Origin of the sequence: Bradyrhizobium sp. SZCCHNGR1005, from assembly GCF_032489995.1 — a bacterium.
Taxonomy (GTDB): domain Bacteria; phylum Pseudomonadota; class Alphaproteobacteria; order Rhizobiales; family Xanthobacteraceae; genus Bradyrhizobium.
Map to the genome: position 1 here is coordinate 226,477 of NZ_JAUEZC010000006.1, position 57,162 is coordinate 283,638.

The following is a 57,162-nucleotide window of genomic DNA, read 5'->3' on the forward strand; positions in this document are numbered from 1 at the left end:
GCGAGCATTTCGTCGCTCTCCACCAGCTTGCGGATCTGTTCGATTGCTTTCGGTGGCGAATAGGCGTCGTCATAGCTGACGAACGTGATCTTGCGGCCATTGATGCCGCCTTCTGCATTGATCTGGTTGAAGTAGGCCTGTTCGGTCTTGCCGATCACCCCGTAGGCGGAGGCCGGACCGCTATAGGGCATGATGTTGCCGATCTTGATCTCGTTGTCGGACGCGCCGGGGTCATATTTCTTCCGGGCAAGTGCTGCGCCCGAGGTGAGCGCGACCACTGCCGTCGCGAGCGCCGCGATCCGGATCGTTCGGCTGACGTGCAAATTTATCTTCCTGGTCGGCATCGCACTGCTTTGAAGACGGTCTCAGCGGTTGCGCGCTTTCTCGATGAGCTGCTGGGCGACCATGGCGACCTGCCTAGCGCCGTGTGGCACCAGGAAGATGACCAGGAACAAGAGCACGCCGAAGACCGCTCCGGAGAGGCCCTTGGAGATTCCCTCGGCCATGTTCGGCACGAAGATGATGAAGGCAGCGCCGACGAACGAGCCCGGCAGCCAGCCGACGCCGCCGACCACCATGCCGAGGAACAGCGAGATCGCCAGCGTGATCGTGTAGCTGTCAGGTGCCACGAATTGCACGGCGATGGCGCCGAGACCGCCGGCCACGCCGGTAATGCCGGCGCTGACGCCGAAAGCCAGCGTCTTGTAGGTGGCGACGTCGATCCCCATCGCGGAGGCTGCGATCTCGTTGTCGCGGATCGCCATGAAGGCGCGGCCGGAACGAGAGCGTAACAGGTTCACCGAGAAGATATAGATCGCGATCGTGACCGCGAGCGTGAAGTAGTACAGCCACATGTCCTGCGACATCGGCAGGCCGAACGGCGCGTCCGGCTTGGTCACCACCAGCCCCTGCACGCCGCCGGTCCATGGCTCGAAGAATCCGAGCTTCAGCAGCTGCGGCATCGCGGTCGCCAGCGCGAAGGTCGCGAGCGCCAGGTAGACGCCGGACAGCCGTAGCGCCGGCTGGCCGAACAAGAATCCCGCGCCGAAGCAGACCACGCCTGCCACGGGCAAGGTCAGCGCGTAATTGACGCCATACTGCTCCATCAGGATCGCCGAGGTGTAGGCGCCGATGGCGTAGAACGCGCTCTGGCCGAGCGAGAACTGGCCGCTGCCGCCGGTCAGGATATTGAGCGCCAGCACGGCCAGTCCGTAGATCAGGAGCATGGTCATCTGGAAGATGACGAAGTTCTTGGTGAACAGCGGGACAATCAGGAGCAGCAGCACCACCACGAAGGCGGTACCGGAGCTCAAGGTCATGGCCCGCTTCGGCACGGCCTCGACTGCGGGTGCGTGGCTTGCGAGTTCCTCGACTGCGCTCATGGATCAGACTCGCTTGACGATATGCCGGCCGAACAGGCCTGCGGGTTTGATGACCAGGACGGTGATGATCAGCGCCAGTGCGATCGGCAGCTTCAATTCGTTGCCGACGCCCGGGATATAGGTGCCTGCCAGGTTCTCGAAGATGCCGACCAGGAAGCCGCCGACGACGGCGCCGAACGGGCTCGTGAGGCCTCCGAGCACCGCGGCAGCGAAGCCATAAATCAGGACGCCGCCCATCATGTTGGGCTCCAGGAACACGACCGGGGCAATCAGCATGCCGGCGATCGAGCCGATCGCCGCGGCCATGCCCCAGCCGAGCGCGATCATCCAGGAGGTGTTGATGCCGACCAGCCGCGCCGATTCGGGCACCGAAGCGGCCGCCCGCATCGCAAGGCCGACGCGCGTATATTGGAAGAAGACATAGAGCCCGATCAGGAGCAGCACGGTGATGCCGATCATGCCGGCCTGGTGGGTCGAGATCAGCTGGCTGCCGAGGAAGGGCGAGGAGCCGAACGGCGTCGGATACTGCTTGATGGTGAAGTCCCAGATCAGGCCTGCGCTGGAGTTGATGATCGAGAACAGCGCGATGAAGCCGGCGACCTGGGTCAGGATCGGCGCCTTGGCCAGCGGCTTGAACAGAATGCGCTCGATCGCAATGCCTCCGATGAAGGAGAAGATCAGCGTGAGCAGGAAGGCTGCCCAATAAGGCAGGCCCCATTGCATCAGCTGCCAGGACACGAAGGTCGAGAACATCGCCATCTCGCCCTGCGCGAAGTTGAGATGGTCGATCGCCTGGTAGATCATCACGACGGCGAGCGCCATGCAGGCGTAGATCGCCCCGGTCGCGATGCCGGCCAGCACCTGGTTGGTGAAAAGCTCCATGGCCGCTCCCTTCAATAACCGAGATAGGATTTACGGACGTTCTCGTCGTTCGAGATATCCTTGGCCGCCCCCGCCATTACGATGCGGCCGGTCTCGATCACATAGGCCTGATCGGCGAGCTCGAGCGCGAGCTGCGCATTCTGCTCGACCACGAGGAGCGAGACCTTCTCTTCGCGATTGATCTGGCCGAGGATCCTGAACAGGTCGCGCACGATCAATGGCGCGAGCCCGAACGAGGGCTCGTCCAGCAGCATCAGTCTGGGCCGCAGCATCAGCGCGCGGGCGACCGCCAGCATCTGCTGCTCGCCGCCGGACAGCGTGCCGGCCTGCTGCGTATGCCGCTCCTTCAACTTCGGGAAATAGGCATACATGCGCTCGATATCGGAGACGATGTTGGCCTTGTCGCCGCGCGTGATCGCGCCGAGCTGCAGGTTCTCCTCCACCGTCATGTTGGTGAAAGTGCCGCGGCCCTGCGGCACGTGGGCGATGCCGAGGCGGACGATGTTCTCGGTCGAGCGGCTGGCGAGTGGCCGGCCGTCGAATTCGATCGCGCCGGTCGTCCGCACCATGTTGCAGATCGCCCGCAAGGTGGTGGTCTTGCCGGCGCCATTGGCGCCGAGCAGCGTCGTGAGCGAACCCTCGTTGAGCGAGAAAGAGAGGCCGTGCAGCGCCTGAACCTGGCCGTAATAGGCGCGAAGATCCTTCACATTCAGGAGCACGGTCATTGGTCCTTGCTCCCGAGATAGGCCTTGATGACGTCGGGATTGGCCTGCACCTGGGCCGGGGTTCCCTCCGCGAGCTTCTTGCCGAAATTCAGCGCGACGACGTGGTCGGCGATCGACATCACGAGGCCCATGTGATGCTCGACGAGGAGCACGGTGACCTTGCGCTCGTCGCGGATGCGGCGGATCAGGTCGCCGAGCACATGGACTTCTTCATGGTTGAGGCCGCCGGCCGGCTCGTCCAGCAGCAGGATCTTGGGATCGGCGGCGAGTGCGCGCGCCAGTTCGACCCGCTTCTGGGTGCCGAACGGCAGGCCCGACACCGTCTTGTGCGCGACGCTTTCGAGGTCGAGATAGGACAGAATCTCATGGACCTTGGTGTTGACCGAGGCCTCGCTGCGGCGGACCCAGACGAGCTTGAGCGAATCCGAGATGATGTCGCTCGATGTGCGGGCGTGGGTGCCGACGCGCACATTGTCGAGCACGGACAGATTGGGGAACAGTGCGACATTCTGGAAGGTGCGGCCGATGCCGATCTCGGCGATCCGATGCGGCGGCCGCTTCAGGATGCTGCGACCCTCCATCAGGATGTCGCCGGCGCTCGGCTGATATAGCCGGGAGAGACAGTTGAACAGCGTGGTCTTGCCGGCGCCGTTCGGTCCGATCAGGCCGAGGATCTGGCCGTAATGCATGTCGAAGGACACGCCGTTGAGCGCAACGATGCCGCCGAACACGACGCTGACATCGCGCACGGCAAGCAGCGGATCCGCAGCTTGCGCGAACTGAGGCTGCGTCATGTCGCCTCGCCCCTGCCATGCAGCGGGGCGGATCGATGCGGCGCCTGATCACACTGATAAAGACTATCTGATCCCCTCGGCAACACGGGCAACTTTCCCTCCTGGCTTCGGCTTCTTGTTGTTATCTTTGTTGGATTGATTTGTTGGCAGCGCCATTCCTCCGAGCGCCGCTTCGATATTTCTTACCATCGCCACCAGGCGAGGTCCAATGTCGTTGCGCAAGCGCTCTTCGGTGAAGCGAAAGGCCGGCGCGCCGCAGTTGAATGCGTACGGTCCCGTACCGTCGTTGAGTTTCAATGCGACGCCGACCGCATGCACATCGTCCTGCCACTCTCCCGCGGAGATCGCAAAGCCGTACTTGGCGACGGTCTCCGCGGAACGCTCGATTCCGTCGCGCATCTTCGGCCAGCGGCTGCCGTAATGTTCGCGCAGTTCGCGCAAGAGAGCAACGCGTTCGTCGTCCGGAAGCGCCCAGATGAAGGCACGGCCCATCGCTGTAGTTGCGATCGGGATGCGTGAGCCTACGTCAAGTTGAACATTGACGACACCATTCCGGCTCTGCCCGAAATAGATCATGCTGAGCCGGTCGCGCGCCCCGATCGCCACCGCGCCGCCGGTCTCCCGCATCAATTGTTCGCGAAACGGCTCGGAGAGCTGCCGCACGCCGAGATTGGCAAGCGCGGCATAGCCGAGCGCCATCGCGGCGGGCGCCAACTGATATTTCTCGAAGCGCGGCACCGGCGTCAGATAGCCGAGCTTGGTCAACGTATAGGTCAGACGCGAGACGGTCGGTTTGGGCAGGTTGGTGCGCGCGGCGATCTCCTGATTGCCGAGCAGTCCGTCATTCGGACGGAATGCACGCAGCACCTCGAGCCCGCGGGACAGCGCGACGACGAAGCTGCGATCGGTCGCGGCTTTCTTCCCTGGACGTTTCATCTCACCGGCGGTCGATTGCTTCGTTGACAACGGTCGTGCTTCAAAATAACCGTGCGTGTCAAGATGCGGAATACAATTTCGCAGTGCGGAATTAAGTGTCTGCAGCGGGTAAACGCAAACAATGCAGCTACTCGACGCAAACTAAGAGCCACGAATTAACCGGCTAACAAGAAAACGATATTCCAAGGAGCGCAGCGTGAGCGAAGTGGTCAAGCTCGAGTCCCATGACATCGTCGGTATCGTCACCGTCGACAGTCCGCCCGTCAATGCGCTGAGTGCCGCGGTCCGCGGCGGCATTCTGGAATGCGTCAAGGCCGCCGTTGCCGATCCCAAGATCAAGGCCATCGTGCTGACCTGTGCTGGTCGCACCTTCATCGCCGGCGCCGACATCACCGAGTTCGGCAAGCCGCCGAAGCCGCCGGCGCTGAACGATGTCTTGAGCACAATCGAGAACAGCCCGAAGCCGGTGATTGCCGCGATCCACGGCACCGCGCTCGGCGGCGGGCTCGAAGTGGCGCTTGCTTGTCATTATCGGGTGGCGACCAAGGAGGCCAAGCTCGGCCTGCCCGAAGTGAAGCTTGGCCTGTTGCCGGGCGCGGGCGGAACCCAGCGGCTGCCGCGCGCCGTGGGTCCCGAGCTTGCGGTCAAGATGATCGTCGGCGGCGATCCGATCGGTGCGGCAGAAGCGCACAAGGCCGGCCTGATCGAGGAGATCGTCGAGGGCCCGGCCGCCGGCGGCGAGGCCTTCGCGCGCAAGCTGGTGGCGGAGGGGCGGCCGTTGCGCAAGCTGCGCGACGATGACTCCAAGCTCGCGGCTGCCAAGGCCGATCGTTCGATCTTCACCAACGCGGTGGCAGCGCTCACCAAGAAGGCGCGCGGGCTGGAGGCGCCGTTCGCCGCCGCGGACGCGGTCGGCTATGCGATCGATCTGCCGTTCGACGAAGGTTTGCGCAAGGAGCGCCAGGATTTCCTCCGCCTGCTCACCAGCGATCAGTCCAAGGCGCAGCGTCATGCCTTCTTCGCCGAGCGCGAGGCGGCGAAGATCGCCGGCGTGCCCGAGGGGACGAAGTCGCGCCCGGTGGCGCAGGTCGCGATCATCGGCGCCGGCACCATGGGCGGCGGCATTGCGATGTCTTTTGCCAATGCCGGCGTTCCCGTCACCCTGGTCGAGACCGGCGAGGAGCAGCTCAAGCGTGGCCTCGGCATCATGCAGAAGAACTGGGAGGCGACGGCCGCGCGCGGCGGCATCCCGGCGGATGCGCCCGCCAAGCGCATGGCGCTGATCACTGGCGTGGTCGGCCTCGAGAACGTGAAGGACGCCGACCTCGTCATCGAGGCGGTGTTCGAGACCATGGCGGTCAAGAAGGAGGTGTTCGGCAAGCTCGATCAGTTTGCCAAGCCGGGCGCCGTGCTCGCCACCAACACCTCTTATCTCAACATCGATGAGATCGCCAAGCAGACCAGCCGGCCGCAGGACGTGCTCGGCATGCACTTCTTCTCGCCTGCCAACGTGATGAAGCTGTGCGAGATCGTGCGCGCCGAGAAGACCGCGTCGGACGCGCTGGTCACGGCGGTGTCGATTGCGCGCAAGATCGCCAAGGTGCCGGTCGTGGTCGGCGTCTGCGACGGCTTCGTCGGCAACCGCATGCTGGCGCAGCGCGGCAAGCAGGCCGAGAAGCTGCTGTTCGAGGGCGCATTGCCGCAGCAGGTCGACGCCGTCGTCACAAAATTCGGCATGCCGATGGGTCCGTTCGCGATGGGCGATCTCGCCGGCCTCGATATCGGTTGGCGCTCGCGTAAGGACCGCGGCATCAAGAGCGAGATCGCGGATGCGCTGTGCGAAGCCGGGCGCTTCGGCCAGAAGACCGGCAAGGGCTACTACAAATATGAAGCGGGCTCCCGTGCGCCACTGCCCGACCCCGAGGTCGAGAAGCTGATCGACGAGACGCTGGCGCGGCTCGGCCGCAAGAAGCGCGCCGTCAGTGACGAGGAGATCCTCGAGCGCATGATGTATCCGATGATCAATGAGGGAGCGAAGATCCTCGCCGAAGGCATCGCGGCGCGCCCCTCGGACATCGACGTGGTCTGGCTCTATGGCTATGGCTGGCCGATCTACCGCGGCGGCCCGATGTACTGGGCCGACACGGTGGGCTTGAAGCACATCGCCGATCGCCTCGCCGTCTACGCCAAGGAGACGAATGATCCCTCGCTCGAGCCGGCGCCGCTTCTGAAGAAGCTGGCCGACGAAGGCCGAAGCTTCGCCTCGCTCGCGGCCGAGTCGAAGGCGGCTTGATGGAGGTCAGTCCTCTCCGCTCGTCATTCCGGGCTCGTGCTCCGCGCGCGCCGGAATGACGACCTCATTCTTGATTTCTGGCTCGGCATTTCATGACTCACCCCGGTGAACAATTCTATCCCGCAGGCGTCCGTTGGGACGAGCCGATCACGCGTGGTACGCTGCCTGATCTGCTCGCCCAGGCCGTGTGCGATTATGATGATCAGGTTGCGATCGAATTCCGCGACCGCTCGATCAGTTTCCGGCAGCTCCAGGCGCTGGTCGAGCAGGCGGCTTCCGCTTTCCTGCGTGCCGGTTACGGCAAGGGCAGCTCCGTCGCGCTGTTCCTCGGCAATACGCCGGATCATCCGATCAACTTCTTCGGCGCGCTCAAGGCCGGCGCGCGCGTCGTGCATCTGTCTCCGCTCGACGGCGAGATCGCGCTGTCGCACAAGCTGAAGGATTCCGGCGCGCGGGTGCTGGTCACCTCCAACCTCGCCGCGCTGCTGCCGACCGCGCTGAAGTTTCTCGAGAAGGGCCTGCTCGACCGGCTGATCGTCTGCGAGGACGATCATTGGGGCAAGGTCGGGACGCCGCAAGCGCCATTGCCCGATCATGCGGCCGTGGTCACGCATCGGGCTTTCGTCGAGGGCGCGGGCTCGCCGGCGCAGTGGCCCGCGGTCTCGCCGGACGATATCGCGCTTCTGCAATATACTGGCGGCACAACCGGTCTGCCGAAGGGCGCGATGCTGACCCACGGCAATCTCACGGCCGCGGTGTCGATCTACGAGGTCTGGGGCCGGCCGGCGCGCGCCGAGCGCAATGCGCGCGAACGCGTCATCTGCGTGCTGCCGCTGTTTCATATCTACGCGCTGACCGTGGTGCTGCTGTCGTCGCTGCGCCTCGGCAATCTGATCTCGCTGCATCAGCGGTTCGACGTCGAGGCCGTGATGCGCGACATTGAGGTCAAGCGCGCGACCTATTTTCCCGGCGTGCCGACGATGTGGATCGCGATCGCGAACCTGCCCGATCTCGACAAGCGCGACCTGTCGTCGCTTACGTCGGCGGGCTCCGGCGGTGCGCCGCTGCCGGTCGAGGTCGCCCGCATCTTCGAGCGCAAGGTCGGCATGAAGTTGCGTAGCGGCTGGGGCATGACCGAGACCTGCTCGCCGGGCACCGGTCATCCCAAGGACGGGCCGGACAAGCCCGGCTCGATCGGGCTGATGCTGCCGGGGATCGAGATGGACGTGGTGTCGCTCGACGATCCCACCAGGGTGCTCGGTGTCGGCGAGGTCGGAGAAATCCGGATCAAGGGACCGAACGTCACCAACGGGTATTGGAACCGGCCGCAGGAGACGGCGGAAGCCTTCGTCGGGGATCGCTTCCTGACCGGCGACATCGGCTATATCGACGCCGACGGCTATTTCTTCCTGGTCGACCGCAAGAAGGACATGATCATCTCCGGCGGCTTCAACGTCTATCCGCAGATGATTGAGCAGGCGATCTACACCCACCCGGCGGTGCAGGAGGTGATCGTGATCGGCATTCCCGATGCCTATCGTGGCGAGGCCGCCAAGGCCTTCATCAAGCTGCGCGACGGGGCCGAGCCGTTCTCGATCGATGATCTCCGCAGCTTTCTGACCGGCAAGCTCGGCAAGCACGAGCTGCCGGCGGCGGTTGCGTTCGTCGACGAACTGCCGCGGACGCCGGTCGGCAAGCTGTCGCGCCACGAACTGCGTCAGCAGCAACCTTCAACCATCCAAACCCAACAACATCAGCAACAACAATAGGAGAGGTCGTCCATGACCGATGCCGTCATCGTTTCCACCGCCCGCACCCCGATCGGCAAGGCCTATCGCGGCGCGCTCAATGCCACCGGGGGCGCTACGCTGCTCGGCCATGCCATCGGCGAAGCCGTCAAGCGGGCCAAGATCGATCCGGCCGAGGTCGAGGACGTCGTGATGGGCGCCGCCCTGCAGCAGGGCTCCACCGGCGGCAACATCGCGCGCAAGGCGCTGCTCCGCGCCGGCCTGCCGGTCTCGGTCGGCGGCACCACGATCGATCGGCAATGCGCCTCCGGCCTGCAGGCGATCGCGCTCGCGGCGCGCTCGGTGATCTTCGACGGTGTCGAGATCGCGGTCGGTGGTGGCGGCGAGTCGATCTCGCTGGTGCAGAACGACAAGATGAACGCCTTCCAGGCCACCGATCCCGCGCTGCTCGAGATCAAGGGCGATGTCTACATGCCGATGATCGACACCGCGGAGATCGTCGCCAAGCGCTACGGCATTTCGCGCGAGCGGCAGGATGAATATGCCCTGGAAAGCCAGCGTCGCACCGCCGCCGCGCAGCAGGGCGGCAAGTTCAGCGACGAAGTGGCGCCGATCACGACCAAGATGGCGGTGACTGACAAAGCGACCGGCAACGTCTCCTTCAAGGACGTCACGTTGTCGCAGGATGAAGGTCCGCGCCCCGAAACCACAGCCGAAGGCCTCGCCGGCCTGAAGGCCGTGCGCGGCGACGGCTTCAGCGTCACCGCCGGCAATGCCAGCCAGCTCTCCGACGGTGCATCGGCCTGCGTCATCATGAGCGATGCGGAAGCGGCCAAGCGTGGCCTGCAGCCGCTCGGCATTTTCCGCGGCTTCGTCGCGCATGGCTGCGAGCCCGACGAGATGGGCATCGGGCCGGTGTTCGCGGTGCCGCGGCTTCTGAAGCGCCATGGCCTCACTGTCGACGACATCGGTCTCTGGGAATTGAACGAGGCTTTCGCGGTGCAGGTGATCTATTGCCGCGACAGGCTCGGCATCGATCCCGAGAAGATCAACGTCAATGGCGGCGCCATCGCGGTCGGCCATCCTTATGGAATGTCGGGCGCGCGGCTCACGGGCCATGCGCTGATCGAAGGCCGCCGCCGCAAGGCAAAGTATGCGGTCGTCACCATGTGTGTCGGCGGCGGCATGGGCGCGGCCGGCCTGTTCGAGGTGCTGCAGTAAAGAACAGCTGTCGTCCCGGGCGAGCCCCGGCAGCGCGAAGCGCTGTCCGGAGCGCAGTCCCGGGACCCATACGCCGCAGCGGTGCTCGAGGCAGTTCTGGCTGACGCCTTTGGTCGCGACTGAGGCCGGTGGTTATGGGGTCCCCGCTTTCGCGGGGACGACAGAAGAGCAAGACGAGCTAGATGGATACTTAGGGAGGATCCAATGGATCTCGCATTCACGAAGGAAGAGCAGGCGTTCCGCGAGGAAGTCCGGCAGTTCTTCAAGGACAACGTGCCACCGGAGACCCGGCGCAAGATGATCGAGGGCCGCCATCTGTCGAAGGACGAGATGGTGACCTGGTGGCGCATCCTCAACAAGAAGGGCTGGGGCGTCTCGCACTGGCCGGAGGAATATGGCGGCACCGGCTGGACCTCGGTGCAGCACTACATCTTCAACGAGGAGCTGCAGGCCTATCCGGCGCCGCAGCCACTCGCCTTCGGCGTGTCGATGGTCGGTCCTGTCATCTACACCTTCGGCAACGAGGAGCAGAAGAAGAAGTATCTGCCGCGCATCGCCAATGTCGATGACTGGTGGTGCCAGGGCTTCTCCGAGCCGGGCTCGGGATCCGACCTCGCTTCGCTCAAGACCAAGGCCGAGCGCAAAGGCGACAAGTGGATCATCAACGGCCAGAAGACCTGGACCACTCTCGCGCAATATGCCGACATGATCTTCTGTCTCTGCCGCACCGATCCGAGCGCGAAGAAGCAGATGGGCATCTCCTTCATCGTGTTCAGCATGAAGTCGAAGGGCGTCACCGTCCGTCCGATCCAGACCATCGATGGCGGCCATGAGGTCAACGAGGTGTTCTTCGACGACGTCGAGGTGCCATACGAGAACCTGATCGGCGAGGAGAACAAGGGCTGGGACTACGCCAAGTTCCTGCTCGGCAATGAGCGCACCGGGATCGCCCGCGTCGGCGTTTCCAAGGAGCGCATTCGCCGCATCAAGGAACTCGCCGCCAAGGTCGAGGCCGGCGGCCGGCCGATCCTCGAAGATCCCGCCTTCCGGGAGAAGCTCACCGCCTGCGAGATCGAGCTGAAGGCGCTTGAACTCACTCAGCTCCGCGTCGTGGCCGATGAAGGCAAGCACGGCAAGGGCAAGCCGAACCCGGCCTCCTCGGTGCTGAAGATCAAGGGTTCGGAGATCCAGCAGACCACCACCGAGCTTCTGATGGAAGTGATCGGCCCGTTCGCGGCGCCTTACGACGTCCATGGCGACGAGGATTCCAACGAGACCATGGATTGGACCGCGCAGATCGCGCCGAGCTACTTCAACAACCGCAAGGTTTCGATCTATGGCGGCTCGAACGAGATCCAACGCAACATCATCTCGAAGGCGGTGCTGGGGCTGTGATGCTCTCCTGTCATTCCGGGGCGCCGCGTGAGCGGCGAGCCCGGAATCCATAACCACCATCGTGAGTATGGATTCCGGGCCCGCGCCTTGCGGCGCGTCCCGGAATGACGCCGACGATGAATTCCGGGTACAAGGATACACAACATGGATTTTGATCTGTCCGAGGAGCAGCGGCTCCTGAAAGAAAGCATCGACGGCCTGCTGGCGGATGCCTACGAATTCGACAAGCGCAAGACCTACATGAAGGAGAAAGGCGGCTGGAGCCGGGCGATCTGGTCCAAGCTCGCCGAGCAGGGGTTGCTCGGCCTGCCGTTCTCTGAAAACGACGGCGGCTTCGGGGCCGGCGGCGTCGACACCATGATCGTGATGGAGGCGATGGGCCGCTCGCTCGTGCTCGAGCCTTATCTTGCCACGGTTGTCATCGCCGGCGGCTTCCTCCGTCATGGCGGTTCGGCCGCGCAGAAGGAAGCGCATCTGCCGGGGATCATCGACGGCAGCAAGACCTTTGCCTTCGCGCAGCTCGAGAAGCAGTCGCGCTATGATCTGTTCGATGTGACGACGTCGGCCAAGAGGGAGGGCGACGGCTGGATCATCGACGGCGAAAAATTCGTCGTGCTCAACGGCGAGAATGCGGACACCTTGGTCGTCATCGCGCGCACGGCAGGCGCGCAGCGCGACAAGAGCGGCGTCGGCGTCTTCATCGTGCCGGCCGATGCGAAGGGCGTTACCAGGAAGGGTTATCCGACCCAGGATGGCCTGCATGCCGCCGACATCACTTTCACCGGCGTCGAGGTCGGCGCAGACGCAGCGATCGGCGACCCCGAGAACGCGCTGCCGCTGATCGAGCGCGTCGCGGATGAGGCGCGCGTTGCGCTCTGCGCGGAGGCGGTCGGCTTGATGGATGAATCGCTCAAGACCACGGTCGAGTACATCAAGACCCGCAAGCAGTTCGGCGTCGCCATCGGCTCGTTCCAGGCGTTGCAACACCGTGCCGCCGACATGTTCGTTGCGCTGGAGCAGGCGCGGTCGATGTCGATGTTCGCGACCATGGCAAGCGATTTCGAGGACGCCAAGGAGCGCGCAACCGCGATCGCGGCGGCAAAGGTGCAGGTCGGCAAATCGGCCAAGTTCGTCGGCCAGCAGTCGATCCAGCTCCATGGCGGCATCGGCATGACGATGGAGGCCAAGATCGGCCATTACTTCAAGCGGCTGTCGATGATCGAGACCACCTTGGGTGATACCGACTATCACCAGCGGCGCGTGGCTGAAGCGGGCGGCCTGATCTAGGCCGGAGCGTTATTGCGAGGAGCGAAGCGACGAAGCAATCCAGAGCCTTGACGTCGGCTCTGGATTGCGTCGCTTCGCTCGCAATGACGAAGGAGAGAGCACTGTCATGAAGAACATCCCCTTCGATCTCACAGGACAGGTCGCCGTCATCACCGGCTCGAGCCGCGGCATCGGCCGTGCCTCTGCCGAATTGCTGGCGCAACTCGGCGCAAAAGTCGTGATCTCCAGCCGCAAGGCGGATGCCTGTGAAGAGGTCGCGGCCGGCATTCGCTCGCGCGGCGGCGATGCCCATGTCATCGCCTGCAACATCGCGCGCCGGCCCGAGGTCGATGCGCTGATCGACGGCGCGGTCAAGCATTACGGCCAGGTCGACATCCTCGTCTGCAACGCGGCGGTGAATCCCTATTATGGCCCGCTGCTCGACATCAGCGACGAGGCCTTCGACAAGATCATGGCCTCGAACGTCAAGAGCAATCTGTGGCTCTGCGCCAAGGCGATCCCGCCGATGGCCGCGCGGGCTAAGGGCTCGGTCATCATCGTGTCCTCGATCGGTGGCTTGCGCGGTTCGACCGTGATCGGCGCCTACGGCATCTCGAAAGCCGCGGATTTCGCGCTCTGCCGCAGCCTTGCCGGCGAATGGGGACCGCAGGGCGTGCGGATCAATTGCGTCGCGCCCGGCCTGATCAAGACCGACTTTGCCCGCGCGCTGTGGGAGGACGAAGAGCGGCTCAAGCAGCGCTGCGCCACCACGCCGCTGCGCCGCATCGGCGAGCCGCATGAGATCGCTGGCGCGGTCGCCTATCTCGCCTCGGATGCCTCGACCTTCATGACCGGCCAGACCATCGTGGTCGACGGCGGCGTGACCACGGCTGCGGTCTAGGCACTCTCGTCGCCGAGCGGCAGCGCGGCGCACGGTCTTTACCCTCCGTCTCTCGGCAAGACGATCGCATATGGCGCAAACTGGACCGGGGCCTCATGGTTCTCCCGGCGATGCGTAGCATCGTCCGGAGACGCGCCGCATGCGGCGCTCCTCACCATGAGGGTCTGCCATTTTGCTCAAAAACAAGCGCTCGTCCTGAGGAGCTCGCCGGAGGCGAGCGTCTCGAAGGACGGCCGCGGGAGAGATCGTCGGCCGAGTTTTTCCCCATATGCGATCGCCCTGCCCCTCTTGGGGAGGGGGCGTCGCACATGCGGGCTCCACCTTGACCTCGCGCTCCTGATCCGCTTGCTTGTCGGCCCAACGTCGTCAACCATTCTGTCGGGAAGAAACCCCCATGTCTTTCGTGCTGGCCATCGATCAGGGCACCACGTCCTCGCGCGCGATGGTGTTCCGCTCCGACATCTCGATTGCCGCTGTCGCGCAGCAGGAATTCCCGCAGCATTTTCCGGCCTCCGGCTGGGTCGAGCACGAGCCGGAGGACATCTGGACCTCGACCGTCATGACCTGTCGCGACGCGCTGGAGCGCGCCGGTCTTGCGGCGAAGGACATCGCCGCGATCGGCATCACCAACCAGCGCGAGACCACCGTGGTTTGGGATCGCGCCACGGGGCAGGCGGTGCATCGGGCCATCGTCTGGCAGGATCGCCGTACCGCCGACATCTGCGCGAGGCTGAAGGCCGAAGGCCTCGAGCCGATCATCTCGCAGAAAACGGGCCTGATCATCGATCCCTATTTCTCGGGCACCAAGGTGGCCTGGATTCTCGACCACGTGCCCGGTGCGCGCGAGCGCGCCGAACGCGGTGAGCTCATGTTCGGCACGGTTGACTGCTATTTGTTGTGGCGGCTCACCGGCGGCAAGGTCCACGCGACCGACGCCACCAATGCCTCACGCACGCTGCTGTTCAATATCCACAGCGGCGAATGGGACGATGAGCTGCTCTCCATCCTGCGCGTGCCGCGCTCGATGCTCCCGGAGGTGAAGGATTCGTCGGCGCATTTCGGCGAGACGGTGCCGGAACTGTTCGGCGGATCGATCGCGATTTCCGGCATCGCCGGCGATCAGCAGGCTGCCACGATCGGCCAGGCCTGCTTCACGCCGGGTATGATGAAATCGACCTACGGCACCGGCTGCTTCGCGCTGCTCAACACCGGCAGCACGCCGGTCGTCTCCAAGAACAAGCTGCTCACCACCATCGCCTATCAGCTCAATGGTGAACGCACTTACGCGCTGGAAGGCTCGATCTTTGTGGCGGGCTCGGCCGTGCAATGGCTGCGCGATGGCCTCGGGATCATCAAGCACGCCGCCGAGACCGGCCCGCTCGCCGACCAGTCGGATTCGCTGCAGAGCGTCTATCTCGTGCCCGCCTTCGTCGGCATGGGCGCGCCGTACTGGAATCCGCGCGTGCGTGGTGCGCTGTTCGGGCTGACCCGCAACACCGGTCCGGCGGAGCTGGCGCATGCAGTGCTCGAGAGCGTCTGCTACCAGACCTACGATCTGTGGGCGGCGATGCGCGCCGACTGGCCGGATGCTGACGCCGCGACCATCGTGCTGCGCGTCGACGGCGGCATGACGGCCTCGGACTGGACCATGCAGCGCCTGGCCGATCTGCTCGATGCGCCCGTCGATCGTCCGATGATCCAGGAGACCACAGCGCTTGGCGCCGCCTATCTCGCCGGCCTCAAGGCAGGCGTCTATCCGGAGCCGGAGAAGTTCGCCGACAATTGGCGGCTCGAACATCGCTTCAGGCCGGTGATGAGCGCCGCCACCCGCGCGCGCAAGCTCGCCGGCTGGGCGCGTGCGGTGAAGGGCGTGCTGGCGAGCGACGAGGGGGAATAAAGCCTGAGGCGAGAGGCTCGCCTCAGGCTGCGTGCTGAAACCTCACTGCGACGCAGTCTCCTTCTGGAAATACACGTCGACCTTCATGCCCGTCACCAGCGGGCCGGGCTCGTTCAGGTCGATCAGCACTTCCACCACGTCGACATCGGTCAGGTTACGCTGGCTGAGCGTGGCGTTGCGTCCCTGCTCGACCAATGGTGCGACCGAGGCGACCTTGCCAGCCATGTCGCGGCCGCGGAAGGCGGCGGAGCGCACCACCACGGTTTGCCCGGTCTTGATCTTGTCGATGTCGCGCTCGTCCGCCTCGGCGCGTACCCGCAAGGCGGAGACATCGCCCAGCAGCGCCAGCGGCGGCGTGGCCGATGGCGACGCCAATTCTCCGCGCCGGGCATTGACCTGCAGGACGGTGCCGGCGGTCGGCGCGCGGATGGTCAGCTTTTGCAATCCGGCCCGGGCCGCCTGCAGATTGGCGAGCGACACGCTGTATTCGCCTTCCGACACCGTCGGTAACGGCGCCTCGTCGGTGGCGCGGCGCAGCTCGTCATTTTGCTGCGAAAGCCTCGCCTCGGCGCGGGTCAGTCCCGTACGGGCGGCGTCGACATCCGCGTTGGTCTGGCCGGCGCGCTTGTCGGCACTCGTCTTGTCGAACAGGGCTCTCGCCTCGTAGACCGCGGTCTCGGCGTCGGCGACAGCATCTTCGGCGCGGCGCCGCGTGGCGGATGATGACGGCGCCTCCTTGTTGCGCACGCGCTTGCGCATGTCGACCTGGGCTTCGGCGGAGGCCAGTTGCGCCCGCGCCTCGCTGTCGTTCAATCGGATCAGCGGCTCGTCTGCTGCGACCGTGTCGCCCGCCTTGACCAGCACCTTGTCGATCACGCCGATCACGGGGGCGGCGAGCTTGACGGTGCCCGACACCGGCTCGACCCGTCCTGGGGCCACCGCCAGCCAATTCTTGTCGGCCGGTTCGTTGCCCGCGGCTTGCGCCGGCGCGCCCGGGCCGATGCAGGCCAGCGGCACCGTCACGATAACCGCATAGAGCACGGCAAGAAGAGCAGCCTTGCTTGTGGTGTTGGTCTTGCTGCCGTTGGACGCGATCATGAGTTCGATACTCTCTTGGCTGGGCTTGTGGGCTCGCCTTCGATGATCCGGCCGTCTTCGATATGAATGATGCGGTTGGCGAACGGCAGGATGCGTGGATCGTGGGTGACGACGAGCACCGCGCGCGAGCGGTCCTTGGCGATGTCGGCGAGCAAGGTCATGATGGCCTGGCCGTTCTCGGCATCGAGCGCGCCGGTCGGCTCGTCCGCCAGGATCGCCCGTGTGTTTCCGACGATCGCCCGCGCGATCGCGACCCGTTGCTGCTCGCCGCCGCTGAGTTGAAGCGGGAAGGATTTCCGCTTGTGGGCAAGGCCGACCATGGCCAGCGCGTCCCGTGCCGCCTTCACCGCGGTTCGCGAGGATTGCCCGCGGACATCGAGGGCGAGGCGGATGTTCTCCTCGGCGGTCAGCGTCGGAAACAGATGGTAGGATTGGAAGACGAAGCCGATGTGATCGCGCCGCAGCTTGGCCAGCGCCTCCGCATCGGCGCCGCTGATCGATTGGCCGCCGATCCGGACGCTCCCGCTCGCCGGCGTCATCAGACATCCGAGGATCGAGAGCAGCGTCGTCTTGCCGCTGCCCGAAGGGCCCATCAGCAGCACCAGCTCGCCGCCGTCTAACGACAGGCTCACACCCTTCAGCGCCTGCACGCGACCGGCCCCCTGTCCGAGGAACTGCACGATGTTATCAGCCTCGAGGAGCGGCTCGGTCATCGCGTGAACACCAGGGTGGGGTCGATGCGCATGACCTGGACGATCGCGGCCACGCCGGATCCGACGCACATGACGACGGTCAGGAGCAGAAGACCCAGCGTCAATGTCGGCGTCATGACGATGGGCAGCGCCGATTCGGCGGTCATCCTGACCACGACCGCACTGACGCCCGCTGCGCCGCAAAATCCGATGATGGCGCTGAGCAGCGCCTGCCAGATGATCACCGTGTAGATGTAGCTGCTGGACGATCCGATGGCGCGCAAGGTTGCGAACTCGTTCAGGTGATCCTTGGTGCTTGAATACAGCGTCTGGGCAACGATCACGGTGCCGACGATGAAGCCCAGCAGGGCGCCTGCGAACAGCGCGGCGCCGGCGCCGGTTCCGAATAGCCAGAACGACCTGCTGCGGTTGCGAAATTCGCCCGCGGTCAGGACCTCCACGTCGGAAAGGCTTGCGCGCAAATCCTGTCTGACCCGGTTGATGTCGGCCTCGGGAGACAGCCGCACCAGGAGATAAGACGCCTTTTGCTGCGATGTTCCAGTGTAGGCGCGTGCGCGATTGACATCGGTGAAGACATAGGGCGTCGTCGTGAACGAGCGGATGCCCCTGGTCACCGCCGCCACCTGCACGGCCTGATCGCGAATTTCGGCGTTTTCGCCCGGTCCCCTGACGCCGAGCCGATCGAAATAGGATTGGTCGATGGCCACGGCGCCGGGAATTGCGAGGTCGTCGGTGCGGCCGGCGACCACGTTCCACGGATGCAATCCCAGCCCTTGCAGTTCGGAACCGACCACGAAGACAGGTGTCGTGGTGCCATTGGGCAGCCGCCACTGGGCGTAACCGATCACAAGGGGAGCGGCTTCGACCACGCCGTCGATCGCCAGCGCTCGAAATCGCTGACGTTCGTCCAGCAGCGACGGATCCTCGAAACATTTGGTGCCGGCCGGCACGATCCAAAGATTGGCTGCCGAATGATCGATCATGGTAGTGACCGTGCGCCGGAAGCCGACATAGAGGCCCATCTGCAGCGTCACGAGCACGATGGAAAAGACGATGCCGACGATCGTCGCCACGAATCTCAGCCGGTCATGAAACAGGTTTCGGGAAGCGAGCCTGAATCTCAGCGACATGGACTGCGAACCATCGATTTTGATCCATTTCATCCGTTTCGGGAAATGAAGTCCACGTCGAAGCGTTGCACTGTGGAAGTCACCGGCACCATCGGGGATGGCGCGGTGGGAGGGCGGCTGGGGCGCAGCCAGAGTCGATCAACGCCATCGATTGGCCGTTTCCATGGCAGGGCAGACCAATTTTGGAACGGCTGCGCTGATAGGCCTCAGCATAATCGCCGGAGCGGGATCGCACCGCTGGGGCGACGGTCTTCCAAACACGGAAGTGAGATGCGATCGCGTTTCCGGCACTCATGAACGGACTGCTTCGCATTCCAGCCAAGCTCCCTGTCATAGTCCATCGCTCCGATAACAGATGATATCGTCGGTGAAACTCGTTTCAATGGCACGAGGAGGTGACATTCATGTTCTTGATCGGCCAATACGACTCGCCCTTCGTCCGCCGCAGCGCGATCGCGCTGAAGCTTTACGGCCTTCCGTTCGAGCATCGGCCGTGGTCCACCTTCGGGGACGCCGACAAGATCGCACAATACAATCCGTTGCTGCGGGTACCGGTGCTGGTACTCGACAGCGGCGAAGCGCTGATCGATTCCGCTGCGATCCTCGACCATCTCGACGAAACCGTCGGGCCGGAGAGGGCGATGCTGGCGAGCCGCGGCGCCGATCGGCGGAGGCAGCTGCGCACGGTCGCGCTGGCGACGGGTCTCGGCGACAAGGCGGTCAGCCTGGTCTATGAGCGCGTGCTGCGCAAGGACCAGCTGAAGCTATGGGTCGAGCGTTGCGAGGCGCAGATCGCAGGTGTGCTCGCGGCGTTGGAGACGGAGCGCGCATCGGTCACGACGCCGTGGTGGTATGGCGAACGCATCGGTCACGCCGATATCGCGGTGGCCTGTGTGCTGCGCTTCACCACTGAGGCGCATCCGCATCTGTTCGATGGCAGCCGCTATCCGGCGCTGGCGGCGCACGCAGCCCGCTGCGAGGCCCTGCCGGCGTTTTGCGAGATCGTGCAGCCGCTCGTGCCGCCGAGCGGGGATTGACGACTCCGGAGGCTGCTGCAAGCTCGATCTGATCCTTCCTTGGCCGGAGGGACACCGCGCCTGCCTTTGCGAGCAGGCAGGCAAGCGGCCTACATCTTCCGCCGCATCGCCTCCGGCGTATCCGGTTGCGCCAGCGGATGTGCAGCCGCGAAGGCCGGCAGCGCCATCGCGGTTTCGAAGATGCGCGTCACGGTCGGATAGGGCGCCATATCGATGCTCTGGTTCATCGCGAAGGTGACGTGGCCGACCAGGCAGATGTCGGCGATCGTCGGCCCCTCGCCATGCGCGTAAGACCCGGTCGCGGGATGATCGGCGAGCTGCGCCTCCAAGGCGCTTAACGTCTCGGCCGCCCAGTGCCGCAGCCATGCCGCCTTCTGCTCGTTGCTGATCTTGAGCGTCTCGGTCAGATAACGCTGGACGCGCGGCACGGTCAGCGGATGGGCATCGCAGGCGACCATCGCAGCAAGCCCGCGCACGCGGGCGCGACCGGCGGCGTCAGCGGGCAGCAGTGCCGGCGCGGGATAGGTCTCTTCGAGATATTCGAGGATCGCGAGCGACTGGAGCAGCACGGTGCCGTCGTCGAGCACCAGCGAAGGCAGCGCCATCTGCGGATTGACACCGGCGTAGTCGTTGCCGCGATGCTCCTGCTTGTCGATGTCGACGAACACGACGTCGTGCGCCACGTTCTTGATATTGAGCGCAATGCGCACCCGAAAACTCGCCAGCGATCGCCAGAAGGAATAGAATTTCATGGATGTGCCTCGTCCGATCGAGCCAGGCAGGAGAGACTATGCGAGTTGTTACGGCTCGCGATAGTAATAAGACTGTCATCGCCCGCGACGGCCGGCGATCCAGTATTCCGAGACGGTGGTGATCGGTCGAGAGGCTGCGCGTGCTGGATGCCTCGCTTGAAGCGGGGCATGACAGCACAGGGCGGAGCTGCGGCCTTGGGGTCTGGCGGATGATGCGAAGAACTAATTACTTCGCGCCGACCGCTTTCTTGCGCCAGGCGAGATGCGCGGCACAGGTGCACCCTTGCGGATGCGAGGCGAGGCCGTTCGCGGCGCTTGCTGCGGCTTCGTCGTTGGCGGCAACGGGCGCGGCGGCTCCGGATGGGGCGGCAGCTGCGGCGGCGCTGTTCGAACCTGCGACCTGCGATGGGATGTAGTTGAGGATCGGCGCCAGCCAGCGCTCGATCTCGGCCACGCTCATGCCCTTGCGCGCGGCGTAATCCTCGACTTGGTCGCGCTCGATCTTGCCGACGCCGAAATAGAAGCTTTCGGGATGCGAAAAATAAAGTCCCGACACCGACGAACCCGGCCACATCGCGAAGCTCTCGGTCAGCTTGACCCCGGCATTCCTCTCCGCGTCCAGCAGCTCGAACAGCGTCGCCTTCTCGGTGTGATCGGGCTGCGCGGGATAGCCCGGCGCGGGGCGGATGCCCTGATACTTCTCCAATATCAGTTCGTCATTCGAGAGAGCTTCGTCCGGCGCATAGGCCCAGAACTCGCGCCTGACGCGCGCGTGCATGCGCTCGGCAAAGGCTTCGGCGAGCCGGTCGGCCAGCGCCTTGACCAGGATCGAGGAGTAGTCGTCATTGGCGTTCTTGAAGCGGTCGGCAACCACGTCTTCGCCGATCCCCGCAGTGACGACGAAGCCGCCGATATAATCGGGCACGCCGGAGGCGGCCGGCGCGATGAAGTCGGACAGCGCAGTGTTGAAGCGTCCTTCGCGCTTCTCGAGCTGCTGGCGCAGCGTGTGCAGCGTCGTGATCGGCTTGGCACGGCTCTCGTCGGCATAAAGCACGATGTCGTCGCCGACGGCGTTCGCCGCCCAGAAGCCGATCGCGGTGCGCGCGGTGAACCACTTCTCCTTGACGATGCGGTCCAGCATTTTTCGCGCATCGTCATAGAGCGCGCCTGCGGCCTCGCCGACCTTGGCGTCATCGAGAATGGCGGGGAAGCGGCCGGCGAGCTCCCAGGTCTGGAAGAACGGCGTCCAGTCGATATAGGGCACGAGCTCGGCGATGTCGTAATCGGCAAAGCTCTTCACGCCCAGGAAGGTCGGCTTCACCGGCCGCGCCTTGACAAAGTCGATCTTCGGCGCGTTGGCGCGGGCATGAGCGAGCGACAGCCGCCTCTTGTCGGCCTGGCCGCGCAGATGCGCGGCCGCGATCTTCTCATACTCGCTGCGGACATCGGCCGCATAGGCGACCTTCCGCTCGGGCGACAAAAGCGAGGAGGCGACGCCGACCGCGCGGCTGGCGTCATTGACATGGACGACCGGACCATTGCGATAATTCGGGTCGATCTTCACAGCCGTGTGCACGCGGCTGGTCGTCGCGCCGCCGATCAGCAGCGGTACGTTCAGGTTCTGCCGCTCCATCTCCGAGGCGAGATAAGCCATCTCGTCCAGCGAGGGCGTGATCAGGCCCGACAGCCCGACGATGTCGGCCTTCTCGGCCTTGGCGGTCTCGATGATTTTCGCCGCCGGCACCATCACGCCGAGATCGATCACCTCGAAATTGTTGCACTGGAGCACGATGCCGACGATGTTCTTGCCGATGTCGTGCACGTCGCCCTTCACGGTCGCGAGCACGATCTTGCCGGCGTTGGAGCGTTCGGCGGCAACGCCCTTGTTGGCAGCCTTCTCGGCCTCCATGAATGGCATCAGATAGGCCACAGCCTGCTTCATGACGCGGGCAGATTTGACGACCTGCGGCAGGAACATCTTGCCGTCGCCGAAGAGGTCGCCGACCACGTTCATGCCGGCCATCAGCGGGCCTTCGATCACGTCGAGCGGACGGGTTGCTGCCGCGCGCGCCTCTTCGGTGTCCTGTTCGATGAACTCGGTGATGCCGTGCACCAGCGCGTGGCTGAGGCGCTTGTCGACCGGCCACTCGCGCCAGGCGAGATCGGCCTCCTTGGTCTGCTTGCCTTGCCCGCGGAATTTCTCGGCCAGCGCCAGCAAGCGCTCGGCGGCGCCGGGGTCGCGGTTGAGCACGACGTCCTCGCAAACCTGGCGCAGCTCGGGATCGATGTCGTCATAGACGATCATCTGCCCGGCATTGACGATGCCCATGTCCATGCCGGCCTTGATGGCATGATACAGGAACACCGAATGCATCGCTTCGCGCACCGGCTCATTGCCGCGGAACGAGAAGGACAGGTTGGAGACGCCGCCCGAGACATGCGCATGCGGCAGGTTCTGCCTGATCCAGCGCGTGGCTTCGATGAAGTCGACGCCGTAATTATTGTGCTCCTCGATGCCGGTGGCGATCGCGAAGATGTTGGGATCGAAGATGATATCTTCCGGCGGGAAGCCGATGGTCTCGGTCAGAATCTTGTAAGCTCGGGCGCAGATCTCGGTCTTGCGCTGATAGGTGTCGGCCTGACCTGTCTCGTCGAACGCCATCACGACGACGGCGGCGCCGTGGCGGCGAGCGATCTTGGCCTCATGAATGAACTTCTCCTCGCCCTCTTTCAGCGAGATCGAGTTCACCACCGGCTTGCCTTGGACGCATTTCAGCCCGGCCTCGATCACGTGGAATTTCGAGGAATCGACCATGACGGGCACGCGGGCGATGTCCGGCTCGGCCGCGACGAGATTGAGGAAAGTCCGCATCGCGGCTTCCGAATCCAACAGGCCCTCGTCCATGTTGACGTCGATGACCTGAGCGCCGTTATTGACCTGGTCGCGGGCGACCTGAAGCGCCGCGGTGTAGTCGCCGGCGGTGATCAGCTTGCGGAATTTCGCCGAGCCGGTGACGTTGGTACGCTCGCCGACATTGACGAACGGGATGGCGGGCGTCAGCTCGAACGGCTCGAGGCCGGACAGCCGCAGCCGCGGTGGGATCTCGGGCACCACGCGCGGCTTGTGCGGAGCGACCGCGGCGGCGATGGCTGCAATATGGTCCGGCGTGGTGCCGCAGCAGCCGCCAACGATGTTGACGAGGCCGTCGCGGGCGAACTCGCCGATCAGCCGCGCCATGTAGTCCGGCGTCTCGTCGTAATGGCCGAACTCGTTGGGCAGGCCGGCGTTCGGATAGGCGCAGACCAGCGTGCCGGCGACGCGGCCGATATCGGCGATATGGGCGCGCAGATCCTCGGCGCCGAGCGCGCAGTTGAAGCCGATCGTGACCGGCTTGGCATGCCGCACCGAATTCCAGAACGCCTCCGGCAACTGGCCCGACAGCAGGCGGCCGGACTTGTCGGTGATGGTGCCGGAGATCATAACCGGCACATCGATGCCGCGTTCATCGCAGAGCTCGGCGATGGCATAGAGCGCGGCCTTGGCATTGAGCGTGTCGAAGATGGTCTCGACCAGCAGGAGGTCGGCGCCGCCGTCCAGCAGCCCGCGTGCCTGTTCGCCATAGGCCAGCCGCAAATCGTCGAAGGTCACGGCGCGGTAGCCGGGATTGGCGACATCGGGCGAGATCGAGGCGGTACGGTTGGTCGGGCCCATGGCGCCGGCGACGAAACGCGGCTTGCCGTCCTCGGCCGATACGCGTTGCGCGGCGTTGCGCGCCAGACGCGCGCCCTCGCGGTTCAGCTCATAGATGATGTCGCTGAGGTCGTAATCGGCTTGCGCGATCGACGTGGCAGAGAAGGTGTTGGTGGCGACGATGTCGGCGCCGGCACGCAAGTAGGCGGCGTGGATGTCCTCGATCGCGTCAGGCTGCGTCAGGATCAACAGGTCGTTGTTGCCACGGAGGTCGCGATGGAAGTCCTTGAAGCGTTCGCCGCGGAAGGCGGCCTCGTCGAACTGCAGCGCCTGGATCATCGTGCCCATGGCGCCGTCGAGGATCAGAATGCGCTCGCGGGCGGCGGCAAGAAAGGCGGTGCGCTTTGCGGATTCCTTGGGAGAGGTCGGAACGGACATCAGGCGGCGACTTTCTTGGCGAGCTTCGGGCGGATGCCGAGCAGATGGCTGATCGCGAACACGAGGTCGGCGCGGTTCATGGTGTAGAAATGGAAGGTGTCGACGCCCTGCTTGGCGAGCTTTTGCACCTGGCCGGCCGCGACGGTCGCCGCGACCAGCTTGCGCGTTTCAGGATCGTCATCGAGGCCGTCGAACTTTTCCGCAAGCCAGTCCGGCACGGTGGTGCCGGCCCGGGTGACGAAGCCGCGCGCCTGCTTGAAATTGTGCATCGGCATGATGCCCGGCACGATCGGGATATCGATGCCGCGGGCGCGAACGCGATCGAGGTAGCGGAGATAGAGGTCGTTGTCGAAGAACACCTGGGTGATCGCGCGCGTCGCGCCGGCATCGACCTTTGCTTTCAGCATGTCGATATCGGCATCGAAGGTCGGGCTCTCCGGATGCTTCTCTGGATAGGCCGAGACCGAGATCTCGATGTCGGGATGGCGCCGCTTGATGCCGGCGATCAGTTCCGGCGAGGTCTGATAGCCGTCGGCATGGGTGTAATAGAGCGTACCGATGCCGCCGGGTGGATCGCCGCGCAACGCCACGATGTGGCGGACGCCCACTTCGTAATAGCGGTCGACGATTTCATCGATCTCGCCGCGGGATGCGCCGACGCAGGTGAGATGCGCGGCAGGCAGCAGGCTGGTTTCCTTCAGGATGCGGGCGATGGTGGCGTGCGTGCGCTCACGGGTCGAGCCGCCCGCGCCATAGGTTACCGACACGAAGTTCGGCTCGAGCGGCGCCAGCCGCTCTATCGAAGCCCACAGCGTCTTCTCCATCTCCCCGGTCTTCGGCGGGAAGAACTCGAACGAGATCCTTGGCCGTGGCAGCCCGGCATGTCCGTTCGAGATCGGCGTCGTAAGCTCGGTCATGGCAGCGCAGACTCCGGATTCCGCGTAAATGTCAGATCAAGAGCCCCACACCGGCTCGCTGGGGAGGTAAGATAGGCGAAACGCATTGCAGCAAATAGCCCACCGGACGTGGGAAATTGCCCACGATATTCTTTTCTTTTGGTGTAGATTGAAGATCTGTAGCTTAGCTAGTTGGGCAAAAAGTGAGTATTTTTGAGCGAGTTTGGCTCAATTTCGCCGAATCTAGCAGATTGCGGCTAACTTTATCGTTGGGCAAAATTGCACGGTTTATGTATACAACAAAGAATGTCCCACTGTACTCCTGCCGAGCTATCCTAGCGCCACAGCCCTGACCCGTGGGACGGCCCTCTTTGTCGGGCGCCCGCTGCCCACTACCTTACCGGCTCACGCGCGCGAGTTTTTGAGCCATGATCCCGCTTTCAGTCCTCGACCTCTCCGTCACCACCACCGCGACCAAGCCGGCCGCGGCGCTCCGCAACAGCATCGATCTGGCGCGGTATGTCGATGAGCTTGGTTACGTCCGCTATTGGCTCGCCGAGCACCACAGCTTGGCTTCGGTCGCGAGCCCGGCGCCGGACGTGATGATCGGGCAGATCGCGGCGGTCACGAAGCGCATCCGGGTGGGCTCCGGCGGGGTGATGCTGCCCAACCACGCGCCGCTGGTCGTGGCCGAGCGCTTCAAGATGCTGGAGGCGCTGTTTCCCGGCCGTATCGATTTGGGCCTCGGCCGCGCGCCCGGCACCGACGGCACGACGGCTTACGCGCTGCGCAGCCGGCTCGACCGCCGCGAGGGCGACGACTTCCTGGAGCGGCTGCACGAATTGACCTTGTGGGAGACGCGCGAATTTCCCGCCGGCCATCCCTATCACAAGGTGATCGCGATGCCGGACGACACCCCGCTGCCGCCGATCTGGCTGCTCGGCTCCAGCGACTATTCGAGCGAGCTCGCCGCACAGGTCGGGATGGGTTTTGCCTTCGCGCATCATTTCGCCAGCCATGACGCGATCACGGCGATGACGAATTATCGCGCCCGTTTTCAGCCGTCGCGCTGGCGCAGCGAGCCGCATGCGATCCTGGCCGTGGCCGTCGTGACCGCGGACACCGACGCGGAGGCGGAGCGGCTGGCGTCATCCATGGATCTGAATCGTCTCAGGCGCGACCGCGGCGAATATCTGCCGCTGCCGAGCCCGGAGGAGGCCGCGGCCTATCCGTATACGGAGGCCGAGCGCGCCTCGATCGCGCGTAACCGCTCGCGGCTGTTCGTCGGCTCGCCGGCGACGGTGCGGGCCAAGCTCGATCCGATGATCGCGACGAGCCAGGCGGATGAGCTGATGGTGATCACCGCCGTGTTCGACCACGAGGCGCGCAAGCGCTCCTACCGCCTGCTGGCGGAGGCCTTCGGATTGGAGAAGGCCGCGGCGTGATGGCCGAACTCACAGTCATTCCGGGGCGAGGCCGTAGGCCTCGAACCCGGAATCCCGATCTGTTGCAAAAGAATGCAAGCCAAGCTCGAGATTCCGGGCTCGCGCATCGCATGCGCGCCCCGGAATGACGGGCTGGTGTCTATCAGCGGAGCATCACTCCATCCGCTCGCTGAAGGTCGCCCGGAACGGATGCGCAGGGTAGACGCCGATGATGCGGAATTCGCGCGAGAAGAATTTCAATTCCTCCAGCGCAAAGGCGAGCCCCTTGTCCTCGGGGTGGCCGTCGACGTCGGCGTAGAATTGCGTGGCGAAGAAATTGCCGTCGACCATGTAGCTTTCGAGCTTGGTCATGTTGACGCCGTTGGTGGCGAAGCCACCGAGCGCCTTGTACAGCGCTGCGGGGAGGTTGCGGACGCGGAAGACGAAGGTGGTGACCAGAGGACCGGAGTTCTGCTCGGCCCATTGCGGCTCGCGCGCCAGCACCACGAAACGGGTGGTGTTGTGGGCCTCGTCCTCGACGTCCTCGGCGAGGATGTCGAGGCCATAGATCTCGGCGGCGAGCCGTGAGGCGATCGCGGCGGCGCTCTTGTCGCCGCGCTGGGCGATGATGCGGGCGCTTCCGGCGGTGTCGCCGGCCACGATCGGCTTGATGCCGAGCTGGCGGATGATGCGGCGGCACTGGCCGAGCGCATGGACGTGGCTTTCGACCGTCTTGATGTCGGCGAGCTTGGCGCCCTTGATGCCCATCAGCTGATGGCGGATCGGCAGAAACCATTCGCCGATGATGTAGAGGCCCGAGGCCGGCAGCAAATGATGGATGTCGGCGACCCGGCCCGCGACCGAATTCTCGATCGGGATCATGCCGAGATCGGCCTCGCCGGAGGAGATCGCGGACAGCGCGTCCTCGAAGGTGGCGTAGGGGGCTGCTTCGGCGCTCGGATAGGCTTCGGAAATGGCGATGTGGGAATTGGCTCCCGGCTCGCCCTGGAACGCGATTTTCAGGATCTTGCTCATGAGGGGCCTTCTAACAGCTCAAGCCTTGGACAGCAGCCGCCGCGCGGTTTCGAGATCGGCCGGGGTATCGACGCCCCGCGGTACCGCGTCGACGATCGTGATGTCGATCCGCATGCCGGCTTCGAGCGCCCGGAGCTGCTCCAGCTTTTCCTGCTGTTCGAGCGCGGAAGGCGGCAGGCTGACGAAGCGCTCCAGCGCCGCGCGGCGATAGGCGTAGAGGCCGATATGATGGTAGCGGGGTCCCTCGCCATGGGGCGCGGTGGCCCGGGTGAAATAGAGCGCGCGCAGCCGGCGGCCGCCCAGCGGCGAGCCGACCGCTTTCACGACGTTGGGGTTGAGGCTCTCTTCCTCGGTATGGATCTGCGCCGCCAGCGTTGCGATGTCGACGGCCGGGTCGGCCAATGGCGGCAGCACATCGCGGATGTTCTGCGGGTCGATGGTGGGGAAATCGCCTTGCAGGTTCACCACGATCTCGGCTTGACGCTCGGGGTCGAGCTTGCACAGCGCCTCGTAGACCCGGTCCGAGCCCGAGGGATGATCGGGCCTGGTCATCACCACCTCGCCGCCTTCGGCCGTCACGGCTGCCGCGATCTCAGGCGTGTCGGTCGCCACCGCCACGCGGCCGATGGCAGCCTCTTGGGCACGCCGGAGCACGTGCACGATCATCGGCAGCCCGCCGATATCCATCAGCGGCTTGCCCGGCAGACGGGTCGAGGCCATGCGAGCGGGGATCAGCACCAAGGTGCGGGAATCGGTCATTCTGAAACGGCAGGTCGGAAAGGGTCGCAACATGCGGTCCGGCTTGGTGGAGGGCCGAACGACGGGCCGCTTATACGGGTTGCCAGAGCACGGGCAAACCGATATCTCACTTCTGCCGAAGGGGGCGGCGCGAAGGCTCGATTCCTTGTCGGCGACCATTGGCCGCGACTGCGGCCCAACGATGAAATTTGCCCGCGGAGCCTGACGCCACAATGGACTCCTTCGAACTCAATAAGATTCTCGGGGCCGTGCTGGCCACCTGTCTCGTTCTGCTCGTGACGAGCTTCACCGCCAATGCGCTGTTTGCGCCCAAACTGCCGGAAAAGCCGGGCTTCGAGATTGCCGTCAAGGAGACCGCAGGCGGGGCTAAGGAAGCCGCGGCTCCCGCTGCGGCCGAGCCGATCGAGAAGCTGCTGCAGACCGCTTCGGTCCAGAAGGGTGAAGCGGCGGCCAAGAAGTGCGCGGCCTGTCACACTTTCGAGAAGAACGGCCCCAATCGCGTCGGTCCGAACCTTTACGGTATCGTCGGCGATCACAAGGGTGAAGGCCGCAACGGCTTCAACTTCTCGGCGGCCATGAAGGCCAAGGGCGGCACCTGGACCATCGACGACCTCAACCAGTTCATCGCCAACCCCAAGGGCTTCGTCCCGGGCACCGTGATGGGGTTTGCCGGCGTCCAGAAGGACAGCGAGCGGGCCGACGTGCTCGCCTATCTCAACTCGCTGTCGGACAACCCGGCGCCGCTGCCCACCGCGGCCAAGTAATCCCTCGCGTGGACCTTCCCGCATCCAGTGACGTTGACGGCCAGGCCTTGCCTGGCCGTTTTCGTATCGGAGAGGCTTCGGGGCGGTTTGGGACCTTTCGCCGCAGCGGCCCCGTTCACAACCTGATATCATGAGGAAAAAGCAACGTTATTTGCCGAATCCTTGCCGTATATTGCGCTCTGAATGGAACCCGGACCGGATCATCGGACTGTGTTTTCCGGACTGACGAAGCTCACTACACTGGAGCGCAATGCCGGTTGACCGCGATCCCCTCGCGTGTCGGCCAAGGCTCTCTGCATAAGGCTCTCTGCAAAGGACCCCTCATTTGGCGATTACCCGACGACAGCTTCTCAAGAGCAGCGCCTTGGCCGCGATGACCCCGGCGCTCGGGGCCACCGCGAGCCTTCCGGCCTTCACCACCGCGGCTCAGGCCCAATCGGCCAGCGAGCCTGCCTGGCGCCACGCGCTGTCCCTGTTCGGTGACGTCAAATATCCGCCCGACTTCAAGCGGTTCGACTATGTCAATCCGGACGCGCCGAAAGGCGGCGTGGTGCGGCTGGCGCCGGTCGGAACGTTCGACAATTTCAATCCGGTCATCGCCGGCGTGAAGGGCTCGATCGCTGTCGGCACAGGCTACATCTACGAGAGTTTGACGGCACGATCTCTCGACGAGCCGGCCACCGAGTACGGATTGCTGGCCGAAGCGGCGCAGCATCCCGACGACTTCTCCTGGGTCATCTACCGGCTGCGCGCCGACGCCAAATGGAACGACGGAAAGCCCGTCACGCCGGCCGACGTGATCTTCTCGCTGCAGTCCTTCAAGACCTTCCACCCGCGCTACAGCGCCTACTACAAGCATGTCGTCGGCGCCGAGGCCATCGGCGAGCGCGACGTGAAGTTCACCTTCGATGCTCCGGGCAATCGCGAACTGCCCCAGATCGTCGGTGAGCTGACGGTCCTGCCGAAACATTGGTGGGAAGGCACTGACAGCAACGGTCGGAAGCGCGACATCTCCGCGACTACGCTGGAGCCGCCGCTCGGATCCGGTCCGTATCGCGTCAAGGAATTCGATGCCGGACGTTCCATCGTGCTCCAGCGGGTCGAGAATTATTGGGGACGCGATCTGAACGTCAATGTCGGGCGGTTCAACTTCGAGACCTATCGCTACGACTACGTGCGGGACAGTGGGGTGGCACTGGTGGCATTCAAGGGCGACCAATGCGATTGGCGAACTGAGAGCTCCGCGAAGGATTGGGCGACGGCCTACGACTTCCCGGCAGCCAAGGACAAGCGCGTAGTGCTGGAGGAGTTTCCAAACCGCAGCTCCGGCGTGATGCAGGCATTCGTGCCGAACATCCGTCGCGATCAGTTCAAGGATCCGCGTGTCCGTCGGGCGCTCAATTTCGCGTTCGATTTCGAGGAGATGAACAAGCAGCTCTTCTACGGCGCTTATAAGCGGATATCGAGCTACTTCGACGGGACGGAGCTTGCATCTTCGGGGCTTCCGCAAGGGCGTGAGCTGGAAATTCTGGAAACGGTCCGCGCCGAGGTGCCGGCAGAGGTGTTTACGACCGAATACAGCAATCCCGTGGGCGGTAGCCCCGAGGCTGTCAGGCGCAACCTGCTGGAGGCCCAGCGCCTCTTGAAGGAGGCGGGCTATGAGATACGGGAGCGCAAGCTCATCAGCGCCAAGACCGGTCAGCCCCTGAGTATCGAGCTGCTCACTCTGACCGAAAGTCCGGCCTATGAGCGGGTCGCGCTGTTCTACAAACCCTCGCTCGAGCGGCTCGGCTGTTCGGTTTCTGTCCGCGCCGTCGACGCGATCCAGTACGAAAATCGCCTGCGCAATCGTGATTTCGACGTGCTGGCCATCCACTCCTGGGGCGAGTCGCTGTCGCCCGGCAACGAGCAGCGCGAATATTGGGGGTCGCAGGCGGCCGACTCCAACGGTTCGGAGAATTACATCGGCATCAAGAATCCGGCCGTCGACAAGCTGATCGACCAGGTGATCTACGCCAAGAGCCGCGACGACCTGATCGCATCGACGCGCGCGCTCGATCGCGTGCTGTTGTGGAACCACTACGTGGTCCCGCAATGGAACTACCCGAAGGTGCGGACCGCGCGATGGGATAGGTTCGGCCATCCCGAGAAGCTTCCCAAGTATGGCTTGTCCGGTTTTCCGGATATCTGGTGGTGGGACGCCGACAAGGCCGCGAAGACGGGTGGTCGCTCTTGAGCCGGCTGCTTCATCGGCTCCCATTGTCGCGCCGGCGTGTGCTCGGCGTTGGTCTGGGCGCACTGAGCGCTGGCGTCCTGCGACCCGTCATTGCAAGCGAGGGTGAGACCGAATCCCACGGCATGTCGGCGTTCGGCGACCTGAAATATCCCGCCGACTTTCATCACTTCGACTACGTCAATCCGGATGCGCCGAAGGGCGGCTTGTTCTCCTTCATCCCTTCGGCGCGCGCCTATAACCAGTCCTATTTCACCTTCAACTCCTTCAACGCCTACATCATGAAGGGCGAAGGCGCGCAGGGCATGAACATGACCTTCGTGTCGCTGATGGCGTCGGCGTCCGACGAGCCGGACGCGATGTATGGTTATGCGGCCAGGTCGGTGGCGATCTCGCCGGACAAGCTGACCTATCGCTTTACCCTGCGGCCCGAGGCGCGCTTCCACGACGGCTCGAAGATCACGGCGCAGGATGTCGCGTGGTCGCTGACCACGCTCAAGGAAAAAGGCCACGCGCTGATCGTGACGCAGCTGCGCTTCATGGAGAAGGCCGAGGCGCTCGATGATGCGACCGTGGTCGTGACTTTCGCCAAGGATCGCGCCCGCGACGTGCCGCTCTTTGTCGCGAGCCTGCCGATCTTCTCCAAGGCCTATTATGCCGCGCATCCGTTCGAGGAATCCACGATCGAGGTGCCGCTCGGCAGCGGGCCGTACAAAGTCGGCAAATACGAGATCAACCGCTTCGTCGAATATGAGCGGGTCAAGGACTGGTGGGCAGCCGATCTGCCGGTCTGCCGCGGCAGCTACAATTTCGACGTGGTCCGCTACGAATTCTATCGCGATCGCGACGTCGCTTATGAAGGCTTTTCCGGCAAGAACTATCTCTATCGCGAGGAGTTCACCGCCCGGATCTGGGCGACGCGCTATGATTTCGCCGCCGTGAAGGACGGCCGCGTCAAGCGCGAGACCTTGCCGGACGAGATGCCGTCCGGAGGGCAGGGCTGGTTCATGAACACCCGCCGCGACAAGTTCAAGGATCCGCGCGTGCGCGAGGCCTTCAATTACGCCTTCGATTTCGAATGGACCAACAAGACCATCATGTACGGCGCCTATACGCGCCTGGTCTCGCCGTTCCAGAATACGGACATGGTCGCCGAGGGCCCGCCCTCGCCGGAAGAGCTGAAGCTGCTGGAGCCGTTCCGCGGCCAGGTGCCGGACGAGGTGTTCGGATCGCCGTTCGTGCCGCCGGTCTCAGACGGCTCGGGCCAGGACCGCACCCTGCTGCGCAAGGCGCAGCAGCTGCTGAATGAAGCCGGGCTGACGGTCAAGGACGGCAAGCGCTACTTGCCCAACGGCGAGCGCTTCAGCGTCGAATTCCTGGTCGATGAGGTGGGGCTCCAGCCGCACCACGGGCCTTTCATCAAGAACCTTCAGCAGCTCGGCATCGATGCCAGTTTGCGCATCGTCGATGCCGTGCAATTTCGTGCCCGCGTCGAGGACTTCGATTTCGACATCGCCATGGAGCGGCTCTCGATGTCGGCGACCCCTGGCGACAGCCTGCGTCCGTATTTCGGCTCGAAGGAGGCTTCGACCAAGGGCTCCTACAACCTTGCGGGCATCGTCAGTCCTGCGATGGACGCGCTGGTCGAGAAGGCGATCGCGGCCGAAAACCGTGCCGAGCTGACGGCGGCCTGCCGCGCGATCGATCGTGTCTTCCGGGCCGGGCGTTATTGGGTCCCGCAATGGTACCGCTCGACCCATCCGATCGCCTATTGGGACGAGTTCGACCATCCGGCCAGGCTGCCGAAATACGCGCAGGCAGCCGGCGTGCCGGACATGTGGTGGTTTGACGCCGCCAAGGCGGCCAAGCTCGAGCAGACGAAATAATCCATGGCCGCTTACATCGCCCGCCGCATTCTCCTGATGATCCCGACCTTGTTCGGGATCCTGTTCGTCTCCTTCGTCGTCGTGCAGTTTGCGCCCGGCGGCCCGGTCGAGCGCGTCATCGCGCAACTCACCGGCGCCGACACCGGCGGCACCTCGCGCATCTCCGGCGGAGGCGGTGATTTCGGCGCCCGTGGCCAAGGCCAGATCGGCGCCGCCGCCGATGCGGTCAATTCCAAATATCGCGGCGCGCAGGGGCTCGATCCCGCCTTCATCAAGAACCTCGAAAAGCAGTTCGGCTTCGACAAGCCGGCGCCGGAACGCTTCGCGCTGATGGTGTGGAATTTCGCGCGCTTCGATTTCGGCAAGAGCTATTTCCGCGACGTCAGCGTGATCCAGCTGATCAAGGAGAAGCTGCCGGTGTCGATGTCGCTCGGCATCTGGATGACGCTGCTGACCTATCTGATTTCGATTCCGCTCGGCATCCGCAAGGCGGTGCAGGACGGCAGTCGCTTCGATACTTGGACCTCGGCCGTCATCATCGTCGGCTTTGCGATTCCCGGCTTTCTGTTCGCGATCCTCCTGATCATCCTGCTTGCCGGCGGATCGTTCCTGAACATCTTCCCGCTGCGCGGGCTCACCTCGGATTACTGGGCGACCTTGCCCTGGTACTGGAAGATCACTGATTATTTCTGGCACCTCACGCTGCCGCTGGTCTCCATGGCGCTCGGCGCCTTCGCCACCATGACCCTGCTGACCAAGAACTCGTTCCTGGACGAGATCCGCAAGCAATATGTGATGACGGCGCGGGCAAAAGGCTGCAGCGAGCGGCAGGTGCTGTATAATCACGTCTTCCGCAACGCCATGCTGATCGTGATCGCGGGCTTCCCGGGCGCGTTCATCAGCGCCTTCTTCTCCGGCTCGCTGCTGATCGAGACCATCTTTTCGCTCGACGGGCTCGGGCTGCTGTCGTTCGAGAGCGTATTGAACCGGGACTATCCGGTCGTGTTCGGCACGCTCTATATCTTCTCACTGGTCGGCCTCGTCGTGAATCTCCTTTCCGATCTCACTTACATGTGGATCGATCCCCGGATCGATTTCGAGGCGCGGGAGGTCTGATGACGCTGGTCGCTCCGCCACCGGTCGAGACCACGACGCGGGAGCCGCTCGGCGAAGCCGTGCCGCCGACGCGGCAGCGCTTCCGTCCCTCACCTTTGAATCAGCGGCGCTGGCAGAACTTCAAGGCGAACAAGCGCGGCTACTGGTCGTTCTGGATCTTCCTGGTTCTGTTTTTCGTCTCCCTGTTCGCCGAATTGATCGCGAATGACAGTCCGTTCCTGATCAAGTTCGACGGTCATCTGTATTGGCCGGCCTTCGTGTCCTATCCGGAGACCGCTTTCGGCGGTGACTTCGAGACCGAGGCCGATTATCGCGATCCCTATTTGCAGAAGCTGATCGCGGCGAAGGGCGGCACCATCGTCTGGCCGCTGATCCGTTACTCCTACGACACCCACAACCTCGATCTGCCGACCCCGGCGCCATCGCCGCCGACCTGGATGCTGACGGAAGCGCAGTGCAAGCCGGTGGTCGAGAAGAAGGGGCTGAAGAGCTGCCGCGATCTCGAATATAACTGGCTCGGCACCGACGACCAGGGCCGCGACGTCGTGGCGCGCCTGATCTATGGTTTCCGGATCTCGGTGCTGTTCGGCCTGACGCTCACGCTGTTTTCCTCGATCATCGGGGTCGCCGCCGGCGGCGTGCAGGGCTATTTCGGCGGCTGGGTCGATCTGTTGTTCCAGCGCTTCATCGAGATCTGGAACGCGATTCCCTACCTCTATCTGCTGCTGATCCTGTCCGCGGTGCTGGTGCCCGGCTTCTTCACCTTGCTCGGCATCATGCTGTTGTTTTCCTGGGTGTCGCTGGTGGGATTGGTGCGCGCGGAATTTTTGCGCGGCCGCAATTTTGAATACATCCAGGCGGCGCGCGCGCTCGGCGTCTCCAACGCCGTCATCATGGTCCGCCATCTGTTGCCGAACGCGATGGTCGCGACCATGACGTTCCTGCCCTTCATCGTCTCGAGCTCGGTGATGACGCTGACCGCGCTCGATTTCCTCGGCTTTGGTCTGCCGCCCGGTTCTCCCTCGCTGGGCGAATTGCTGTCCCAGGCCAAGGCCAACGTGCAGGCGCCGTGGCTCGGGCTCACCGGCTTCTTCTCGGTGGCGGTCATGCTGTCGCTGCTGATCTTCATCGGTGAAGCCGTGCGCGACGCCTTCGATCCGCGCAAGACCTTCAGGTAAACGCATGGACGCGATCAACCCGTTGCTCTTATCGGTCGAGGACCTCTCGGTGACGTTCCACCAGCAGGGTCGGACGTCACTCGCCGTCGATCACGTCTCGTTCGATATCAAGCGCGGGGAATGCGTGGCGCTGGTCGGCGAATCCGGCTCCGGCAAATCGGTCAGCGCGCTGTCGATCCTGAGGCTGCTGCCCTATCCGGTGGCGTCGCATCCGTCAGGCACCATCCGCTTCAACGGGCGCGACCTGCTCACGCTGTCCGACCGGGAGATCCGGGAGATCCGCGGCAGCGATATTTCCATCATCTTCCAGGAGCCCATGACCTCGCTCAATCCGCTGCATACGATCGAGCGGCAGATTACCGAGATCATTCACCTCCACCGGCCGATGTCGAACAGCGCTGCACGGGCGCGGACGCTGGAACTGTTGACACAGGTCGGCATCCCTGAGCCGGAGACGCGGCTCGGTTCCTATCCGCACCAGCTCTCCGGCGGCCAGCGCCAGCGCGTGATGATCGCGATGGCGCTCGCCAATGAGCCGGATCTCTTGATCGCCGACGAGCCGACCACCGCGCTCGACGTCACCGTGCAGGCGCAGATCCTGACGCTGCTCGCGGACATCCGCGCCCGGCTCGGCATGAGCCTGCTGTTCATCACCCATGATCTCGGCATCGTCCGCCGCATCGCCGATCGCGTCTGCGTCATGAATGGCGGCAAGATCGTCGAGCAGGGCCCGGTCGAGCAGGTCTTTTCGACGCCGAAACATCCTTACACCAAGGCGCTGCTCGCGGCCGAGCCCAAGCCGGATCCGGCGCCGCCGCGACCCAATGCGCCGGAAGTGATGTCGGCCAAGGATCTCAAGGTCTGGTTTCCGATCAAGCGTGGCCTGTTCCGCTCGACCGTGGGGCATATCAAGGCGGTCGATGGCGTCAGCATCGCGGTGCGCAAGGGCGAGACGCTCGGCGTCGTCGGCGAATCCGGTTCCGGCAAGACCACGCTGGGGCTGGCGCTGTTGCGGCTGATCTCGTCGGATGGACCGATCGTGTTTCTCGGCCGAAACATTCAGGGCCTCAAGTTCAAGGACGTCCGTCCGTTCCGCCGCGACATGCAGGTTGTGTTCCAGGATCCCTTCGGTTCACTCAGCCCGCGCATGTCGGTCGGCGACATCATCGCCGAGGGCTTGAGCGTCCACCAGCCGAACCTGTCGGACGAGGAGCGTGAGGCGCGCGTGATCAAGGCGCTCAAGGACGTCGGGCTCGATCCTGAGACACGCTTCCGCTATCCGCATGAATTCTCCGGCGGCCAGCGCCAGCGCATCTCGATTGCGCGCGCCGTGGTGCTGGAGCCGAGCTTCGTGGTGCTGGACGAGCCGACCTCTGCGCTCGACATGCTGTTCCAGTCGCAGATGGTCGATCTGTTGCGCGAGCTGCAGCGCAAGCACGACCTGACCTACATGTTCATCTCGCACGATCTGCGCGTGGTCGCAGCGCTGGCCAGCCATCTCATCGTGATGCGTGACGGCAAGGTGGTCGAGGAGGGGGCGGCTGTCGAACTGTTCAAGAATCCGAAGTCGGACTACACGCGCGCGCTGTTCGCGGCCGCCTTCCGCAACGAGGCCGCCAGCGGCGGCGCGGTCGCGACTTAGGAACTTGGGCCCTGTAACGATCGTCGGGTCCTTGCTCAGGTCCGCCCGATCTCCGTTCGCGAAATAGCGAACGGACAGCTGGAGCTTTACCTCAGCTATACCTCATCCTAAGGTAGCGTCAGGTCGGCGCTCTGCGGCGCGCGCGGTGGTGTGGGGGATGCCATGTTTACCCGAGTCGCGACGATGATCGCTCTAACGCTTTTCGCCGTTGGCCTGAGCGCATGTGGTTGGGTCACACCGGCGTTCGATCCGCTGGCGCGGTCGCCTTACGACACGGGAATCTTTGTCAATCGCATCGCAAACCAGGTGAAATGCGAGCTCGGCAAAGCCGTCTACGACGTCATCATGGAGTATCAGGAGAAAGACGCCAATCCCGTCGGATGGCTTGCAACATGGGGCGCGAAGGCGACCCTCAAGATCATCGTTGAAGAGCAAAGCAATCTCAGTCCCAGCGTGCTCGTAACGCCTCCAGGAACCTTCTCGCTGAACGCAAACGGCTCTTTATCCGCCGATGCCACCCGTACGGAGACGGTCAATTTCTACTTTGTCTTTGCGGACTTGCTCGATCCGAAAACTCATAGGTTGCCCGCTCGAGAGCCGAAACTATGCGAGCATTACAGCGATATCCTGATCGAAAGCGACCTGAAGCTCAAGGAGTGGGTCGAAACCGTGGGGCTGCTCGCGTCAACGCCGAAGACGGTATCCGATCCGTTCAAATCAGGTGGGCCTCTCGACACCACCTCGCACGAGGTCCAGTTCGTCGTGACTTTGACAGGCGGTATCACGCCGATTTGGAAGCTCGTATCCGTAACCGTCAACCCGTCCGGCACATTCTTAGGCGCCACCCGGGCAAGAACGGACGATCTCCTCATTACAATGGGGCCCATGACGTCAATCGCTCCAGGCGGAAGGCCGCTTGTTTCGACGCAAGCGATCGATGCGGCCCATCTCGGTGCTCAAATTCAGGGTATCACCACCGCAATCCAGAGCCTGCCTCGATAATCTGTCCCACCTCGTAGACGAGAGGAGTGCGCACCATGGCTGATAACAATGATATTGCCCAAACCGAAGTCGAAGCCGTTCGTCGAGGATACCAGCGAATAGATCTCTCGACTGAAGAAAAGGCTTTGCCGCATTTTGCGCATCGGAGGCCGTGCGGCGGCGCGGTGCAGAAGGGCGATTGGTGTCTGATGACCAATTGTCGTCCGGATAACACGCTGACCGTTTGTTATTGCGACGGTAACGGCAACTGCGCAAATTGCTATGTTGCGCCCTGTGGGAACTAATGACGCACGTTTCCTGAGTCTCGCGCTCGCTGAGTCCGAAGGCGCGCAAACGACCGCTCTGGAGCGACGCCAGGGTCGTTTTGACGTGGGGACTTGCTAATACCTGCGACTTGCAGGAAGTTGAGAATTGAGCGGCACTCGCTCGCGAATTTTGGAATCCAGGCTCAAACACCAGCTTCCCATTTTGCGCCGCACCAGCAGTATTGGTGGCTGGTTACCCAGTGCCTTTGCCACCGCAAGCGACGCTCGGTTTCTCTTGTGCCGATCGCGCACGGACGGCTAAACTTGGGCAAAACCAGGAGAGCTTGATGAGACCCTTTCGGGCGTTGCTGTTGCTTGCCTGTAGCGCGCTGCTGATCGCGGCTGCACCCTCGGCTTGGGCCGAGGGAACTTTTGAAATCCCCGCAGGGGCCCATTTCAACAAGGACAAGCTGGCGAAGCTCAGCGAGTTCTTCCGGAACGAAGTGGCGACCGGCAAAATTCCCGGAGCGATCCTGCTGATCCAGCAGCACGGCAAGCCGGTGTATCACGAAGCCTTTGGCGTGCAGGACGTGGTCTCGAAGGCGCCGATCACCGACCACACCATCTTCCGCCTGTTCTCGATGACCAAGGCTATCACCAGCGTGGTCGCGGTGAAGATGCTGGACGAGGGCAAGTTCTCGCTCGACGATCCGGTCGCCAAATACATTCCGTCCTTTGCAAATGTGAAGGTCGGCGTCGAGAAGGAAGCCAGCGACGGGACCAAGACGCTCGAACTGGTGCCGCCGGACCGGCCGCCGACCGTGCTGGACTTGATGCGCCAGACTTCCGGCATCACCTACGGCTTTTATGGTGATAGCCTGGTTCGCAAGGCCTACAGGGGCGCCAATATCTATGCCGGTGATTTCGATCTTGCCGAGTTCGCCGAACGGATCGCCAAACTGCCGCTGCACAATCAACCCGGCGCGCTTTGGCAGTATGGTCATTCCACCGACATCCTGGCGCGGATCATGGAGATCGTGTCCGGGAAGTCCCTGATCGATGTCGAGCGGGAAGAGCTGCTCGATCCGCTCGGCATGAAGGACACCGGGTTCTTCGTCACCGATCCGGAAAAGCAAAAGCTGCTCGCCCAGCCGATGCCCAATGACAGCGATTTCCGGGTAGGTCGTGAAAACAACCCGACCGTCCCAAAGAAGATCATGTATGCCAGCGGCGGCATGGTCTCGACCATGGCGGACTACGCGCGCTTCGCGCAGATGCTGCTGGACGGCGGCAAATTCGAGGGCAAGACCATTCTTAGCCCGCGAGCGTTCAAGCTGCTGACGACTGATCAGGTCGGACCGGATTCGGGCGTCGATCGCGATTTCTTCTACTTCCCCGGCGACGGCTTCGGCTTTGGGCTCGGCCTCGCCGTGCGCACCGATGCGGGCAACGCCACGCCGCCGGCACCAGGCGATCTTGGCGAATTGAAATGGGACGGCGCCAGCGGCTGCTATTTCGTGATCGATCGCAAGCAGGACATGTTCTTCGTTTTGCTCGAGCAGACTCCCTCGGAGCGCCAGCGGATCCAGAAGACGGTGAAGCAGCTGATCTATGAGGCGATGGAGAATTGACGGCACCACACGGCAAGGCCGTCTTGATGTGCGTCAATCTCTCGGTGACCAGAGCTTCTAGTAGTAAGGCGTCCCAACCCGCGTCGGAGGTGACATGATAAAAGCTGTTGCAGAATGGTTGATCGTTGCCGGTCTTGCCACTGGCTTCGCCGCTGCAGCTCAGGCCGAAGACGTCGACATCGGCAAGTCGGAATTTCAGTCTTCGTGTGCGAGTTGTCATGGTGCGGATGGGAAGGGCGGAGGGCCGGTCAGCGCCCAGCTCAAGGTCGCGCCCCCCGATCTGACGCTACTGGCCAAGAAGAACAACGGGGTGTTTCCTACCAACGCGGTTTATGAAACGATCTACGGATCGAAAGCGATCGCCGCTCATGGCTCGCGTGAAATGCCGATCTGGGGACAACGATTCAACCCGATCGTCAATTTGCCTCATGATGTCGATCCGTATTATTGGAAGCTGGCGGGGCCGCAGCAAAGCCCGGAAGTCGTCGTGCGAACGCGCATTCTCGCGGTCATCGATTATCTCAACCGCATTCAGCAAAAGTAATCGCCAGCCAGCCCGAGAGCCGCAGGTGGTTTGCCCGACGGGCATGCCTTGCCGAAACCTGTCCATCCCTTCGGAAAAAAAGAATCAGCTTGCCTCGTCGGGCAAATCACCGGCATTAATCGTCGCTGTCCCGCCTCCTTCAGGAGGGGCGTTTCGCGACCGTCACGGACGTGGGAAGCGGGATGCGATGGGCGTGTCGGGTTGCAGCGCGGTTCATTCGCGCCGACGAACAATCCCGACGCGCACGACGAAGTCGCGTGGTCCTGGCGCCCCGGTGCTGGCGCTAAGTTGGCGACGATGCTTGCGCATCGCACTGACGACAGGGGCAAGAAAGCCGGTCCCTGGGGAGATCGCGTATAAGCCGTAAAGCCATCGCGCAGGGAAGGCCGGTTGTTCGGCCCGTACCTGTGGTTCTGCCGCGTGCTTTCTCTGCACGCGAGCCATGGGTGCGGTCAGCACCCGGCCTTCCCTGCGCCCTCCGCCATTTCGAGGGCCGTCGTTTCGCAAAGCTCGGGCGGATCACGTCGCGAGATCGCAGATGTCTGTCTTGCTGTTTGATAGGTACATAGGGATGACATGGTTCGCGATGCGCGGCACCGATGCCGGTGTCCGTATTGCGAGCCGCCCGGTCGGCGCGATGCACGGCCGGATGACAGGCTTCCGCGAAGCAATTCAAGGCGAAAGCAGGAGGCTTGAATTGCTTCGTTGCTTCGTTGTTTCGTGGCTCGCGATGACGGAGCCAAAGCGCAGGCGGATAAGCCAATTCGGTGTAGCTGGAGGTGAAGGGGCGCATGCCCACATTGCCTCGCGGAGGCCGGCATCGAATGGTGGACACGCTTCGCTCGGCCCAGCCGACGAATCTGCGTGTGCCCTCGGCAGAACGAAGCAGCGTCACGCCCGCTGGAGCAAGTTCGACCGAAGGACAAGGAGACGCGTCGTCGCAGCCATTGTCTCGGCAATGCGCTCACCTATAGGTCAGTTTATCAAATTCTAGTAATGGTTGTGCGACGATCGGCTTGGCCGGCCGCCAATGTTGAGGTGCGCGCCTAGACCGGCTGCAGCGAAAGCGAGCGTCCAACGGGGCGGGCATGAATTCTCGAGGCGCAAGGATCAAACAGGCACTGGAGGCGAGGGCAGTCCGCAAGCAGCATGCATTGGCCCGGGCATTGGGGGTTCACGAGAGTGCGATTACACGATGGAAGGAGGACGGCACAATGACGCTGGACAATGCGATTGCCCTCTGTCGTGAACTGGATATCTCGGCAGATTGGCTATTACTCGGCATCGGTCATATGGATCAGCATAAAGAGCGTAGCGAAGTGGCCCCCGCCCATACGGAGCTGCTTGCGCTCTTATCTCCGGGCGCGGCTGCCGCGCTCATGAAATTCATCAGGTTGGTCGCGGCAGGGCAGAGCTGACCTGGGGAACATTTGAATTGATTGGGGGCGGCTGCTGGTTGTGCCAGGCGCAAGAGCTTGCGACCCGCAAAATTGGAATCAATCGACGTTCAAAAATTACCATCTAAAGTTGAGTTCATCGGGCAATGGCGACGGACGTGAACAATCGCTCTTACCCGATTTGCCCAATGGAGATGAACATGACCTACTATAAGCTTTGGTTGAAGGTGAGCGATGTCTGGACTTACCAGACAAAGTGCACGGGCGATGCGCTTCCGAAGAAGAAGGAGGATCCGCCGGTGGAACTCACGCGTACGGAGGGGCTCAAGCTCAAGTCGAACCACACCTATCGAATCACGAACCTTCAAGACGCCCCTTACGGCCTGTATGTTTGCGAGTCCATCACGGACGAGGGACAGAAAGGCGAATTCAAATACAGCGCGGCAGTTTCGGCAGGACAGGAGGCGGTCGTCATGGATCAAGCTATTGCTGCGAGCACGACGTATACAATCGATTTTCAGAACAACACACCAGACACCTGGACCTTGAGCGTCTATCAGACGCTGCCCGCTTCGCCCGGGCTCAAGAGCCTGTCTTGGAAGCAGACGACGGTGCCGAAAAGCGGTGAATCTGGTGTCCAGTGGAACATCAACTATCTCGTCGGCGTCGCAAACTACAAGCAGAGCGGGGGGAAAGGCGTCTACAAGGCCTCGCAGAAGCTCGGTACTCAACTGGGGCAGAAATGGGCCTGTCGTTTCGAATCCGGCGCTCAGCAACTGTTCGAGGACGGCGGCGCCAATCCGGGGCAAGTTCTGATCCAGAACAAGTCGGGTGAGCTCGCGAATCTCGGCATCGGGATGGACGGGGATCTGGCACTGGTGCAGTCCAACGTTTACTCCGGAAATGGCGCGCAGTTCGAGGTCGCGCCGGTTTACTGGGTCGCCCTGTACAAGGACGTCGTGCAAGGTGAGGTGATTTCAGGCAATCAGGTCCACGGGCCGCTGCAGGTCGTGTTTCCGGGCGGCGTGACGCAATTGACCTACGAAGCCTATATCGACGGGAGCGAATTCGTGTTCGGCCTGCAGGGCGGCAAGGCCTTGCGTGCGCCGCTCGATCAGGTGGAGCAGCGGCTTCGCATGCTGAGTGCAGCCTGAAGGGCCGGGTTCACAACTGCAAGAAATACTCCCCGCTGGCCTTCGCCAGCGGGGTTAAACGTCGGGTCTGCAGAGTGAGCCAGCCCTCAGAGACGACGTTGCGTCGCTTTCATGCAGGCGGCGGCTCTACAGCCGCTTGATCGCCAGGACCTCGCTGCCGCCGGCCTTGATGCGTGCGATGGCATCCTGCGTGGTCTCGATCGCGGTCGCCATGTGATAGGCGTTGGCATGCACGATGCTCTCCGGATCGCGCACGATCGCGACATGCCCCTTCCAGAAGATGAGGTCGCCGCGCTGCAGGGTCATCGCTTCGGAGCCATCGAGCGGCCGCCCGAGCGCGGCCTGCTGCATGTCGCTGTCGCGCGGGCAGGCCAAGCCTGCCGCATTCAGCGAGAGCTGAACGAGGCCCGAGCAATCGATGCCGAGGCTGCTCTTGCCGCCCCACAGATAAGGCGTGCCGACGAAGCGCTCGGCCACTGCGACGTAGTCGGGCTCGATCGCATCAAGCACGGCGATATGCTGCTTCGGCAGATGCAAGCCGTCGTGCGTGATCGCAAATGCAGCATCCTCTCGCGTCACAGCGATCCGCGATCCCAGCACCAGGGTCTCGCTCGGCGGCAGCTTGATCGAAGGACCGGGGAAAGCGAACGTGCGGAGTGCCGCAATCTTGTGCGTCGGCGCTGCAGCCGGCTTAGCGAGCGCGGCGTCGGGCAGCCAACCGACATAGCCGTCGCTGTCAAGCTGCCCCCAGGCCCAGCCTTCGGCGTTGCGGTCGTAGATCGTGACCCGCTCGCCGCGCAGCGCCTGGGTCAACAGGGCGGCGTTCGAAAACGGGTGCTCGCGCATGTCGGCGAGCGCAGCGGCCACTTCGAAGCTCTCGCCCTCGACGAAGCGCGCGGCGCTGACTTGGCCTTGGAGATGCTTGGCCGCGATGTCGCCGCGCGCGGGTGTGAGACGCGGATCAGCCATAGCGCTCGCTCAAGAGCTTGTAGAGTGCCCGCGCGCCCTGGCATTCGCCGCCTTCGGGCCGCCCCGGCTTGGCCGATGGCGTCCAGGCATAGATGTCGAGATGCAGCCAGCTCTTGGCATGCTCGACGAAGCGCTGCAGGAACAGCGCGCAGGTGATCGAGCCGGCAAAGCCGTTGGACGGCGCGTTGTTGATCGTTGCGACTTTCGAATCCAGCCAGGAGTCGTAAGGCGCCCATAGCGGCATCCGCCATAGCGGATCGTTCTCGGCCGCCGCGCAGCGCGCGACATCGGCTGCGAGCGCGTCATCCTGCGTGTAGAACGGCGGCAGCTCGGGGCCGAGCGCAACGCGCGCGGCACCCGTCAAGGTGCCCATGTCGATCAAGAGATCGGGCTTTTCCTCGTCGGCAAAAGCGAGCGCGTCGGCGAGGACCAGGCGGCCTTCCGCATCGGTGTTGCCGATCTCGACCGTGACGCCCTTGCGCGAGGGGAACACATCGAGCGGACGGAAGGCGCTGCCGGACACCGCGTTCTCGACCGCGGGGATCAGCACGCGCAGCCGCACCTTCAACTTCGCGCCCATCACCATCTGGGCCAGCGCCAGCACATTGGCGGCACCGCCCATGTCCTTTTTCATCAGCAGCATGCCGCTCGAGGTCTTGAGATCCAGGCCGCCGGAATCGAAACAGACGCCCTTGCCGACCAGGGTGACCTTGGGATGGGCCGGATCGCCCCAGACGAGCTCGATCAGGCGTGGTGCTCGGGTCGAGGCCATGCCGACGGCGTGGATCAAGGGAAAGTTCTGCTGCACGAGTTCGTCGCCGACGATGCAGCTGAAGCTCGCGCCGTGACGTTCGGCGAGCTGCTGCGCGGCCAGCGCCAATTCGGCCGGCCCCATGTCATTGGAGGGCGTGTTGACGAGATCGCGGGCGAGCGCGGCGGCCTCGGCGATGCGCGTCAGTTCGGCAGCATCGGTTCCGTCAGGCAGTGCGAGCCGGACCTCGGACCCATCCGCCTTGCGATAACGGCTGAAGCGGTAACTGCCGAGTGCGAAGGCGAGCGCCGCCAGACGCGCATCATGCGGCTGGTTGGCGAAGCGATACGTGCCCGCCGGCAGCAGGCCGGCCAATGCGCCCGGCCGGAACAAATCCCGGTGTTTGGCCGCATCATCCTCGAGCCCGAACAGCACCTGCGCGATCTGGCCGTCAGGCGCAGGCAGGACCAGGCAGGCGCCGGGCTTCGCGGCAAAACCGTTGGCGTCGGCAAACTGCCGCGCTTGCGGCCCAAGCCCGTCCCGGATCGTCGGCCAGGTCGATTTGGTGACGAAGGTGATGGGGCGAGCCGTCGCGGTGGCGGCAGTGTCGAATACGGATGGCATGTCTTACAAATCCTCAGAACCGACCGGCGCAGATGGCAGGTAGACTTCGCAGAGTTCGATGGGGCCTGCAATCGCCATGATGAGACGCCCGGTTGCCGCTTTTGCTCCGGTCGTCGGAAGGAACAACGGATGATCCTCGAGGCCTATGTCAGATGCTTCGTCGATCCCGATGCACTCGCGCGGACGCTGGCCTTCTACAAGGACCTGCTCGGCGGCCGAGAGACCTTGCGTTTTGCCTATCCGGAAGCGGGCCTGGAGCTTGCCGCGGTGTCGTCGCCGCACCTGTCGGTGCTGGTGATCGCGGGCGAGAAGGAAAAGCGCAAACCGTTCGAAGCGACGAGCCTGACCATCAAGGTTTCCGACCTCGCACACTACGCGGCCGTTCTGCGCCAGAATGGGGCTGTCGAACTCGACCCCATCCAGGCCACTCCGGTCGGACATAAGATGCGGTATCGCCACGCCGACGGGATGGTTGTGGAGTACGTCGCCCACAATGCCTGATATAGAGGCGACGCGCGCAAACGCGGGGAGGATCGGCCCGGCAAAAATGGCAGCGTTAACCGCCTATTAGCGTTAACAGTTTATTGCTGGCGCGTCTGGTCCGATCGTCTCCCGAGTCCATGTGACATGCGTCAGCAGCCTTCTACCGTCCGGCTCCTTGCCTCCGCGGCCCTGACCGCGCTCCTTGCTGCCGGGCTCGGCGGCTGCCAGACCATGTCCGACGTCACAGGCTCCTTACGGACGAGGACCGAGCAGCCGCCCGCCAGCCCGCAACAGGCGATCGAGGTCTACGGCGATCGCTACCGCGCCAACCCCAAGGACGCCAACACGGCGATTGCCTATGGCCAGGCGCTGCGCACCAACGGTCAGCGCGAGCAGGCGGTCGCCGTCCTCGAACAGGCGACACTTGCCAATCCCGGCAACAAGGCGGTCCTTGCGGCTTACGGACGGGCGCTGGCCGACAACGGCAATTTCAAGCTGGCCTTCGACGTGCTGTCGCGCGCCCATTCGCCTGACAACCCGGATTGGAAGCTCTTGTCCGTACAGGGCACGGTGCTCGACCAGATGGGACGTCATGACGAGGCACGGCGCTACTACGAGAGCGCGCTGAAGATCGTGCCGGGCGAGCCTTCGGTGTTGTCCAATCTCGGCCTGTCCTACATGCTGGCGAAGGATCTGCCCAAGGCCGAAGAGGTCTTACGGCAAGCCTATGGGTCGCAGCGCGCGGATGCGCGCGTCAGGCAGAATCTGGCGCTGGTGGTCGGACTGCAAGGCCGCTTCGGCGAGGCCGAACAAATCGCCAGGGCTGATCTCCCGCCCGAGGAGGCGGCGGCCAACGTGGCTTATCTCAAGCAGATGCTGCAGGGCAAAGGCAAGCCGCAGAACGGTCGTGGCGCTCCGGTGGCCTCGCTCGATCGGCCGGACTGATCCCGGTTTTCGATCACCCCTCCGGCGCGAAATCGCTGTGCCGGGACCGAAGGATCGGCTGACGAATTGCCAGCCGATCTTTTATTGCATGGCCGCAATCTTGATGCCGGTCGGCCCGAGAATCACGACAAACAAGACCGGCAGGAAGAAGACGATCATCGGCACCGTCAGTTTCGGCGGCAGCGCGGCGGCTTTCTTCTCGGCCTCGTTCATGCGCATGTCGCGGTTTTCCTGCGCCATCACCCGTAGGGATTGGCTGAGCGGCGTGCCGTAACGCTCCGACTGTTGAAGGGCAAGGCAGACCGACTTCACGCCGTCGAGTCCAGTACGCCGGGCGAGGTTTTCGTAGGCCACCTTGCGGTCCTGCAGATAGGAGAGTTCGGCCGTGGTCAGTGTGAATTCCTCGGACAAAGCGATCGACTGGCCGGTGATTTCCGTGGACACCCTGCGGAACGCCGCCTCGATCGACATGCCGGATTCGATGCAGATCAGGAGCAGGTCCAGCGCGTCAGGAAAGGCTCGTTTGATCGAGAGCTGGCGCTTGGTGATCGCGTTCTTCAGGAACAGCATCGGCGCCTGCAGCCCCAGATAGGCCATGCCGACGCAGATGCCGACCTTGACCGGCAGCGTTTTCTCCATATGGGCGATGACGAAGACGTAGAGCACCGAGCCCACAAACAGCACGATCGGCGTCACGGCGCGCGCAAACAGGAAAGTGATGTAGGGGGCCTGGCCGCGATAGCCGGCCATCACGAGCTTCTCGCGCGCCGCTTCCTGGGCGAGCCATTTGGTGAGGTTGAAGTCGTCGACCACCTTGGCGACGATCTGCTTCGGCGTTTGTCGGAGCGAGACCCTCTCGCCGCTGGCGAGCCGCTCGCGCTCGCGCTGCCGGAGCCGCTCACGTTCGCTGGCGACGGCCTTCATGCGCTTGTTGAGGTTTTCGCCAGCGAATAGCGGGGTGATCAGCGTGTAGACCGTCGCGCTCGCCGCGATCGCGGCGAACAGCATGGTCATGAAGTGCGGATCATGAAGCTTGCTGACGAGGAAATCGACCATGATGCGCCCTCAGAAATCGAAGTTGATCATTTTCTTCATGACCATGATGCCCATCGACATCCAGATCACGCAACCGACCAGCATGAGTTGGCCGGTCGGATGGGTCCACAACAGCGAGATGTAGCCGGGCGTGGACAGGTAGACCAGCAACATCACGATCGGCGGCAGCGAGCCGATGATGCCGGCGGAAGCCTTGGCTTCCATGGACATCGCCTGGATCTTCTCGGCCATTTTCTTGCGGTCGCGCAGCACCTTCGAGAGGTTACCAAGCGCTTCGGACAGATTGCCGCCCGACTTCTGTTGGATCGCGATGACGATGCCGAAGAAGTTTGCCTCGGGCAGCGGCATCCGATCATAGAGCCGGGCGCAGGCTTCGCCGAGCGGCATGCCGATCGCCTGGGTTTCGATGATGGCCAGGAATTCGCTGCGCAGCGGCTCCGGCGAGTCCGCAGCGACCACCTTGATCGATTCGAACAGCGGCAGGCCGGCCTTGATACCTCGAACGATCACGTCGACGGCGTCGGGCAGCGCAGCCAGGAATTGCTTCTCGCGCCGCTTCTTCAGGAAGCTCAGCGCCCAGCGCGGCAGGCCGAACCCGGCGGCAAAGCCGAGGCCAAGCGCGCCGAGCAGGCCGCCGCCGGCGAAGAACGCGATCGCGCAGGTGGCGATGCCGAGAACGCCCGAAATGATCCAGAATTTCTGCTCGGTCAGGTCGAGCCCGGCCTGCGAGATGCGCATGCTGAGCGGTACCTTGGTCCGCTGCTGCGCGCGCGCCTCGAGGTCCTTGAGTGATGATTCGACCTGTTCGCGGCGCGAACGCTGGGTTCGCTCGGCTTGGCGGACCACCGGCTCCTGCTTGGCGACCGAACTCCGACGTGCTTCGGCTTTCCGCTCACCCGAGAGGATCGGATAGAGGAAGACCCAGGCAATGCCGCCGATCGCGGTGGCGGCAAGAAAGGCGAGGGCGAGGACCTGCAGCTTCATCGTGGCGTCTCTCAGCTCTTGCCGGCGACTTCTGCAGCGTCAAGGGCCGCAGCGAGACGCTTTTCTTCGCCATAATAGCGGGCGCGTTCCCAGAACCGCGGACGCCCGATGCCGGTCGAGCGGTGCTGGCCGATGATCTTGCCGTTGGCGTCTTCGCCGACGAGATCGTAGACGAAGATGTCCTGGGTGATGATGGTGTCGCCTTCCATGCCCATCACCTCGGTAATGTGCGTGATCCGACGAGAACCGTCGCGCAGGCGCGCGGCCTGGATGATGACATCGATCGAGGCGCAGATCATCTCGCGGATGGTGCGGGAGGGAAGCGAAAAGCCGCCCATGGTGATCATGGATTCGCAGCGCGACAGCGCTTCGCGCGGGTTGTTGGCGTGCAGCGTGCCCATCGAGCCGTCATGGCCGGTGTTCATGGCCTGCAACAGGTCGAAAGCCTCGGGGCCGCGGACCTCGCCGACGATGATGCGTTCGGGGCGCATACGCAGACAGTTGCGGACCAGTTCACGCATCGTGATCTGCCCCTCGCCCTCGATATTGGGCGGGCGGGTTTCGAGGCGTACCACGTGCGGCTGCTGCAGCTGGAGTTCGGCCGCGTCCTCGCAGGTGATGATGCGCTCGTCGTGATCGATATAGTTGGTGAGGCAGTTCAACAGTGTGGTCTTGCCGGAACCGGTGCCCCCGGAGATGAGCACGTTGCAGCGGCAGCGGCCGATGATCTGCAGGATCTCCGCGCCCTCCGGCGTGATCGCCCCGAACTTGACGAGCTGATCGAGGGTCAGCTTGTCCTTCTTGAATTTACGAATCGTGAGTGCGGGCCCATCGATCGCCAGCGGCGGTACGATCGCGTTGACGCGCGAGCCGTCGGCGAGGCGCGCGTCGCAGATCGGGGAGGATTCGTCGACGCGGCGGCCGACCTGGCTCACGATGCGCTGGCAGATGTTGAGAAGCTGCTGATTGTCGCGGAAACGGATACCGGTCCGTTGGATCTTGCCGCCGACCTCGATAAAGACCGTGCCGGCGCCGTTGACCATGATATCGGCGATGTCATCGCGCGACAGCAGAGGCTCCAGCGGACCGTAGCCGAGCACGTCGTTGCAGATGTCGTCGAGCAGCTCCTCCTGCTCCGCGATCGACATCACGATGTTCTTGATCGCGATGATCTCGTTGACGATGTCGCGGATTTCCTCGCGCGCGGATTCGCCGTCGAGCTTGGCGAGCTGCGCGAGGTCGATGGCCTCGATCAACGCGCCGAAGATGGTTGCCTTGACCTGATAATAATTGTCGGAACGCCGCGTCTCGACAACGGGCGGCGGAGGTGGCGGCTGTCGGATCGGCGCGAGCGGCGGCGATGACACCGCAGGCGTTGCCAGAGTGCGCGGCGCGGGATTGCCCGCGGCGGGAACAGGTTCCGGCGCAGGCGCCGCGGGCCGCATGACCCGGTTGTCGCTGTCTAATCCGCTACGCTTACCAAACACGACTCACAACTCCAGACGAGGCGCTTTACTTCGCCCTCAACTTTTCGATCAAGGGTGTCAGGAAGAAGCCCTTGGACTTCTTGGTTTCGCTGCGGCCGGTGAGCCGCTGTGCGATCTGCAGAAACATCTCGGACGTTCGGTGATTGGCGGCGATTTCCGCGATCATCTGGCCGTTATTGGCGGCGGCTCCGAAGATCTGCGGCTCGAACGGGATGGAGACGACCGGCTGGCTTTCGATCGCCTTGGCGAATTCGCCGGCATTGATTTCAGGCCGCTTCGGCACCCCGACCTGGTTCAGGCAGTAGAGCGGCACCCGGTCGTTCGGGCGGGCCGCCTTCAACAGGTCGAAGATGTTCTTGGTATTGCGCAAGGACGCAAGGTCGGGCGCCGCAACGATCAGAATGTCGTCGGCGCCGACCAGTGCGCGCTTGGTCCAGCCCGACCACTGATGAGGCACGTCGAGCACGATGCAGGGCATGGTTGCGCGCAGAGTGTCGAAGATGGCGTCGAACGCCTCGACACCGAAATCGTAGACCCGATCGAGCGTCGCCGGGGCCGCGAGCAGGCTCAGATGGTCGGTGCATTTCGACAGCAGGCGGTCGATGAAAGCGATATCGATGCGATCGGGAGAGAACACAGCGTCCGCAATCCCCTGCGGCGGGTCCTGATTGTAGTCGAGACCCGCGGTGCCGAAGGCAAGGTCGAGATCGGCAACGACGGAATCCATCGCGAGGTCGCGGGCAATCGCCCAAGCGACATTGTGCGCGATCGTCGAGGCTCCGACGCCACCCTTGGCACCGACGACGGCAACGATGCGGCCGACCGACTTGGCTTCGGGCGCCGAGAACAAGTTGCAGATCGAACGGACGACGTCGAGCGGGGCGACCGGAGCCAGTACGTAGTCGCTGACGCCGCGCCGGACCAGCTCCCGGTACAGCGCAACGTCGTTGATGCGGCCGATCACGACGACGCGGGTGCCCGGGTCACAGACAGTCGCGAGTTGATCGAGGCCAGCAAGAATGTCCGACCGTGTGTCCGTCTCCAGCACGATCACATTCGGCGTCGGCGCCGAGCGATAGGCCTCGATGGCGGCGGCCATGCCGCCCATCTGGACCTTGATATGGGCCTTGCCGAGGCGACGATCTTCGCCTGCTGCCTGGACGGTGGCGGCTGTCTCCACGGTCTCGCAGAAGGCCTGCACCGAAACGCGGGGCGCAGGCGCGATGTGATCGTCGGCCGGTGGTGGCACGACCTCCGGCTGTCCCTCGGGGCTCTGTCGGGCGTAGCTGATCATTTGCCTGTATCGCTCAGTTTGGCCTTGTCGGCTTCAGGATAAGTGATCGCGGTTGGCGTTCCCTTACGGTATTTCTCGAATAACGCGGTACGCCTTGCGGTATAGGGCGGTGTTTCGGACCGTGGCTGCACCAGGTCGGCCGGATTGTCGATCATGGCAGCCAGATTGCGCTGATTGGCGCAGCCATAGTTGTAGTAGGAGCGATTATCGAAATAGCCCTTGTTCTTGATCGACGGGCCGAGATCCTCCGGCCAGAGCCCGCAAGGGCCTGCCGTCGCCGAGAGTCTCGGATAGCTGAGGCGGATGGCTGCAAGCAGGCGCGAATCCTTGGGACGATAGTTTCGTACGACCACCGCGTGTGGCGGGACCCCCGCGGCGACAAGCAGCGATTGAATTTCCCGGATCGAATCGGCGGCGGCGCGCGCATTCGGGGTCTGCACCGGCACGTCGGCGCTGATCGCGCCGGTACCCTCATGACGCCAGCTTTGCGCAAGGCCCATGACGTCGGCGCGCTGCTCGGCCGTCAAGCCGCCGCGCCCTTGGCCGACGAACACGACCATGGATTCGTTGGCTTCCTGAACGGCGATCGGGTGTCGCAGGCGGTAATCCTCGGGAATGCTCGCTGTGGTCACAGCATCGTTCGTATGGTTGCAGGCCCCCAATATCAGGGCCGCGCCACCTAGAACGGCTGCCACGCGCAGGCGCCGGTTGCGAACGAGGGGGGCTGTTGCGGTCATCAGTGAAATCCTCGTTCCAAGCTCAGTCGGTAATGAAGCCGTAGGTGCCGCGATAGCTCCGTCCGGGCTCGCCCCGTCCGGGTACGCCGTAGATGCGGTTGATGTTTCCGAGCAGGTCGGCTTGCGGATCGGAGGCCGCGGCGAAGCCGTCATCCGGTCGCGACAGGTCCTTCGGCGCCACAGCGCGAACGACGTAGGGCGTGACGATCACCACCAGCTCCGTCTGGTTATTGACGTAATCCCGGCTGCGGAACAGCGCGCCCAAAACGGGCAGCTGCATCAAGCCGGGCATGCCGTTGATCGCCGACTTGGTCTGCTGCTGGATCAGGCCGGCCATGGCCATGGCGCCGCCAGAGGGAATTTCCAGGCTGGTTTCGGCACGGCGGGTCCTGATGGATGGAACGGTCAGCGAGTTGGTGACGGTGGAACTGACCGCCTGCGACAGCGTGATCGAATTGTCGTTCGTGAGCTCGGAGACCTCGGTCATCACCCGGAGCGAGATACGTCCCTCGCTCAGCACGACTGGGGTGAAATTGAGTGAAATACCGAACTTCTTGAAGCTGATCTGGGTGGTACAGACATGGGTCGTGGGGTCGCACGCATAACCGGCCGGGATAGGGAATTCGCCGCCGGCGATGAAGGTGGCGGATTCGCCGGAGATCGCGGTCAGATTTGGTTCGGCAAGGGTCCGGACCACGCCTGCGCTCTCCATGGCCCGCAGCGTGGCCTGCACCGAGGGGGTTGAGCCGAAGCCAGCGGTGATGGCGTTGCTGGAGACGAGGCTGGTCCCGTTCGCCGTGAACGGGTTGGAATTGTTGAACTGAACCACGGAGGTGCCGTAGTTCAGCTGCCCGGACAGGTCGATACCGAGTTGCTTGACGATCGAGCGCGATACTTCGGCGACCGTCACCTTGAGCATGACCTGGTCGCGGCCGCGCGCCACGATCGAGTTGACCACTTTGTCGGCGCCGCCGGCAAGCCGCGCGGCAAGGTCACCGGCCTGCTGGGCCTCGACCTGGCTCGCAGCCGTGCCGCTCAGCACGATGCCCTCGCCGAGGCCTTCGACCTGGATGTCCGCGTTGGGCAGCAGCTGCTTGAGCGCGGCGCGCATCCCGTTCAGGTCGCGTTTGACGGCGATGTCATAGGCCGCGATCTGTTGGCCCGAAGCATCGAAGAACACGATGTTGGTCTGACCGACAGCCGCGCCGATGATATAGGCGCGCTGAGCGGAGCGCACCACGGCGTTGGCGATCTTGGGGTCGGCGACCAGTACGTCTTTGATGTCGCGCGGCAGGTCGATCACGATCGACTTGCCGACACCAAGCGCGAGGAAGCGTGCATTCATCTGGCCGTCCGCAGCGACCGGCGTCGCCGGACGGTAATCGGCAGCAATCGCCGGCGCCAATGCCGGGCTGAGGCTGAGCGCGGCGGCGGCAGACAACGACAGCGCACGAACCGCCCAAGTCGGCTTCATCCGCTGATTTTCGTTGCATGTCATAACGGGAGTCCTCTTGATCACTTCTGTGTCGTCATCGTGCTGGGAACGCCGTAACGAACCACGGCGACGCTATCGCTGCGCCTGCGGCTCTGGTCCTCGGTGCGGTTCTCGGCGACGTTGAGGTCGGCAATGCTGCGCAGCGCCAGCGACAAGGTGCCGGTCTGACGCGCGCGTGCGAGCAGTTCGGCCTGCTCCGGCTTCAGCTCCAGGGTGACGGTCTTGCCGACGACGGTGGTTTGGCCGTCCTTCTCCTTGGGGGCCTGGTCGATTGCCAGCACACGGATGTTCGACAGAATGATCTCGGAATTGACCATGTCTCCGGCATTCGGATGATCCGGATTGTGCTCGCGCTTGGACAGAATGACGTCCACCCGGTCGTTCGGCAGAATAAAGCCGCCGGCGCCGGTCTCGGGTGAAATTTCCGTCGAGACCGCGCGCATGCCGGTTGGCAGGATCGCGGCCATGAAGCCGGACCCGTCGGCCTTGACCAGCTTCTGCTCGCGGATCGGCTCACCGGCGATGAACGGCGCCCGGGCGATGTTGCCGACCACCTGATTGGTCGCGTCCGGGCGGTCGCTGCGGCGGATGAATGTGCTGCTTGCGGCCGCGGCTGGCCAGGTCTGCCATTGCAGATCGTCAGGCTTGATCGATTGACCGAGGCCGATATCGGACTTGGCGACCAGGACGTCGATCGTCTGAAGCTGGACGACCGGTGCCGCCGGTGCCGGCTTGTCGTCGGATCCGCTCGCAAGATAAGCGGCCACGCCGCCGGCGCCGACAGCGATGGTCAGGACGACAATGCGTGCGGTATTCATTACGCTTCACTTTCCACATTACGCTGGGATACCCGTGAAGCCGGCTCGAGGTTCGCTCCCTGCCTGCCCATGGCGGCCATGCGAACAGCAATCCAAGGTCTCACTGGCATCAATCTGCTGGTGTCCCGTGAGCGCCGGCATTCGCAAGAGCGCCTCCCGAAGAGGAGGGGAATGTCAGCGCCGAGACACCGGCGTCGCCGTGATGGGAGTTGAGCAGTTATTCGTCAAAGCATGGTTAATGAGGCGTATCTAAATCGCCTTAACACCGCGTTGCTGTGGCGTTTCAGTATCCGGCGAAGCGGGCGAGGTCGATGGCCTTCACCCAGCTGGTGTCCGGATAGATCATCAGCGCGCCAAGCGCGAGCGCGATGCCGTAGGGAATGCCGCTCTCCTTGGCATGCAGCCTTGCGAGCCAGGGGTGGCCGGCCAACATGTAAGGCAGCGGCCATTGGCGAAATTGCAGCAAGAGGAGCGTCAGCACGCCTCCGAACAGCGAAGCGTAGAGGAGGTAGTTCAACAGGTGGCCGAAGCCGAACCACAGCGCCGCGGCTGATGCGATCTTGGCATCGCCGCCGCCGATCCAGCCGCAGGCAAAGCAGCCGAATGCGACGATGAGAAGTGCCGCACCCGCCGCGAGATGCAGCAGCATGTCATAGGGACCCATCCCCCCCAATAGCGCGAGCACGACAAATCCTGCTGCGAGTGCCAACGAGACCCGGTTCGAGATCGTCATGGTAAACAGGTCGCTCGCCGCAGCGAACGCCATGAGTGCCGGGAACAGCAGAAGGCGGGCGATATCGAGGACCATGGCTCAGCACGTTGGTTCGGCCGGCGCGAGCGGCGCCAAGTCAAGTTCTAACGCCGAGAAATGAACGATCGGAAAACGGCCGGTCGCCAGGGGCCGGTTCGAGCCCGCAAGCCTCACCACGTGGCGGCGATCCGCAGCGCGAGCACGACGATGGATAGCCCGAGCGCAAGGCATACCCATTGCAGCGGTCCATCGGACCCATCGAGCGATTTGTTCGTCGTTGCTACAGGCACAATTGGCTTACGCATGCGGACGCCGTCGACAGGAGGGGAAATGATAAAGGCCCCGGGATGCCGGGGCCTTTGCTCTGGTCGTGACGGCCGCTTACTTCAGCGACGCGTTGATCGAGGTGAACTTGCTGCCCAGGCTGGTGCCGAGGCCGTTCACTGCCGCGATGATCGCGAGCGAGATGCCGGCGGCGATCAGGCCGTATTCGATCGCGGTGGCGCCGGACTCATCCTTCACGAAACGAGCAAGAAGATCCTTCATATCGTAGCTCCATGTACACGTGGCTGGTCGAACTATAGCTGGTCGTTCGGCGTTCTCAGCACCGTGACCATGTGGGCACCCTAGGAGCCGACGATTTCGGCGTCGTTAATTCGATCGCGTAAACACGGTTACAAGTGGCTGTTGTTGCGCAGAGTAAATTTCCGATGAAGGGGGCATCGAAAATTTGAGGCGATGAATATGATGCGGATCGTCTGTTCGGTCGGTGCGATCTCGTACCCGGAATAGAGACGAGCTCCTCGCCGCCATCGGCGGCGGCGAAGAACGGTTACGGCTCCTTAAGCGCGAGAGAGTACGCCTTGGCAGGGTTTTGATGCGAGGCGCTCATGTCCAATCTGCCTATGGAAGTCGTTACGATGCTCGGCGAGACCATCGAGAAGGTCGTGCCGACCACGATTGTGCTTGCTGTCGTTTTCGCGGTGCTGAGCCGGTTCTGGGCATGTAATCCCGGCAAGCCGTGGTGGCACAAACGCGAGCTCGTTACCGATTTGGTGTACTGGTTCTTCGTTCCGGTCTTCGCGCGCGTGTTGCGGATCGGTCTCCTCGTGCTGGGTGCAGGAGTCATCTTCAAGATTCACGACGCCGATGAGCTGATCGCATTCTATGACAATGGCCACGGTCCGCTGGCGCAGTTGCCGTTGTGGCTGCAGGCGCTGCTGTTCCTGGTGCTCTCGGATTTCCTGCTGTACTGGTCGCACCGGGTGTTTCATGGCGGCGAGTTCTGGAAGTATCACGCCGTGCATCATTCTTCCGAGGATCTCGAGTGGATCTCGGCAGCCCGCTTTCATCCGGTGAATCTTATTCTCGGAACCATTGCGGCCGATGTCATTCTGCTGATGGCGGGCATCTCGCCCAACGTGATGATCTGGGTCGGTCCGTTCACGACCTTTCACTCGGCCTTCGTGCATGCAAACCTCAATTGGACACTCGGGCCGTTCAGATATGTTCTGGCCACCCCGGTCTTTCATCGCTGGCATCACACGCCGATGGAAGAAGGCG

49 protein-coding genes (2 of these 49 cut by a window edge) are annotated in these 57,162 nt (G+C 63.5%); 24 read left to right on the plus strand and 25 right to left on the minus strand.

Annotated elements, in window-relative coordinates; translation table 11 throughout:
• From QXZ85_RS24740 to QXZ85_RS24765, 6 genes are all read right to left on the minus strand, one after another.
• Positions 1-323, minus strand: the start of a protein-coding gene (locus tag QXZ85_RS24740; RefSeq protein ID WP_315768778.1) for an ABC transporter substrate-binding protein. Its footprint begins 904 nt before the window's first position; only the first 323 of its 1,227 coding nucleotides appear in the window; the start codon lies at positions 321-323; its stop codon lies off the left edge, out of view.
• Between the two features lie 42 nt (positions 324-365).
• Complete coding sequence (locus QXZ85_RS24745; RefSeq protein WP_315702897.1) at positions 366-1,382, minus strand: branched-chain amino acid ABC transporter permease; 1,017 nt, start codon at positions 1,380-1,382, stop codon at positions 366-368.
• 3 nt (positions 1,383-1,385) lie between these two features.
• The gene (locus tag QXZ85_RS24750; protein WP_315702898.1) at positions 1,386-2,264 is read right to left on the minus strand and encodes a branched-chain amino acid ABC transporter permease; all 879 of its coding nucleotides are present in this window, start codon (positions 2,262-2,264) and stop codon (positions 1,386-1,388) included.
• 11 nt (positions 2,265-2,275) lie between these two features.
• Positions 2,276-2,989 carry an ABC transporter ATP-binding protein gene (locus QXZ85_RS24755; protein ID WP_315702899.1) on the minus strand — a complete coding sequence of 238 codons (714 nt, stop codon included), beginning with the start codon at positions 2,987-2,989 and terminating at the stop codon, positions 2,276-2,278.
• Positions 2,986-3,783, minus strand: a complete 798-nt coding sequence (locus tag QXZ85_RS24760; protein ID WP_315702900.1) for an ABC transporter ATP-binding protein — start codon at positions 3,781-3,783, stop codon at positions 2,986-2,988. The genes QXZ85_RS24755 and QXZ85_RS24760 overlap by 4 nt, the downstream gene beginning before the upstream one ends.
• Positions 3,784-3,846: 63 nt before the next feature.
• Entirely contained in the window at positions 3,847-4,719 is an 873-nt protein-coding gene (locus QXZ85_RS24765) for an IclR family transcriptional regulator (protein ID WP_315702901.1), read from the minus strand.
• 196 nt (positions 4,720-4,915) lie between these two features.
• Here QXZ85_RS24765 and QXZ85_RS24770 point away from each other — a divergent pair, with 196 nt between their 5' ends.
• From QXZ85_RS24770 to glpK, 7 genes are all read left to right on the plus strand, one after another.
• Positions 4,916-7,012, plus strand: coding sequence for a 3-hydroxyacyl-CoA dehydrogenase NAD-binding domain-containing protein (locus QXZ85_RS24770; protein WP_315702902.1), 2,097 nt, complete (start codon positions 4,916-4,918; stop codon positions 7,010-7,012).
• Positions 7,013-7,104: 92 nt separating this feature from the next.
• The gene (pimA, locus tag QXZ85_RS24775) at positions 7,105-8,781 is read left to right on the plus strand and encodes a dicarboxylate--CoA ligase PimA (protein WP_315768779.1); all 1,677 of its coding nucleotides are present in this window, start codon (positions 7,105-7,107) and stop codon (positions 8,779-8,781) included.
• A gap of 12 nt (positions 8,782-8,793) precedes the next feature.
• Complete coding sequence (locus QXZ85_RS24780) at positions 8,794-9,981, plus strand: acetyl-CoA C-acyltransferase (protein ID WP_315702904.1); 1,188 nt, start codon at positions 8,794-8,796, stop codon at positions 9,979-9,981.
• A 204-nt stretch (positions 9,982-10,185) separates the two neighbouring features.
• Positions 10,186-11,376: a pimeloyl-CoA dehydrogenase large subunit gene (pimC, locus tag QXZ85_RS24785; RefSeq protein WP_315728224.1), complete on the plus strand. Its 1,191-nt coding sequence runs from the start codon at positions 10,186-10,188 to the stop codon at positions 11,374-11,376.
• 144 nt (positions 11,377-11,520) lie between these two features.
• On the plus strand, positions 11,521-12,663 hold the full coding sequence (gene pimD / locus QXZ85_RS24790) for a pimeloyl-CoA dehydrogenase small subunit (RefSeq protein ID WP_315766122.1): 1,143 nt from the start codon (positions 11,521-11,523) through the stop codon (positions 12,661-12,663).
• Positions 12,664-12,769: 106 nt separating this feature from the next.
• Complete coding sequence (locus tag QXZ85_RS24795) at positions 12,770-13,543, plus strand: SDR family oxidoreductase (RefSeq protein ID WP_315702907.1); 774 nt, start codon at positions 12,770-12,772, stop codon at positions 13,541-13,543.
• A gap of 394 nt (positions 13,544-13,937) precedes the next feature.
• A complete protein-coding gene (gene glpK / locus QXZ85_RS24800) occupies positions 13,938-15,440 on the plus strand; it encodes a glycerol kinase GlpK (protein ID WP_315702908.1) in 1,503 nt (500 codons plus the stop codon).
• 42 nt (positions 15,441-15,482) lie between these two features.
• Here the strand turns inward: glpK and QXZ85_RS24805 are convergent, their stop codons facing one another.
• The 3 genes from QXZ85_RS24805 to QXZ85_RS24815 are packed head-to-tail and all read right to left on the minus strand — an operon-like array spanning position 15,483 to position 18,381.
• Positions 15,483-16,538: an HlyD family secretion protein gene (locus tag QXZ85_RS24805; protein ID WP_315766123.1), complete on the minus strand. Its 1,056-nt coding sequence runs from the start codon at positions 16,536-16,538 to the stop codon at positions 15,483-15,485.
• On the minus strand, positions 16,535-17,251 hold the full coding sequence (locus tag QXZ85_RS24810) for an ABC transporter ATP-binding protein (RefSeq protein ID WP_315702910.1): 717 nt from the start codon (positions 17,249-17,251) through the stop codon (positions 16,535-16,537). Before QXZ85_RS24810 ends, QXZ85_RS24805 begins: the two co-directional genes overlap by 4 nt.
• On the minus strand, positions 17,248-18,381 hold the full coding sequence (locus QXZ85_RS24815) for an ABC transporter permease (protein ID WP_315702911.1): 1,134 nt from the start codon (positions 18,379-18,381) through the stop codon (positions 17,248-17,250). The genes QXZ85_RS24810 and QXZ85_RS24815 overlap by 4 nt, the downstream gene beginning before the upstream one ends.
• A 404-nt stretch (positions 18,382-18,785) precedes the next feature.
• On the opposite strand from QXZ85_RS24815, the gene QXZ85_RS24820 reads away from it, so the two are divergent.
• On the plus strand, positions 18,786-19,418 hold the full coding sequence (locus tag QXZ85_RS24820) for a glutathione S-transferase family protein (protein WP_315745415.1): 633 nt from the start codon (positions 18,786-18,788) through the stop codon (positions 19,416-19,418).
• Between the two features lie 89 nt (positions 19,419-19,507).
• Here QXZ85_RS24820 and maiA read toward each other — a convergent pair whose 3' ends face one another.
• The 3 genes from maiA to metF form a co-directional block, all read right to left on the minus strand.
• Positions 19,508-20,170: a maleylacetoacetate isomerase gene (maiA, locus tag QXZ85_RS24825; protein ID WP_315702913.1), complete on the minus strand. Its 663-nt coding sequence runs from the start codon at positions 20,168-20,170 to the stop codon at positions 19,508-19,510.
• Between the two features lie 226 nt (positions 20,171-20,396).
• Positions 20,397-24,299, minus strand: a complete 3,903-nt coding sequence (gene metH / locus QXZ85_RS24830; protein ID WP_316175006.1) for a methionine synthase — start codon at positions 24,297-24,299, stop codon at positions 20,397-20,399.
• On the minus strand, positions 24,299-25,216 hold the full coding sequence (metF, locus tag QXZ85_RS24835; protein ID WP_316175004.1) for a methylenetetrahydrofolate reductase [NAD(P)H]: 918 nt from the start codon (positions 25,214-25,216) through the stop codon (positions 24,299-24,301). The genes metH and metF overlap by 1 nt, the downstream gene beginning before the upstream one ends.
• 407 nt (positions 25,217-25,623) lie before the next feature.
• On the opposite strand from metF, the gene QXZ85_RS24840 reads away from it, so the two are divergent.
• Entirely contained in the window at positions 25,624-26,640 is a 1,017-nt protein-coding gene (locus QXZ85_RS24840; protein ID WP_316175002.1) for an LLM class flavin-dependent oxidoreductase, read from the plus strand.
• 153 nt (positions 26,641-26,793) lie between these two features.
• On the opposite strand, the gene QXZ85_RS24845 is transcribed toward QXZ85_RS24840, so the two are convergent.
• Complete coding sequence (locus tag QXZ85_RS24845; protein WP_316175000.1) at positions 26,794-27,654, minus strand: prephenate dehydratase; 861 nt, start codon at positions 27,652-27,654, stop codon at positions 26,794-26,796.
• Between the two features lie 18 nt (positions 27,655-27,672).
• Positions 27,673-28,413, minus strand: coding sequence for a 3-deoxy-manno-octulosonate cytidylyltransferase (locus QXZ85_RS24850; protein WP_316174998.1), 741 nt, complete (start codon positions 28,411-28,413; stop codon positions 27,673-27,675).
• Between the two features lie 212 nt (positions 28,414-28,625).
• Here QXZ85_RS24850 and QXZ85_RS24855 point away from each other — a divergent pair, with 212 nt between their 5' ends.
• The 12 genes from QXZ85_RS24855 to QXZ85_RS24910 all read left to right on the plus strand — a co-directional run bounded on the left by QXZ85_RS24855 (position 28,626) and on the right by QXZ85_RS24910 (position 43,205).
• A complete protein-coding gene (locus tag QXZ85_RS24855) occupies positions 28,626-29,177 on the plus strand; it encodes a c-type cytochrome (RefSeq protein ID WP_315768784.1) in 552 nt (183 codons plus the stop codon).
• 325 nt (positions 29,178-29,502) lie between these two features.
• Entirely contained in the window at positions 29,503-31,413 is a 1,911-nt protein-coding gene (locus tag QXZ85_RS24860; protein ID WP_316174995.1) for an extracellular solute-binding protein, read from the plus strand.
• Positions 31,414-31,418: 5 nt separating this feature from the next.
• Entirely contained in the window at positions 31,419-33,296 is a 1,878-nt protein-coding gene (locus QXZ85_RS24865; RefSeq protein WP_316175057.1) for an extracellular solute-binding protein, read from the plus strand.
• Between the two features lie 3 nt (positions 33,297-33,299).
• Complete coding sequence (locus QXZ85_RS24870) at positions 33,300-34,412, plus strand: microcin C ABC transporter permease YejB (RefSeq protein WP_315702921.1); 1,113 nt, start codon at positions 33,300-33,302, stop codon at positions 34,410-34,412.
• The gene (locus QXZ85_RS24875) at positions 34,412-35,590 is read left to right on the plus strand and encodes an ABC transporter permease (RefSeq protein WP_315728229.1); all 1,179 of its coding nucleotides are present in this window, start codon (positions 34,412-34,414) and stop codon (positions 35,588-35,590) included. Before QXZ85_RS24870 ends, QXZ85_RS24875 begins: the two co-directional genes overlap by 1 nt.
• A 4-nt stretch (positions 35,591-35,594) precedes the next feature.
• Positions 35,595-37,232, plus strand: coding sequence for an ABC transporter ATP-binding protein (locus QXZ85_RS24880; protein ID WP_315728231.1), 1,638 nt, complete (start codon positions 35,595-35,597; stop codon positions 37,230-37,232).
• A 162-nt stretch (positions 37,233-37,394) separates the two neighbouring features.
• Positions 37,395-38,234 carry a hypothetical protein gene (locus tag QXZ85_RS24885; protein ID WP_315702924.1) on the plus strand — a complete coding sequence of 280 codons (840 nt, stop codon included), beginning with the start codon at positions 37,395-37,397 and terminating at the stop codon, positions 38,232-38,234.
• Positions 38,235-38,269: 35 nt separating this feature from the next.
• Positions 38,270-38,518, plus strand: coding sequence for a hypothetical protein (locus QXZ85_RS24890; protein WP_315702925.1), 249 nt, complete (start codon positions 38,270-38,272; stop codon positions 38,516-38,518).
• 308 nt (positions 38,519-38,826) lie between these two features.
• The gene (locus QXZ85_RS24895; RefSeq protein WP_315702926.1) at positions 38,827-40,110 is read left to right on the plus strand and encodes a serine hydrolase domain-containing protein; all 1,284 of its coding nucleotides are present in this window, start codon (positions 38,827-38,829) and stop codon (positions 40,108-40,110) included.
• Positions 40,111-40,204: 94 nt separating this feature from the next.
• Positions 40,205-40,654, plus strand: coding sequence for a cytochrome c (locus QXZ85_RS24900; RefSeq protein ID WP_315702927.1), 450 nt, complete (start codon positions 40,205-40,207; stop codon positions 40,652-40,654).
• Positions 40,655-41,742: 1,088 nt separating this feature from the next.
• The gene (locus QXZ85_RS24905) at positions 41,743-42,072 is read left to right on the plus strand and encodes a helix-turn-helix transcriptional regulator (RefSeq protein ID WP_315702928.1); all 330 of its coding nucleotides are present in this window, start codon (positions 41,743-41,745) and stop codon (positions 42,070-42,072) included.
• 167 nt (positions 42,073-42,239) lie between these two features.
• Positions 42,240-43,205, plus strand: coding sequence for a hypothetical protein (locus QXZ85_RS24910; RefSeq protein ID WP_315730785.1), 966 nt, complete (start codon positions 42,240-42,242; stop codon positions 43,203-43,205).
• Between the two features lie 126 nt (positions 43,206-43,331).
• Here the strand turns inward: QXZ85_RS24910 and QXZ85_RS24915 are convergent, their stop codons facing one another.
• Both QXZ85_RS24915 and QXZ85_RS24920 read right to left on the minus strand, forming a co-directional pair.
• Positions 43,332-44,174 carry a C40 family peptidase gene (locus QXZ85_RS24915; protein WP_315728235.1) on the minus strand — a complete coding sequence of 281 codons (843 nt, stop codon included), beginning with the start codon at positions 44,172-44,174 and terminating at the stop codon, positions 43,332-43,334.
• On the minus strand, positions 44,167-45,549 hold the full coding sequence (locus QXZ85_RS24920; protein WP_315702931.1) for a leucyl aminopeptidase family protein: 1,383 nt from the start codon (positions 45,547-45,549) through the stop codon (positions 44,167-44,169). The genes QXZ85_RS24915 and QXZ85_RS24920 overlap by 8 nt, the downstream gene beginning before the upstream one ends.
• Positions 45,550-45,678: 129 nt before the next feature.
• On the opposite strand from QXZ85_RS24920, the gene QXZ85_RS24925 reads away from it, so the two are divergent.
• A complete protein-coding gene (locus QXZ85_RS24925; protein ID WP_315702932.1) occupies positions 45,679-46,050 on the plus strand; it encodes a VOC family protein in 372 nt (123 codons plus the stop codon).
• 126 nt (positions 46,051-46,176) lie between these two features.
• Entirely contained in the window at positions 46,177-46,977 is an 801-nt protein-coding gene (locus QXZ85_RS24930) for a tetratricopeptide repeat protein (protein ID WP_315702933.1), read from the plus strand.
• A gap of 81 nt (positions 46,978-47,058) precedes the next feature.
• Here QXZ85_RS24930 and QXZ85_RS24935 read toward each other — a convergent pair whose 3' ends face one another.
• The 9 genes from QXZ85_RS24935 to QXZ85_RS24975 all read right to left on the minus strand — a co-directional run bounded on the left by QXZ85_RS24935 (position 47,059) and on the right by QXZ85_RS24975 (position 56,145).
• Positions 47,059-48,033 carry a type II secretion system F family protein gene (locus QXZ85_RS24935; RefSeq protein ID WP_315702934.1) on the minus strand — a complete coding sequence of 325 codons (975 nt, stop codon included), beginning with the start codon at positions 48,031-48,033 and terminating at the stop codon, positions 47,059-47,061.
• A 9-nt stretch (positions 48,034-48,042) separates the two neighbouring features.
• On the minus strand, positions 48,043-49,017 hold the full coding sequence (locus tag QXZ85_RS24940; RefSeq protein WP_315702935.1) for a type II secretion system F family protein: 975 nt from the start codon (positions 49,015-49,017) through the stop codon (positions 48,043-48,045).
• 11 nt (positions 49,018-49,028) lie between these two features.
• The gene (locus QXZ85_RS24945; protein WP_315702936.1) at positions 49,029-50,504 is read right to left on the minus strand and encodes a CpaF family protein; all 1,476 of its coding nucleotides are present in this window, start codon (positions 50,502-50,504) and stop codon (positions 49,029-49,031) included.
• Positions 50,505-50,529: 25 nt separating this feature from the next.
• Positions 50,530-51,798, minus strand: coding sequence for a CpaE family protein (locus QXZ85_RS24950; protein WP_315702937.1), 1,269 nt, complete (start codon positions 51,796-51,798; stop codon positions 50,530-50,532).
• Positions 51,795-52,535 carry a CpaD family pilus assembly protein gene (locus tag QXZ85_RS24955; RefSeq protein ID WP_315702938.1) on the minus strand — a complete coding sequence of 247 codons (741 nt, stop codon included), beginning with the start codon at positions 52,533-52,535 and terminating at the stop codon, positions 51,795-51,797. The genes QXZ85_RS24950 and QXZ85_RS24955 overlap by 4 nt, the downstream gene beginning before the upstream one ends.
• A 22-nt stretch (positions 52,536-52,557) precedes the next feature.
• A complete protein-coding gene (locus QXZ85_RS24960) occupies positions 52,558-54,033 on the minus strand; it encodes a type II and III secretion system protein family protein (protein WP_315702939.1) in 1,476 nt (491 codons plus the stop codon).
• 17 nt (positions 54,034-54,050) lie between these two features.
• Positions 54,051-54,848, minus strand: coding sequence for a Flp pilus assembly protein CpaB (gene cpaB, locus QXZ85_RS24965; protein ID WP_315702940.1), 798 nt, complete (start codon positions 54,846-54,848; stop codon positions 54,051-54,053).
• A gap of 283 nt (positions 54,849-55,131) precedes the next feature.
• Positions 55,132-55,656 (minus strand): prepilin peptidase, encoded by a 525-nt coding sequence (locus QXZ85_RS24970; RefSeq protein ID WP_315702941.1) that lies wholly within the window; start codon positions 55,654-55,656, stop codon positions 55,132-55,134.
• Between the two features lie 324 nt (positions 55,657-55,980).
• Positions 55,981-56,145 carry a Flp family type IVb pilin gene (locus QXZ85_RS24975; protein WP_316174993.1) on the minus strand — a complete coding sequence of 55 codons (165 nt, stop codon included), beginning with the start codon at positions 56,143-56,145 and terminating at the stop codon, positions 55,981-55,983.
• A gap of 344 nt (positions 56,146-56,489) precedes the next feature.
• On the opposite strand from QXZ85_RS24975, the gene QXZ85_RS24980 reads away from it, so the two are divergent.
• Positions 56,490-57,162 carry the 5' portion of a sterol desaturase family protein gene (locus tag QXZ85_RS24980; RefSeq protein ID WP_315702943.1) on the plus strand. 155 nt of this gene lie beyond the right edge of the window, so the window shows 673 of its 828 coding nt (coding positions 1-673); it begins with the start codon at positions 56,490-56,492; its stop codon lies off the right edge, out of view.

Excerpts from the sequence above, each read along its gene's own strand:
- QXZ85_RS24935 (WP_315702934.1), bottom strand. The coding sequence starts at position 48,033 with ATGGTCGATTTCCTCGTCAGCAAGCTTCATGATCCGCACTTCATGACC.
- QXZ85_RS24810 (WP_315702910.1), bottom strand. The coding sequence starts at position 17,251 with ATGACCGAGCCGCTCCTCGAGGCTGATAACATCGTGCAGTTCCTCGGA.
- QXZ85_RS24960 (WP_315702939.1), bottom strand. The coding sequence starts at position 54,033 with ATGACATGCAACGAAAATCAGCGGATGAAGCCGACTTGGGCGGTTCGT.
- QXZ85_RS24795 (WP_315702907.1), top strand. The coding sequence starts at position 12,770 with ATGAAGAACATCCCCTTCGATCTCACAGGACAGGTCGCCGTCATCACC.
- QXZ85_RS24780 (WP_315702904.1), top strand. The coding sequence starts at position 8,794 with ATGACCGATGCCGTCATCGTTTCCACCGCCCGCACCCCGATCGGCAAG.
- cpaB (WP_315702940.1), bottom strand. The coding sequence starts at position 54,848 with ATGAATACCGCACGCATTGTCGTCCTGACCATCGCTGTCGGCGCCGGC.
- QXZ85_RS24900 (WP_315702927.1), top strand. The coding sequence starts at position 40,205 with ATGATAAAAGCTGTTGCAGAATGGTTGATCGTTGCCGGTCTTGCCACT.
- QXZ85_RS24895 (WP_315702926.1), top strand. The coding sequence starts at position 38,827 with ATGAGACCCTTTCGGGCGTTGCTGTTGCTTGCCTGTAGCGCGCTGCTG.
- pimA (WP_315768779.1), top strand. The coding sequence starts at position 7,105 with ATGACTCACCCCGGTGAACAATTCTATCCCGCAGGCGTCCGTTGGGAC.
- QXZ85_RS24840 (WP_316175002.1), top strand. The coding sequence starts at position 25,624 with ATGATCCCGCTTTCAGTCCTCGACCTCTCCGTCACCACCACCGCGACC.
- QXZ85_RS24890 (WP_315702925.1), top strand. The coding sequence starts at position 38,270 with ATGGCTGATAACAATGATATTGCCCAAACCGAAGTCGAAGCCGTTCGT.
- QXZ85_RS24915 (WP_315728235.1), bottom strand. The coding sequence starts at position 44,174 with ATGGCTGATCCGCGTCTCACACCCGCGCGCGGCGACATCGCGGCCAAG.
- QXZ85_RS24805 (WP_315766123.1), bottom strand. The coding sequence starts at position 16,538 with ATGATCGCGTCCAACGGCAGCAAGACCAACACCACAAGCAAGGCTGCT.
- QXZ85_RS24765 (WP_315702901.1), bottom strand. The coding sequence starts at position 4,719 with ATGAAACGTCCAGGGAAGAAAGCCGCGACCGATCGCAGCTTCGTCGTC.
- QXZ85_RS24940 (WP_315702935.1), bottom strand. The coding sequence starts at position 49,017 with ATGAAGCTGCAGGTCCTCGCCCTCGCCTTTCTTGCCGCCACCGCGATC.
- QXZ85_RS24920 (WP_315702931.1), bottom strand. The coding sequence starts at position 45,549 with ATGCCATCCGTATTCGACACTGCCGCCACCGCGACGGCTCGCCCCATC.
- QXZ85_RS24750 (WP_315702898.1), bottom strand. The coding sequence starts at position 2,264 with ATGGAGCTTTTCACCAACCAGGTGCTGGCCGGCATCGCGACCGGGGCG.
- QXZ85_RS24850 (WP_316174998.1), bottom strand. The coding sequence starts at position 28,413 with ATGACCGATTCCCGCACCTTGGTGCTGATCCCCGCTCGCATGGCCTCG.
- QXZ85_RS24885 (WP_315702924.1), top strand. The coding sequence starts at position 37,395 with ATGTTTACCCGAGTCGCGACGATGATCGCTCTAACGCTTTTCGCCGTT.
- QXZ85_RS24975 (WP_316174993.1), bottom strand. The coding sequence starts at position 56,145 with ATGAAGGATCTTCTTGCTCGTTTCGTGAAGGATGAGTCCGGCGCCACC.
- QXZ85_RS24855 (WP_315768784.1), top strand. The coding sequence starts at position 28,626 with ATGGACTCCTTCGAACTCAATAAGATTCTCGGGGCCGTGCTGGCCACC.
- metH (WP_316175006.1), bottom strand. The coding sequence starts at position 24,299 with ATGTCCGTTCCGACCTCTCCCAAGGAATCCGCAAAGCGCACCGCCTTT.
- QXZ85_RS24820 (WP_315745415.1), top strand. The coding sequence starts at position 18,786 with ATGTTCTTGATCGGCCAATACGACTCGCCCTTCGTCCGCCGCAGCGCG.
- QXZ85_RS24970 (WP_315702941.1), bottom strand. The coding sequence starts at position 55,656 with ATGGTCCTCGATATCGCCCGCCTTCTGCTGTTCCCGGCACTCATGGCG.
- QXZ85_RS24875 (WP_315728229.1), top strand. The coding sequence starts at position 34,412 with ATGACGCTGGTCGCTCCGCCACCGGTCGAGACCACGACGCGGGAGCCG.
- QXZ85_RS24910 (WP_315730785.1), top strand. The coding sequence starts at position 42,240 with ATGGAGATGAACATGACCTACTATAAGCTTTGGTTGAAGGTGAGCGAT.
- QXZ85_RS24755 (WP_315702899.1), bottom strand. The coding sequence starts at position 2,989 with ATGACCGTGCTCCTGAATGTGAAGGATCTTCGCGCCTATTACGGCCAG.
- pimD (WP_315766122.1), top strand. The coding sequence starts at position 11,521 with ATGGATTTTGATCTGTCCGAGGAGCAGCGGCTCCTGAAAGAAAGCATC.
- QXZ85_RS24925 (WP_315702932.1), top strand. The coding sequence starts at position 45,679 with ATGATCCTCGAGGCCTATGTCAGATGCTTCGTCGATCCCGATGCACTC.
- QXZ85_RS24905 (WP_315702928.1), top strand. The coding sequence starts at position 41,743 with ATGAATTCTCGAGGCGCAAGGATCAAACAGGCACTGGAGGCGAGGGCA.
- glpK (WP_315702908.1), top strand. The coding sequence starts at position 13,938 with ATGTCTTTCGTGCTGGCCATCGATCAGGGCACCACGTCCTCGCGCGCG.
- QXZ85_RS24950 (WP_315702937.1), bottom strand. The coding sequence starts at position 51,798 with ATGATCAGCTACGCCCGACAGAGCCCCGAGGGACAGCCGGAGGTCGTG.
- QXZ85_RS24870 (WP_315702921.1), top strand. The coding sequence starts at position 33,300 with ATGGCCGCTTACATCGCCCGCCGCATTCTCCTGATGATCCCGACCTTG.
- QXZ85_RS24955 (WP_315702938.1), bottom strand. The coding sequence starts at position 52,535 with ATGACCGCAACAGCCCCCCTCGTTCGCAACCGGCGCCTGCGCGTGGCA.
- QXZ85_RS24930 (WP_315702933.1), top strand. The coding sequence starts at position 46,177 with ATGCGTCAGCAGCCTTCTACCGTCCGGCTCCTTGCCTCCGCGGCCCTG.
- QXZ85_RS24815 (WP_315702911.1), bottom strand. The coding sequence starts at position 18,381 with ATGTCGCTGAGATTCAGGCTCGCTTCCCGAAACCTGTTTCATGACCGG.
- QXZ85_RS24845 (WP_316175000.1), bottom strand. The coding sequence starts at position 27,654 with ATGAGCAAGATCCTGAAAATCGCGTTCCAGGGCGAGCCGGGAGCCAAT.
- pimC (WP_315728224.1), top strand. The coding sequence starts at position 10,186 with ATGGATCTCGCATTCACGAAGGAAGAGCAGGCGTTCCGCGAGGAAGTC.
- metF (WP_316175004.1), bottom strand. The coding sequence starts at position 25,216 with ATGACCGAGCTTACGACGCCGATCTCGAACGGACATGCCGGGCTGCCA.
- QXZ85_RS24880 (WP_315728231.1), top strand. The coding sequence starts at position 35,595 with ATGGACGCGATCAACCCGTTGCTCTTATCGGTCGAGGACCTCTCGGTG.
- maiA (WP_315702913.1), bottom strand. The coding sequence starts at position 20,170 with ATGAAATTCTATTCCTTCTGGCGATCGCTGGCGAGTTTTCGGGTGCGC.
- QXZ85_RS24745 (WP_315702897.1), bottom strand. The coding sequence starts at position 1,382 with ATGAGCGCAGTCGAGGAACTCGCAAGCCACGCACCCGCAGTCGAGGCC.
- QXZ85_RS24760 (WP_315702900.1), bottom strand. The coding sequence starts at position 3,783 with ATGACGCAGCCTCAGTTCGCGCAAGCTGCGGATCCGCTGCTTGCCGTG.